Below are 56690 nucleotides of genomic sequence, written 5' to 3' on the forward strand. Positions count from 1 at the left end.
TTCGAGCAGATCGAGCACGGCGACCGCGGCAGGCGCCTCCTCGCCGGCCAGGGCCACGGCGAGGAACTCACGCTCGTCGGGCAGCAGCTGCCCCTCGGGTGCCGGGAGGAAGACGTGGTCGATCTCGAAGAAGCGGATCCCCGTCGCGCGATGCGACTGGTTGTAGGCGATGGCCTTCAACTGGCCGGGAAGCAGCGACGTCCGCAGGACCGATTCCTCCTGAACCAGCGGGTTCGTGAGGGTCACGCCGTCCTCGGGAAGCCCTGCGGCCCGGAGGTCACCGGGGGCGAGGAACGGCATCGGCTGGGTCTCGTCGCAGCCGGCCCCGAGCAGCACCTGGCGTACGAGCCGACGGGCCTGCTGGTAGTCGCTGAGCCCGCCGGCGTTCTCACCTTTCGGGACCGTGCGGGCCACGTTCTCGTAGCCGTACATGCGAGCGACCTCTTCGGCCACATCGGTCTCGGTGGCGGTGTCCCAGCGCCAGGTGGGGATCACGACGTCGAGATCGCCGTCGACGATGTCGACGCCGAATCCGATCGAGACCAGGTGAGCGGCCATGGCGTCGGCCGACAGATCGGTCCCGATGATCCCGTTGATCTTGCTCGTGCGCACCCGGACCGGCGAACGATCCGGCAACGTGCCCGCGACGTCGACATACCCTGCGACGGCGACCGCCCCCTGCTCGGTGGCGAGTTGGATGAACCGGTTCATGGCGCGATCGACGTTGTCGCCCCAGTCCGCCCCGCGCCGGAACCGGGTCGAGGCCTCGCTCGGGAGATTGAGCCGCTTCACGGTGCGCGAGATCGAGGGCGGGTCCCACCAGGCCATCTCGAGCAGGACATCGGTGGTCGACTCCGAGATCTCCGTGCTCGCGCCGCCCATGACACCGGCGAGCGACACGACGGTGTCGGTCTCGTCGGCGATGACACCGTCGATCGAGGTGAGGGTGCGTTCGACATCGTCGAGGGTCGTGAGCGTCTCGCCCTCGGCGGCGCGCCGCACCCGGAGCCGCCCGTTGGGGACGGTGGCGAGATCGAAGGTGTGGTTCGGCTGACCGAGCTCGAGCATCACGTAGTTGGAGATGTCGACGATCGAGTTGATCGGACGCATCCCGAGCTGGGTGAGACGGTTCTGCATCCATGCCGGCGAGGTGCCCACGGTGACGTTGCGCAGCACTGTGGCAACGAATCGGCCGCACAAGGAGGGGTCGACGATCTCGATGTCGAGCAGATCGGTTGCCGACTCGGCACCCCGCGGGGCGTCGTAGGTCGGGAACGAGAACGGCACGCCGAGCGCGGCGGCGAGGTCGCGGGCGACGCCGGCGACCGACATCGCGTCGGGGCGATTGGCGTTGACCTCGAGATCCCACAGGACATCGGCCTCGATGCCCAGGGCCTGGCCGAGCGGCATGCCGAGCTCGGCGCCGTCGACCACCCGGTCGTTGAGGATCAAGATGCCGTCGTGGTCATCTCCGAATCCGATCTCGGCACCGGAGCAACACATGCCGTTGGAGGTCTGACCGCGCAGTTCGCGCTGGGCGATCTCCATGCCGTTCGGCATGGTCGTCCCGATCGTGGCGAACGGGATGAGGTCGCCGACCGTCATGTTGAACGCACCGCAGCACACCTGCAGCGGCACGCCATCGCCGCAGTCGACATCGACGAGCTGGATCTTGTCGGCGTCGGGATGGGGCCTCAGGTCGAGCACCTTCGCGAGCACGACGCCGTCGACCACGTCGCCGATGATCTCCATGTCCTCGACGGCGAGGCCGAGGGCGGAGAGGGTCTCGCCGAGCTCGACCGGATCGCCGTCGATGCCGGGCGCGAACTCGCGCAGCCAGGAAAGGGTGACCTTCATCAGAACTGCCTCAGGAAGCGGACGTCGTTGTTGACCAGCTCACGGATGTCGTCGAGCTGGTAGCGCATCACGGCGAGACGGTCGATGCCGAAGCCGAAGGCGAACCCCTGCCATTCCTCGGGGTCGATACCGCAATTGCGCAGCACGTTCGGGTGGACCATCCCGCAGCCGCCGAGCTCGAGCCACGAGCCGTCGGGAAGGGAGATGTCGAACTCGGCGCTCGGCTCGGTGAACGGGAAGTACGACGGCCGCAACCGCGTCTTCACCTCGCCGCCGAAGAAGGCCCGAACGAACTCGTCGATGGTCCCGGAGAGATCACCGAGGGTGATGCCCCGGTCGACCACCAAGCCCTCGATCTGGTTGAACGCCGGCAGATGGGTGGCATCGGCAGTGTCGGTGCGGAAGGTGCGACCGGGCGCCACGATGTAGATCGGCGGCTCGGTGTTCTCCATCGTGCGGATCTGCACCGGTGAGGTGTGGGACCGCAGCATCACCTCTTCGGGCTCGCCCAGATCGACGAAGATGGTGTCGAAACTGCCGCGGGCCGGATGCCACTCGGGGATGTTGAGCGCCTCGAAGTTGTACCAGGCCGTCTCGACCTCGGGTCCTTCGGCAACGGTGAAGCCCATCCCGACGAAGACGTCTTCGAGCCGGTCGCGGGCCTGCGTCACCAGGTGGGTCGATCCGCGGCGGATGGTGTCGCGCAGCTCGGTGAGATCCAGCCGCTCGGCCTCGAGCTGCCGGGCGCGTGCCGCGGCGGTGAGCCGGGCGCGGGCATCGGCGATCTCCGCCTCGATCCGCGTGCGGATCTCGTTGACCGCCTGACCGGCCGCCCGGCGATCGTCGGGCGCGAGCGCCCCGAGCTGCTTCTTGGCCGCTGTCAGCGCCGACTTCTTGCCGAGAAACTCGGCGTCGATCGCGGCGAGCGCGTCGAGGTCGGCCACATCGGCGAGGCGGGCACTGGCCTCGGCCGCGGTCTGTTCGAGCTCCTGGATCATCAGGGCATCAGGTTAGGGCGTCCGCGCCAGGGTGCCGTTCACATATCCGGGGCCGGAGCCTGTCAGACTGCACAGGTGATCCAGCCGGACGAGGAGATCGACCACACGGTGCGCGACAATCCGGGCCGTGAGCGCTACGAACTGATCGTCGACGGCCGCATCGTGTCGATCGCCGACTACCACCTCGACGGCGCGACGATCGTCGTGCCCCACGTCGAGACCGACCCCGCCATGCGGGGTCGCGGGATGGCCGACCGGTTGATGCGCGGCATGCTCGACGACATCCGCCGCCGGGACCTGACCATCCGACCGATCTGTTCGTACGCGGCCGGCTTCATCCGCGACCACCCCGACGACGCCGACCTGTTGGCCTGACCCCCAACCCCCGGGTTCTCGAGGCGAGTTGACCACCGTGAGGGTGGTCAACTCGCCTCGAGAACGCACAGCAACCAACGGGTCGTCCGTTGACCTCAACCGCGGTACGCGTGCGCCCGATGGGTCATTGGGCCCATTGCGGGTCTCCCCGACGGCGTCCAGCCTGGGGACGGGAGGCGGAAGCCATGCGGAGGTCGCCGCCGGCGCCGTCCACTCCTGCGAGCTCCGGGCCGACCGATCCGTGTGGTGCATCGGCGACAACCAGTGGGGCCAACTGGGCACCGGCGACCTCGAGCCCGTCACCGGCGCGATCCAGGTCGGCGCCGCGACCGACTGGATCTCGATCACCGGTGGCGAAGTCCACACCTGTGGCCTCCGGCCGGGCGACGAGCTCTGGTGCTGGGGTGCCTATCCCCACCACGAGCAGGACCCCGGCGGCACCCTCGTCACTCCCACCGGCCCGGTCGAAGTGGATGGCGATCACGCATGGCGGTCCGTCGCACCGGGGACGACGCACACCTGCGGGATCCTCGTCGACCACACACTGCGGTGCTGGGGCCTCAACCTCTGGGGGGAGGTCGGCGACGGCACCACCTCGGTCGCCGGAGCGCCCCAGGCGGTCGCCGGCGGCCCGTGGCGCACCGTGGCGACCGGCCTCACCAGCACCTGCGCCATCGGCGCCGACGGCACGTTGTGGTGCTGGGGGGCCAACTCCCACCCCGACCCCGACCCTTCGCCGATCGTCCCGACCCGACTCGGCTCGGACGACACCTGGGTGTCGATCGCCGGACGCGGAACTCACTATTGCGCGACCCGCACCGACGGCACGTTGTGGTGCTGGGGCGCCAACCACGACGGCCAGCTCGGTCAGGGCACGGCAACGACGAGCTCGATCAGCCTCCCGACCCAGGTCGGCACCGACACCGACTGGCGGTCGGTCGGCACCGGTCCGGCCCACACCTGCGCCAACCGGCTCGACTGGTCGCTGTGGTGCTGGGGCCGCAACAACGAGGGCCAGGTGGGTGACGGCGGGTCCGTCGATGCCCTCTCCCCGGTGCTCGTCGACGACAGCCGACGCTGGATCGGTTTCGAGCTCGGCTACGAGTTCACCGTCGCCTTCTCGCTGGCGTAGCGCGTCAGCGTCGCCGGGCCTCGTAGGCGAGCAGGGTGCCGGCCATCGCGACATTCAACGATTCGGTGTTGCCGGGCATGTCGATGCGGACCCAGGCGTCGACGTCGGTCCCGGCCCGATCGAGCCCGTGCGGTTCGGAGCCGAGCACGATTGCGACCGGACCGTCGAGCACTCCCCCGTCGTGCGGTTCGCCGTCGCGCACGTCGGTGCCGATCAGTCGGGCGCCGGCGCCGCGAAGACGGGCCACTGCGTCGTCGAGCGTGTCGAGCTGCACCACCGGCACCCGCAGGACCGATCCGGCCGACGACCGCACCGTCTTCGGGCCCCACGGATCGGCGCCTCCGACGCAGACGACGGCCGCGGCACCGACCGCGTCGGCGACGCGGATCAGCGTGCCGACGTTGCCCGGGTCGCTCACCTCGGCGAGGACCAACACGAGGTCGTCGACCTCGAACACCGCCGGCAACTCGCCGGCCGGGCGGGGCACCAGGGCCAGCATCGGCTGCGGCGACACCGAGGGAGCCAGCCGTTCGAACGCCTTGTCCCGGGTGACGACGATCTCGACCGAGGCGGGGAGTTGGTCGAGCAGGGGATGCCCGTCACCGGTCTCTGGCACGATCACCGTGGTCGGCACATGGCCGGCCTCGAGGGCCTCGCGAACCGCCCTCGGCCCTTCGAGCACGATCTCGGCCGAACGCGAACTGCGCCGCCCGATCAGGCGACGCAATTCAGCGATTCTGGGATTCTGTGCCCCGAGCACATGTGACTCGGCGGCAGGAGCCATCAGGCGTCGGCGAGCGCCCCGTTGGCCGCCTCGACCAGCACGGTGAACGCCGCGGGGTCGTGGATGGCCATCTCGGACAGCATCTTGCGGTCGACCTCGATCTCGGCCGCCTTCAGACCGGCGATGAACCGGCTGTAGCTGGTGCCGTTCTCACGACACGCGGCGTTGATGCGCTGAATCCAGAGCTTGCGGAACTCACCCTTGCGAGCACGGCGATCACGGAAGGCGTAGTTGCCCGCGTGCATCACCGATTCGTTGGCGGACTTGAAGGTCCGTGAGCGGTTGCCGTAATGGCCCTTGGCCCGCTCGAGGACTACCCGGCGGCGCTTCTTGGAGTGAACAGACCGCTTGACGCGTGCCATGAGTCTCCCTTTCTCTCTCTATCTCGCCGCACGCTTTCGGCGTGCGGACTTGATCGTGTGCAGTGCGGACCGGCTCAGACGCCGAGGTCGCGCAGGTTCTTCTCGTCGGCCGGCGAGACGATGGCCGTCTTGCGGAGCTGACGCTTCCGCTTCGGGCTCTTCTTCTCGAGGATGTGGTTCTTGTTCTGGTGCCGGCGCTTGAGCTTGCCGGTGCCGGTGCGCTTGAACCGCGCGGCTGCACCCTTGTGGGTCTTCATCTTGGGCATGTTGTGTGCTTTCTCAGGATTCGGAGCTGGACTCCGGGGCCTCGGCGGCGGCTGCCGCCTCGGCTGCTTCCTTTTCCTTCTGCTTCTGGTGTCGGGCCTGCGCCTGCTTGTCGGGAGCGAGCACCATCACCATGTTGCGACCGTCCTGGCGGGGGTGGAACTCCACCTTGCCGACGTGGGCGACCGTGTCGGCGACCCGATCGAGGATCTTGCGACCCAGCTCGGGGTGTTGCATCTCTCGGCCACGGAACATGATCGTGACCTTGACCTTGTGGCCTTCGCCGAGGAAACCCTCGACCTTGCGTGTCTTGGTGTCGAAGTCGCCGGGACCGATCTTGGGCCGGTACTTCATCTCCTTGACCGACAGGTTCGAGGACTTCTTCTTGGACTCCTTGGCCCGTTGGTTGGCCTCGTACTTGAACTTGCTGTAGTCCATGACCTTGCACACCGGCGGGTTTGCCTCAGGGGCAACTTCCACCAGATCAAGGCCAGACGCCCGCGCGATGTTCTGCGCTTCTGGCAGCGTCTTGACTCCGATTTGTTCGCCGTCGTGTCCGATGAGTCGGACTTCTCGGGCGCGGATCCGGTCATTGATCCTTGGCTCGTCGTTTGGCGGTGCTATCGCCCTGTACTCCTCGTGAGCACGGAACCTCCGTTGGTTGGCGGGAGCCCGTTGTACTGTTCTCCGGAGAAAACGAAACAACGGACGTCGGCAAGCCGACGTCCGCGAACAAACCCGAGGGTTCAGCCGTGTGGTCGACCTGGGCGCATCTGCGATTTCCACACCGAAATGTGGTGAACCGGATGGCCAGGTGGGGGGAGCCCCGCTTGCCATTCAATTGTGACCGTTAGGGTACCAGCCATGAGTTCTCTCTGGACACCTGGCGGCGAACACCCTGTCGACCGCCCCGCGCCGGGCGCGCCTGCGTCGGATCTTCCGGCCCCGGATCCCGCACTCGACGACGAGATCGCGGCCGCCCTCCCCGAGGGGGTCACCCTCGACGAGTTGAGCCCCGAGGAACGGGCCCGCGCCGAGGAGATGGTCCGCGAGATGGCCGAAGCCCGCGGCCGGCTGCTCCAGACCTCGGCGGCGATGATCGTGGCCAATCACGGGATGGGCCTGTACGAACTGGCCGCCCTCCATCTGTCGCAGGAGTCACCGAACTTCACCGAGGCGACGGTCGCCATCGACGGGCTCGCCGCCATCGTCGAGAAGCTCGAGGGTCGCCTCGGCGACGCCGAGCCGACGCTGCGCGAAGCCCTCGACCAGCTCCGCATGGTCTACGTGCAACTGAAGTCGCGCAAGAGCGGCGAGTAGCCCTCGGGCCACCGTCCTCAGATCGCCACGAGCACCGCACCACCGACGACGGCGAGGGCTCCCAGCGCGAGTCGACGCGTGACCGTGCGTCGAACCAGGAGGAGCCCGAACAGGATCGATGTGCCCCGCAGCGTCGCCACGTTGGCCGCATCCGCCCGGTTGTAGGCCAACAGGATGAGTGCGTAGGCGGCCGTCGAGAAGATCCCGATCTGTAGCCCCGGCCGCCACGATGCCCGCAACCGGGCCAGCGGCGCCCGCTCGGACGCCAGCACGAGCACCGTGGCGACGATCGAGGCACCGGCGTAGTAGCCCAGCTCCCCCGTCTCCTCGACGCCGCGGGCATCGAGGAGCGTGTAGCTCGCGATGAACGCACCGGTGAGGATCGCCATGCCCATCGCACCGCGCTCCCCGATCCCCCACGCCACACCGCCGATCACGGCGAGTCCCACGGCGACGACCGTCGCGCCGATGACAGTGGCGAGCGACGGCGACTGATCCAGCAGCCACACCCCTGCGGCGGCGACGAGCAGGGGTGCGGTACCCCGGGCGAGCGGATAGGTCGTCGCCAACCCGCCCCGGCGGTACGCCTGGGCCAAGAACGCGATGTAGCCACCGTGGGCGATCCCGCTCAGCAGCATCAACCCGATCACTTCGGTGGGCGGATCGGTGACCAGCCAGGGCGACAGCGCGATCGCACCGGTGGCGTAGGCGATCGCCAACTCGACGGCACGATCCTGTCCCTCGTTCGCCCGCGCGTTCCATGTGGCGTGCAGGAACGCCGAGCCGAGAACCAGGACGATCGCGACGCCGGTCACGAATCAGGCAGGACGGATGTCCCGCGCCTCCATCCGTCCGAGGTGCCCAGGGGCGAGGACGAAATCGCCCTCGGCACCGGGTTCGACCGTCCGGGTGCCGTCGGCGATCTCGGTGCAGTGGAAGAACCACTGGCCGTCGACATCCGCGACGGTCCCGTAGCCGGCAGCGTCGTCGAACTCGGTCACCCGTCCGCGGCGCCGTCGCGACGAGCCACGGATCACGGAACGATCTTCGCGATGGGCAGCTCGACGATGTCGGTGGCACCCCCGTCGCTCAGCGCCGGGATCAAGATGTTGATCTCGTTCTTGGGCACCACGGTCTCGACCGCGTAGCCCGCACCGCGAAACAGCTCGTTCACCGTCGGTGCCTTCATCGACGGCAGGAGAGCGATGACGGTGTCGAGTGCGTCACTCGGCACGTTCATCTTCACCAGCACCTTGCCCCGCGCATCGAGAACACCCTGGAGGAGCGTGTGGATCTGGCGCATCGCGTGGGCCTTGTCGGGATCGGCGAACGACGTCGGGTTGGCGATGAGCTCGGTGTAGGAGGTGACGAGGGTGTCGATGATGCGCAGACCGGCCGCGTTGAGCGCCCGCCCGGTCTCGGTGATGTCGACGACGACGTCGACGATGTCGGGCACCTTGGCCTCGGTCGCCCCGTAGCTCAGGCGCACGTCGGCGTCGACGCCCGCATTCTCGAGGAAGCGCCGGGTGATCTCGGGGTACTCGGTCGACACACGCACACCCGATGGAAGATCAGAGACCGTCTGCCACGGCGAGTCGGCGGGCACGGCCATGACGATGCGCACCGGCTTCGCGGTCGCCTTCGAGTACTTCAGCTCCCCCAGCGACTCGACCGTGCTGCCGGTCTCCTCGATCCAGTCACGACCGGTGATTCCGATGTCGAAGAGGCCATCGGCGACATAGGTCGGGATCTCCTGGGGGCGGAGAATCCGCACGGAGTCGATGCGCGGATCGGCGATCGTCGCCTTGTAGGCGACCGACGATGAGCGCTCGACCGGAAGATCGGCGGCCTCGAAGAGCTCGAGCGTCGCCTTCTCGAGCGATCCCTTTGGGAGAACCAGCTTCAGCATGGGCGTGAAGGCTATCCCTGTGGATCGGCGGGCAGCATCGTGACGCGCAGGTCGGCGCCGAGCTGGACGACCTCGTCGAAGCGGCCGCGCCAGATGCCGTCGATCGACATGGCACCGGCGCCGGCGAAGAGTCCGGCCGCGTCGCTGCCGCCGAAGAGCGCGGGGGCGACATAGACCACGTACTCGTCGACCAGCCCGGCGCGGTGGAATGCGTGGGCGACCCGCGGCCCCCCTTCGACCATGAGCTGCACGACATCGTCGGCCCCGAGCTGATCGAGGAGATCGGGGATCTCCCCGTCGAACTCGAGGCAGGGGTGGATCTTCGCCCCCTCGGGCGCGGTTCCCAGGACGATCCGACGCGGATCGCGCACACCGTCGGGATCGATCCGCAGCTCGGGTGGCGGCCAGTCGCGCACGGTCAGGGAGGGATCGTCGGCCCGGACGGTTCCGGCCCCGACGAGGATCGCGTCGCTCTCGGCCCGGAGGCGATGGGTGTCGGCCCGAGCCTCGTCGCCGGTGATCCATCGTGACGAGCCGTCGGGAGCGGCGACACGACCGTCGATCGTCGCGGCGAGCTTCAGGACGACCCAGGGGCGGCCCGTCCGACGATGCTGTAGATACGGGCGGAGCTGACGCGTGACCTCCTCCGCGGCGATCCCCACATCGACGCGGATGCCGGCCTCGCGGAGTCGGGCGATGCCGGTCCCGGCAACCTGCGGGTCGGGGTCCTCGATCCCGACGACGACCCGAGCCACGCCGGCGTCGATGAGGGCCTCGGTGCAGGGTCCGGTGCGGCCATGGTGGTTGCAGGGCTCGAGGGTCGTGTAGACGGTCGCTCCGACGGTGTTCTCGGCCGATGTGAGCGCCTCGATCTCGGCGTGGTTCCCGCCCGGCGGTTGTGTCGCCCCCCATGCGACCGAGCCATCGGTCTGGACGAGCGTGACGCCGACCCACGGGTTCGGCGAGGTCCGATGCCGCGCCCGGCCTCCCACGTCGACCGCTCGCAGCATGCGATCGCGATCGACCACCGGCGAGACGTCGCCGGTCATGCGCGACCCGGCCCGTCGGTGCCAGGGTGTGGATCGGCAGGGTGTGGATCGGCAGGGTGTGGATCGGAATTGTCGACCAGCAGCCGCACCGCGTGGGGAAGCACGTCGATGACGGCATCGATGGTCTCGATGCAACCCTTCGACGAACCGGGCGTGTTGACGATGAGCGCTCGGTCGCGGGTTCCGGCGACCGCTCGACTCAGCCGACCGAGCGGGCTCACGAGCCGCATCGCCTCGGCGAGACCGGGCGCCTCCCGGTCGATCACGGATCGGGTGCCTTCGGGGGTGCGGTCTCGGGGTCCGAACCCGGTGCCACCGGTGGTCACGACGAGTCCGTGGAAGCCGTCGGCCAGCCGTCGCAGCGCGTCGGCCACCGGACCCTCGCCGTCTTCGGTGACGGCGCGTTCGATCACCGACCATCCGGCGGCGGTGAGATGCTCCTCGAGGATCGGGCCCGACGTGTCGTGGCGGGTGCCGTGCACCACGCCGTCGGAGACCGTGAGGATCTTCAGGAGGAGTGGCCGGTCGTCGTCGTGTGGGTGGTGATGCCCGTCTGCCATGGACCGACGATACCGAGTCCGCTCAGCTGCGCTCGAAGAGGGCTCGACACATCCCGTCGTGCTCGGCACCGGGTTCGAGCACCTCGACGCCCTCACCGAAGCGACGCCACCCGTCGCCCTCGCCACCGGTGCCGGCGAAACCGAGCTCGCCCAACAGGTCGGCGTTCGCGGCGACGACGTCGACCGACTCCCGCCGGGTCAGTGTGCAGACGCTGTAGACGAGGGTGCCGCCGTGGCGAACGAGTGGCGCCGCGGCAGCGAGGAGCTCGGTCTGGAGCACTCCCAACGCGTCGATGTCGTCGGCGGTGATCCGCCAGCGGGCATCGGGGCGCCTCCGCAGGGCGCCGAGGCCCGAGCACGGCGCGTCGACGAGCACTGCGTCGAACGACGCGGGAGCGAAGGGTGGGGCCGTGCCGTCGGCCTGGACCAGGGCGACACCGTCGAGGCCGAGACGGGCCACGTTGCCGGCGATCAGCCCGACGCGTCCGAGGCGCATGTCGGCCGCCACCACCATGGCGCCCCGTCCCGCGATCTCGGTCGCCTTTCCGCCCGGGGCCGCGCACATGTCGAGGACGAGGTCGCCGGGCGACGACGGCACCATGGCCGCGACCCGACGTGAGCTCTCGTCCTGGACGTAGCCGTCGTGACGACGTTGGACGGTGGCCGCCTCGTTCATCGTCCGCAGCGCGGCCTGCGCCGCATCGTCTCCGAGTTCGTCGGCCAATCGTGCGACCATCCAGTCGGGATAGCTGAGCTCGACGGCCAGCGACGGATAGTCGATGCCGTTGTTCGCGGCGGCCGCGACCTTGCGCAGTACCGCGTTGACCATCCCCCGGAACCGCTTCGGCGCGGCGGACACGGTGGCCGACACCGCCGCATGGGGCGGCGTTCCCATCTCGATCAGCTGATGGGCGCCGATGCGCAACGCGGCGCGGGCCGCCGACGGCAGATCCTGCAGCAGAAAGCGATCGACGACATGGTCGAGGGCCCGTTTGCGACGGGTCGACCCGTAGACGAGCTCGGTGACGAAGGCCTTGTCGCGGGGCTCGAGGTCGGTCTCGGCCAGGAGCTTCGGAAGGACGACGTTGGCGTAGGCGCCCCCATCCTCGATTCGGACGATCGCGTCGATCGCGACCCGACGGGCATCGGTCGTGGCCGGAGCTTCGGACATCAGAGGAGCCGATCGTCGGCGGTGGGTTGGGCGCCATTGCGCCACGCCGCCGCGCCCTGGCGGCCCTTGCCCTCCGTCTGGACCTCGATCAGATCGAGCGCGCCGTCTGCGGCGAAGACACGCGTGCCGACGATGGTCCCCGGCGCCCCCGTCGCGTCGACCACCGCCGCACGATGGACCTTCAACCGCTTGCCGCGGAAGGTGGTCCAGGCGCCACCGACCCGGATGCGACGGTGGATGGCGACCGCCGGCTCCGTCCAGTCGATCCGGCGCTCCTCGGGCGTGATCTTCGCGGCGAGGACGGCGTCGCCCCGCTGCGGTTCGGGCTCGCCGAGACCATGGCCGAGTGCATCGAGAAGCTGGGCGACACCGATCTCGACGAGGCGTCCGCGGAGTTCCTCGAGGGTCTCGTCGGGGTCGATGTCGACCTCGTCACGCCGATAGACGGCACCCGTGTCGAGCCCCTCCTCCACAGCCATCAGACACACGCCTGTGGTCTGGTCACCGGCGAGAATCGCCCGCTCGACCGGCGCCGCACCGCGCCACCGCGGGAGGAGGGAGAAGTGGATGTTGATCATGGCGAGTCGATCGAGCACATCGGCGGGAATGATGCGCCCGTAGGCCACCACGACGCCGAGATCGACATCGACGTCGGCGAGGTCGGCCAGGTCATCGGTCACGCGCAGACCGAGCGTCGACGCCGCCATCTTCACCGGCGAGGGCTGGTGAGCGCCGCCACGGCCGCGCCGGGTGTCGGCCCGGCTCACGACGAGGGGTACCTCGTAGCCGGCCTCGACGAGGGCGCGGAGCGGAGGAACCGCGAGCTCGGGCGTGCCCAGATAGGCAATGCGTCGGATCTCCGCCGGGGGCGGGATCGTCACGGGAGCGTCAGCCCGCCGCCCGAGGACCGAGCCTTCTCCGACGCGCCCAGTTGCAGGTCGCGAATCGTCTTGAGCGCCTGCTTGCGAGTGTCGTCATCGAGGCGTTCGATCAGCAGGGTTCCGTCGAGGTGGTCCATCTCGTGCTGGAAGAGTCGCGACTCGAGCTCGTCGGCCTCGAACGACAACTCGTTGCCGTCGAGGTCTCGACCGATGATGTGCACGACCTTCGGACGGACGATCTCCCACGAGAGACCCGGCACCGACAGGCACCCTTCCTCGAACACCCATTCGCCGTCGCTCTCGACGATCTCGGGATTGACGATCGCCTCGGGACCCGCACCGATGTCCCAGACGAACAAGCGCTTCTGCACACCCACTTGCGGGGCGGCCAGACCGATGCCGGGCGCCTCGTACATGGTCTCGAGCATGTCGTCGACCAGGCGAACGAGAGATCCGTCGATGTCGGTGATCTCGCGCGCCCGCTGACGCAGAACGGGATCACCGATGATGCGGATGTCGTAACCGGACATGCAGCAAGGTTACCGTCGACCGCATGAGCGTCGGGCACTACTTCGATGACGACCCCGACAGCGAGTCGTCGCCCCACCCGGTCGAGATCACCCTGCCCGACATCTCCCTCACCCTTACGGCCGATCGCGGCGTGTTCTCCGCCGACAAGCTCGACACCGGCACGAAGTTGCTCCTCCTCGAGACACCGCCGATGTCGGAGGCGGCGACGATTCTCGACATCGGCTGCGGCTGGGGGCCGATCACGTGCGTGGCGGCGATGCGAGCGCCCGAGGCGACGGTGTGGGCCGTCGACGTGAACCGCCGGGCCCGTGCCCTCACCGAAGCGAACGCAGCATCGATCGGCGCCGCCGACCGGGTCCGCGTCGCCGCGCCCGACGACGTTCCGACCGACGTGCGGTTCGACCGGATCCTCTCGAACCCGCCGATCCGCGTGGGCAAGGACATCCTCCACCAGATCTTGCGCCGGTGGTTGCCACGTCTCACGCCCGACGGCATCGCGCATCTCGTGGTTCAGAAGCATCTCGGCAGCGACTCCCTGGCGAAGTGGCTCGACGACGATGGCTTCCCCGCCACCCGCCTGTCGAGCCGTGCCGGCTATCGCGTTCTCGAGGTCCGCCGGGGCGATTCCGACCGCATCGGTGACGACTCCGGCGAGACTGTGTGATGGCGCAACTCGACGGCACCGGCATGAAGCGACTCCACCGCGAGTGGCGCAGGCGCACAGCGGGCCGTCTCGCCCTCATCCTCGACGGCGTACAGAACCCCTTCAATGTCGGGTCGGTGGTGCGCACCGCAGCGGCCGAGCGGGTCGACCACATGTGGATCGCGGGCGGGACGGCACCGAACCACGACAAGGTGCACAAGACCGCCCTCGGTACCCAGCGATATCTGACGTGGACCGAGGTCGCCGACGGCCCGGCCGCGGTGGCCGCCGCGAGAGCCGACGGCTATCGGGTCGTCGCGATCGAACTGACCACCGACGCCACTCCCCTGCCCGACGCCGATCTCGCCGGCGACGTCGCCCTCGTCATCGGTCACGAAGACCGCGGTGTCACCCCGGCCACCCTCGCCGTTTGCGACGAGACGGCGTTCATCCCACAGCTCGGCAAGGTCGGGTCACTCAACGTCGCCGCGGCGACTGCGATCGCGATCTACGAGGCCCGGCGTCGCAGCTGGGCCGGGTAACGGTTCAAGCTGCCAGCGCTTCGCGCCATTCCGCCGCCGAGGCTCCGCTACGGGCACTACCCGACGACAACCGTCGACTCACAGACCTCGATGATCGCGTCGGCCAGACGCTGGTCGGCATCCAGCCCGAGTCGGACCGAACAGGCGACATAGTCCTCGGCACCGTCGGTGAACGCGGCGACGAACACCAGGCGGGCTGCCGCCTCGGTCTGGGCTCGCATGATCCGCGCATCCGATCGGCTCTCGACCTCGACGTTGAACGTGTCCTCGCCTTCCGTCGCCGCGATACCGGTGAAGGTCGGGAGATCGGGGGCGAGCGCCATCCACTCGTCGAGCGAACGCTCACCACAACCGTCGGGCGGACACGCCCGAGCCACGGTCCACTGATCGAAGGCCTGCCCGTCCGTGCCGGGAACGAAGTCGAACGGGAACTGCTCCGAGACGACCCACCCCTCCGGGATCCGGGTCGCGAGTCCTTCGGCGGTGGTGATCTCTTCGAGCGCCACCACGTCGGCCTCGTCGGCGGTCCAGATCAGCACCGCTCCCACGAGGGCAAGTGCGATCAACGCAGGGACGATCCAGGGGCGACGCATGCCGTCATACTCGCAGCGGATCGACCTCGACCCGCAGCCGGGCCGCCGGCCGTGCGGTGGCGGCCAGCGCATCGAGGAGGGGTGCGTGCGTGTCGGCTCGCAGCAGCCAGCGATCATCGACCGGGCCCCGGACCCGGACACCGGCAGGCGTCCCGAACGACACGATGAACTCGCCGGCCCCGGCACCGGCGACGAGCGCCTGGGCGCCGTAGGGAGGTGTCCCGAGCGCTTGGCGGCGGTCTCGCTCCGCGACTGCCACGAGCGACGGGTCGGCCCGCACCACCGCCTGCACCACCTCGTGGTCCGGCTGACGGGTCTGCAGAACGAGTCGGCCACCAGCGGACCTCGGCCCGAGGAGCCGAGCGGCCCGGGCGAGGAGCGCCATCGCTTGCTCGGACGCCCGCTGGCGGGGAGCGAGCAGCTCCTGGTCGAGATCGAGGAAGACGACGACGTCGGCCCGGTCGACGCGATAGAGGACCGCCTCGGTGCCGATGACCACGCGGTTCGTGGGCGGATCGTCGTCGGCCCCCGTGATCTCGTCGACGGGCTCGCCGACCAGCGCCTCGAGCTCCTCACGGGCGCGAGTGACTCCGGCTCGCAGGTTTTTTAGCGTGGTCGAGCCGCAGTGGGCGCACACCACCGGACGAGACTCGGAGCGATCGACGGTCTCGAGGCGATCGTCCATGAGGATCATCGACTGCGTGCCGTCCTCGGAGCGCACCAGTTCGCCGCAGGTTGCGCACGCGAGCAGTCGGGAACGTCCCTTTCGGTTGAGCACGCAGACCACCCGGCCCGACGACAGGCGTTCGCTGAGTCGCTCCGCGAAGAGTCCGGCCCGCACCGGGTCGTCGTCGCGGCGGTCCAGGACATCGACGATCGGCCAACCCTCGCGCTCGGCGGTACGGCTCGGCCGCAGCAGCCGACCCGCCCGCAGGGCCTCGAGCGTCGGGGTCGGCGAGGCCAACACCGCCGGGACTTCGCGGCGGCGAGCCCGCTCGAGGACGACGTCACGGGCGTGCCAGGTCGGCGTCCGTTCCTCCTGGAGCGACTCGTCGTGCTCGTCGATGACGACGACCGCAGCCAGATGGGGCATCGGCATCCACGCCGCGGATCGGGTCCCGACGACGGTTGCGCCCGCGGCAGCGGTCGCCCATTCGTCGGGTCCGAGCGCAACGGTCACCCCGGCGCGGCGCAGGGCGATCGCGAGATGACGGGCGCGCACGATGTCGGCGACGAGCACGAGGGCGTCACCCCGGCGACAGGCGGCGAGGGCCAGCGAGACGCCGTCGTCGGCCGGTGGCGTGCGAACGACCGACACACCTTCCGTGAACGCGTCGTCGAACACGTCGGACGGGCCGGCCGGCACGGCCGATCGGGGCCGCGCCGTCGGCACACCCGCGACCATCCGCGGCGGCGAAGCCGCCCGCAGGAATGGCACCCGCCGCCCGGCCCAGCGCCATGCGGCCCACGAAGTGAGATCGAGGATCTCCTCGTCGGGTCCGACGCCGCTCAACTTCCGGAGTTCGGAGTAGCGCACGCCATCGATCGGCTCGACGTCGAGCGCCGTGATCCATCCTGCGACCCGGCGACCGGCCAGGTCGACCCGGACCATCGACCCGATGGCGACTCGGGCGGCTCGGCCGTCGGCCTCCCACACCGCCGGGACGACATAGTCGAACTCCCGATCGATGGCCGCCACATCGGGGAGCACGCGGACGACCCGCCCTGCAGGGCGGGTCGTCGCGGCGTTCGGTTGCGGCTCGGGCTCGGCGGGCTCGAACTCACCGAGTTCGAAGAGGCCGCGGGCCGCCGTTTCGGGGTCGGTCGGGGTCAGAGCCCCAGCGCCGACTTGAGGTCGTCGACCCGGTTGGTCTGCTCCCAGGGGAACAGCCCGCCGTCGGTCGAACGACCGAAGTGCCCGTAGGCCGCAGTCGGCTTGTAGATCGGTCGACGGAGGTCGAGGTCACGCATGATGGCGCCCGGACGGAGGTCGAACACCTCGTCGACGGCCTTCTCGATCGCAGCCCGGTCGACCTTCTCGGTCCCGAAGGTTTCGACGAGCACCGACATCGGACGGGCCATCCCGATCGCGTACGCGACCTGGATCTCACAGCGGCTCGCGGCGCCCGAAGCGACCACGTTCTTCGCAACCCAGCGGGTGGCGTACGCGGCCGAGCGGTCGACCTTCGACGGGTCCTTGCCGGAGAAGGCGCCGCCACCATGACGGGCCATACCGCCATAGGTGTCGACGATGATCTTGCGGCCGGTGAGCCCGGCGTCTCCCACCGGACCACCGATCACGAAGCGACCGGTCGGGTTGACGTGGACCTCGTAGTCGTCGTCGGCGAACTGCTCGGGGATCACCGGGCGGATCACGTGTTCGATCAGGTCGGGGCGGATCATCGTGTCGCGGTCGACACCGTCGTTGTGCTGCGTCGACACGAGCACCGTCTTCAGCCGCACCGGGACGTTGTCCTCGTACTCGAACGTGACCTGGGTCTTGGCATCGGGGCGGAGGTAGGGAATCGTCCCTGCCTTACGGACCTCGGCGTGGCGTTCGGCCATGCGGTGCGCGACATGGATCGGCAGCGGCATGAGCACGTCGGTCTCGTCGCTCGCGTAGCCGAACATCATCCCTTGGTCGCCCGCGCCCTGCTTGTCGAGCTCGTCCTGCTCGCCGGCGACGCCCGAACGGACCTCCTCCGACGCGGTGACACCCTGGCTGATGTCGGGGGACTGCTCGTCGATCGCGATCATCACGCCACAGGTGTTGCCGTCGTAGCCGAACGACTCACGGTCGTAGCCGATGTCGTTGATGGTCTGACGCACCGTGCCGGGGATGTCGACATAGGCCTCGGTGGTGATCTCGCCGGCAACGATGGCGAGACCGGTGGTGACCATGGTTTCGCACGCCACCCGCGACATCGGGTCCTGCGCCAGCATGGCGTCGAGAATCGCATCCGAGATCTGGTCGGCCATCTTGTCGGGATGGCCCTCGGAAACGCTCTCCGAAGTGAAGGTCCAGCGGGTCACACTTGCTCCTGATTGGTGGGATCTGATTCGAGACGGGCACGGGCCGCGTCGAGCACGGCGCGAGCAACGTCGCGCTTGTCGGACAGTGGTACATGATGCCGTGCGCCGTCCGCCATGAGCACAATGACCTCATTCGTCTCGTGCTCGAAGCCCACTCCGGGCTTGGAAACGTCGTTGGCGACGATCATGTCGAGGTTCTTGCGGCGCAGCTTGCTGTCGGCATTGTCGATCACATCGCTGGTCTCGGCGGCAAAACCCACGAGAACCTGGCCCGAGGGCTTGCGTGCACCCAGCCCGGCGAGGATGTCGACGGTCGGCACCAGCTCGACCTCGGGCGCGCCGTCGTGCTTCTTCAGCTTGCCGTCGGCCGGCGACGAGGGCCGGAAGTCGGCCACCGCCGCAGCCATGACGACGATCTCCGCGTCCGGCGCCTCGAGATCGCATGCCGCCGCCATCTCGGCGGCCGTTTCGACCGGAATGACCCGTACGCCGCTCGGAGCGCTCCCGGGCCTGGTGGTCACCAGCACGACCTCGGCGCCGCGAGCGGCGGCTTCGGCCGCGACGGCATGTCCCTGCTTGCCGGAGGACCGGTTGCCGACATAGCGAACCGCATCGATCGGCTCCCGGGTGCCGCCGGCCGTGACGAGCACCCGGCGAGCGACGAGATCGCCGGGAACGAGCGCACGCTCGGCCGCCGCGACGATCGTCTCGAGCGAGGCCAGACGACCGTGCCCGATGTCGCCACCGGCCAGCCGGCCGGACTCGGGCGGCACGATCAGCACACCCCGGGCTTCGAGCACCTGGAGATTCTCCTGCACCGATGCCTGCTCCCACATCTCGGTGTGCATCGCCGGACAGACCATCACCGGCGCCCGCGTGGCCAGGATCGTCGCCATCAACAGGTCGGCGCTGCGACCGGTCCGGATGTCGGAGATGATCCGTGCGGTTGCCGGGCAGACCAGGACGAGGTCGGCCCGCTGACCCAGCACCGTGTGCGGGATCGGCGTCTCGGGATCGTGGAATAGCGACGTCCGGGCCGGCTCACTCGCGAGTGCAGAGAACGTGGTGGCGCCCACCATCTCGAGCGCGCCGTCGGTGAGAATCGGCGAGACGTGGGCGCCGGCATCGACGAGTCGCCGACAGACCTCGACGGCCTTGTAGGCCGCGATGCCACCGGTGACGCCCAGTACGACGCGCCGACCGGAGAGGGAGCCCATGGCCAGAGGGTGGCTCAGGCGCTGTCGTCGTCGCCCACGGCGGCGGCGGCTTCGGCTTCGGCGATCGCGAGGGCGGCAGCAGCGGCTTCGGCTTCGGGATCGATCTTGATCGCTTCGATCTTGTCGGCCGCGATCTCCTCGAATGCGATCGACAGCGGCTTGCTCGCCGTCGAGGTCACCTGCGGCGGCACCAGCGAACCGATTCCCTGGCCGAGCTGGCCGACATAGTTCGTGATTTCGCGGCTGCGCATGGCCGACAACGTGACGAGGCTGAACTTGGAACCGGTCTCCTCGAGAAGCGACTCGATCGCCGGGTTCATCATCGTGTCGTAGCCGTGGGCCATGGGATTCTCCGAAGGTCTCACGCTCCACAGCACAGTGGAGCCGGCTGACAATGCTAGCAGTCGTCCACGCCGGCGCGGCGCGAGACGATGAGCGCCTCCACCTCGTCGACGGCCCGTTCGAGATCGTCGTTGACCACCATCGCGCTGCCGAGCCGTCGAGCCACCGCCACTTCCTCCTCCGCCTTCGCCAGGCGGGCCCGCACCTTGTCGTCGGGATCGCCCCGTCCCCGAAGTCGCTCCTCCTGGTGGGCCCGACTGGGCGCATCGATGAAGATGAGCAGGGCGTCCGGGACCCGCTGCTGGATCTGCTCGGCACCGTAGACGTCGATCTCGAACACGACGTCGTGTCCGGCCGGCGGGTCGGGTACCGGCGTGCCCTGGAGGTAGTCGAGGAACTCGACCCACTCGAGGAACCCGTCGTTCGCGACATGGTCGAGGAACATCTCGCGGTTCGTGAAGTGGTACGCCTCCATGTGCTCGCCCGGCCGTCTCGCCCGTGTCGTCCAGCTCCGGCTGAGCCACAGTCGCGGATCGCGATCGAGCAGGCGCGCGACGATCGTCCCCTTGCCGACCCCACCGGGGCCGGAGATGACGATGATCAGGCGGTCGTCGAGCTCGGACACTCAGCCGAGCGTTGCCAGCAGCTCGCTGCGCTGGTTGTCGCCCAGACCACGGAGGCGGCGGTTCTCGGCGATGCCGATCTCTTCCATCGTGCGCCGCGCCTTCACCTTGCCGAGGCCGGGCAAGGACTCGAGCACTGCGAGCACCTTGGTCTTGCCGATGACCTCGTCGGTCTCGGCTTGGTCGAGCAGTTCCCGCAGCGACAGCGACCCCATCTTCAGGCGTTGCTTCAGCTCAGCACGCACCCGACGCGCTTCGGCGGCCTTGACCAGCGCGGCGGCACGGGCCTCGTCGGACAGGACGGGTGGCTTCGACATGCCGCGACACTAGCTGACCTGGCGTGTCAGGCGCCGGAACCCGCAGCGATGAGCTCATGGACCCGGGTGGCGGCCGCGACCGGATCGTCGGCTCGCGTGACGGATCGACCGATCACCAAGAGATCGGCCCCGGCCGCGATCGCCTCGTCGGGCGACGCGGGACGGGCCTGGTCGTCGACACTGTCACCCGGTAGCCGGATACCGGGGACGACCCGTGTCATCCGGGGGGCATAGTGGTGGGCCTGCTCCAGGTCCGCCGCGGCGCAGACGATGCCACGACAACCCGCCTCGGCGGCCACCATGACCCGCTTGGGCATGATGTGTTCGGGGGCGTCGGCATCGCTGGTCAGCACCGTGATGGCGAGCGACGTGGGTTGGACGAGACCCGCGTTGCGGGCACCTTCCTCGAGCCCCTGGACACCGGCCTGCAACATCTCGACGCCGCCGTGGGCGTGCATGGTCAGGTACTCGACGCCGAGGGCGCCGAGTACCCGGGCCGACTTCCCGACGGTGGTCGGGATGTCGTGGAGCTTGAGGTCGAGGAACACCCGATAGCCCAGATCGGCGATCGCCCCGATCGCTTCGGGCCCGGCCGCGCTGTAGAGCTCGAGCCCGATCTTGGCCACACCGAAGTAGTCGTTGAGCTGGCGACCGATTCTGATCGCGACGACCAGGTCGTCGACGTCGAGCGCCAGGGCGAGCTTGCTGCGGATGTCGGCGTCGATTGCGTCAGCCATGAGCTGCTCCGATCAGTTCGGCGATGTCGACCACTCCGTGCTGGTCGCACCAGTTCGAGAATTCCTTGAGGATCCGCCGAGGGGCCCGTGGATCCGCGAACGTTGCAGTGCCCACTTCAACCGCCGAGGCCCCGGCGAGCAGGAACTCTACGACATCGGTCCCGTCGGCTGCGCCACCCACGCCGACGATGGGGAGATCGGGCGCGGCCTCGTGCACGTCGTAGACGGCGCGGATCGCGACGGGATGCATCGCCGATCCGCTCAGCCCGCCCTTCTTCGCGCCGAGGACGGGACGGCGGAGCTCGGTGTCGATGACCATCCCGAGCAAGGTGTTGGTGAGCACGACGGCCTCCGCGCCGGCTTCGTGTGCGGCGATCGCGATCTCCGGCAGGTCGGCGGCGTTCGGGCTGAGCTTCGCCCAGCGCGGACGACCGCACCCGGCGGTGGCGGCGATGGCCTCACGCGTCGACGCCGCCGAGTGGGCGAACATCTTGCTGCGATCCTCGAGGTTCGGACACGACACGTTGACCTCGACGGCCACCACCTCGGGCGGCGCCCCGGCGAGCGCAGCGGCGGCTTCTCGATAGTCGTCGATCGAGTTGCCCCAGATGCTGGCGACCACGGTCGCACCGGTCGCGACGAGATCGGGCAGCTCGTGCTCGAGCCAATGGGGAATGCCCTTGCCCTGCAACCCGACACTGTTGATCATCCCGGCCGCGGTCGGATGCACGCGTGGCGCCGGATTGCCGGCCCACTCCCCCGCCTTCATGGACTTCACGACGACCGCACCGAGCGTCGCCGGCTGCATGTAGCGGGCGAACTCGGCGCCGTGGCCGGCCGTCCCCGATGCGGTGAGCACCGGAGCCCGCAACCGGACCGAACCGATCGTGGTGGCCAGGTCGGTCACGAGCCTCCGAGCTCCGCCACCGACGCACCGGCGTGGTACTCCTGCAGGCTCCTCACCGCGAGCGGGTGGGTCTTCCAGTCGTGCATCCCGTTGGCGGCGGCGACGGCGGCGGCGCCGGTCGTCAGCAACGGCACGTTGGCAAGGCCCGCAGCTCGCCGGATGTGTTCGCCATCGGCACGGGGGCCACGGCCGCGTGGCGAGTTGACGACCATCTGGACCTTGCCCTCCTGGATGAGCGACACCGCGTCGACGCCCTCTGCCTCGGCGTCACCGAGCTTGGCGACGTCGATCGACACCTCGATGCCCTCGGCCCGCAGTGCCTCGGCCGTCCCGCTCGTGGCCGCAAGGGCGAACCCGAGCTCCCGGAATCCCTTCGCCGCGGCGATGCCGACGGTCTTGTCGCGGTCGGCGAGCGACATGAAGATCGTGCCGGACTCGGGCAGGCGCGTCCCCGCGCTGAGCTGGGACTTCACGAACGCCAGGCCGGGGGTCAGGTCGATGCCCATGACCTCGCCGGTCGACCGCATCTCCGGCCCGAGGACGGCGTCTGCCTCCGGGAACCGGTTGAACGGCAGGACCGCTTCCTTGACGGCGAAGTGGTCGCCCTCGACCGGGTCGCGCAGCAGGCCTTCCGCCCGCAGTTCCTCGAGCGTGGCCCCGACCATCACCCGGCTGGCCACCTTGGCCAGCGGCACGCCGGTCGCCTTGGCCACGAACGGGACGGTGCGACTGGCCCGCGGGTTCGCCTCGATGACGAAGACCTGGTTGGCCTTCACCGCGTACTGCACGTTGATCAGACCCCTCACGTCGAGCGCCGCCGCGATCTTGAACGTGTAGTCCTCGATCACGGCGATGGTCTCGTCGCTCAGCCGGTTGGGCGGGATCGAACAGGCGGAGTCGCCGGAGTGCACGCCGGCCTCCTCGACGTGTTCCATGACCGCACCGATGACGGCGGCGCCGGTGTGGTCCCGAATGGCATCGACATCGACCTCGGTCGCGTCCTCGAGGAAGCGGTCGACCAGCACGGGCCGTTCGGCGCTGAGGCCGCCCTCCTTGCCGAGCGAACCGAAGTTGGCGAGCTCGGCCATGGCCCGGGTCAGGTGATCGTCGTCGTAGACGATCTCCATCGCCCGCCCGCCGAGCACGTACGACGGGCGGACGAGTGCCGGATAGCCGATGCGGCCGGTGATGGCGAGCGCCTGTTCGATGTCGACCGCCGTACCACCGGCCGGCTGCGGGATCTCGAGTCGGGCGCACAGGGCGTTCCACTGCTCACGATCCTCGGCGAGGTCGATCGACGCCGGCGACGTGCCGAGAATCAATTCGGGCGGCAGCCGGTCGGCCAGCTTCAGCGGCGTCTGGCCGCCGAGCGACACGATGACACCGAGCGGCTTCTCGCTGTCGATGATGTCCATCACGTCCTCGTAGGTGAGCGGCTCGAAATAGAGCCGGTCGGAGGTGTCGTAGTCGGTCGAGACGGTTTCCGGGTTGCAGTTGACCATCACCGTCTCGTAGCCGGCATCACGCAGGGCGAAGCTCGCGTGGACGCAGCAGTAGTCGAACTCGATGCCCTGTCCGATCCGGTTCGGGCCGGATCCGAGGATGATCACACGCTCGCGCTCGCCCGGGCGGACCTCGTCGGTGTCCTCGTAGGTCGAGTAGTGGTACGGCGTCGTGGCCTCGAACTCCGCGGCACAGGTGTCGACGGTCTTGAACGTGGTCTTCACGCCGAGGGCGAGGCGAGCGGCGCGCACTGCCGCCTCCTCCACGTCCCAGAGATAGGCGAGCTGGGCGTCGCTGAACCCGAGCTGCTTGGCCCGCTTCCAGCTGCGCTTGGTCATCGCTGCCATACCGAGCTCGGCCAGATGGGCCCGTTCCTCGGTGATGATCAGCATCTGGTCGAGGAACCACGGATCGACCCAGGTCGAGGCGTAGATGTCGTCGACCGAGATACCGCGTCGCAGCAGTGCCTCGAGCTGGAACGGCCGGTCGGGGGTTCCGATGCTCGCGGCGGCCAGCAGTGCGGCGTCGTCGAGCTCGTCGAATGCCATCTCGCCGGGGTCGCAGTTGAGACCGAAACGACCCTGTTCGAGCGAGCGGAGCGCCTTCTGCAACGACTCGGGGAAGGTGCGGCCGATGGCCATGACCTCACCCACCGACTGCATCGACGTACCGAGCACACCACTGGTGCCGGGGAACTTCTCGAACGCCCATCGGGGGATCTTGGTGACGACATAGTCGATCGACGGCTCGAAACTGGCCGGCGTCTTCTCGGTGATGTCGTTGGGGATCTCGTCGAGCGTGTAGCCGACCGCGAGCTTCGCGGCGATCTTCGCGATCGGGAAACCCGTGGCCTTCGATGCGAGCGCCGACGAGCGGCTGACCCGCGGGTTCATCTCGATGATCACCTGGCGCCCGGTGCCCGGTTCGACCGCCCATTGGACATTGGACCCACCGGTCTCCACCCCGACGCGGCGGATGCAGGCGAACGACCCGTCGCGCATCTTCTGGTACTCGACGTCGGTGAGCGTCTGCGCGGGCGCCACCGTGATCGAGTCGCCCGTGTGTACGCCCATCGGGTCGAAGTTCTCGATCGAGCAGATGATCACGCAGTTGTCGGCGTTGTCGCGCATGACCTCGAGCTCGTACTCCTTCCACCCCGAGATCGACTCCTCGATGAGGATCTCGTTGATGGGGCTGCACTCGATGCCGTAGGCGGCGACCTTCTCGAACTCCTCCATCGTGTGCGCCATACCGGTGCCGCGACCACCGAGGATGTAGGCGGGTCGGATGATGATCGGCAGGCCGACCTCCTCCACGACCCGGCGGGCCTCCTCCATCGTGTGCGCGGTGCCCGAGCGGGCCACCTCGAGTCCGATCTCCTGCATGGCGACCTTGAAGCGCTCACGATCCTCGGCGGTGGCGATCGCCTCCGCGTCGGCGCCGATCAACTCGACCCCGTGTTTCGCGAGGACACCCGCCTCCTCCAGCTCCATCGCCAGGTTCAAGCCGGTCTGGCCTCCCAGCGTCGGCAGGACCGCGTCGGGCTTCTCCTTCTCGATGATCTTCTCGAGCACGGCCAGGTCCAGCGGTTCGACGTAGGTCGCGTCGGCGAAGTCGGGATCGGTCATGATCGTCGCCGGATTCGAGTTGGCGAGGATCACCCGATAGCCCTCCTCTCGAAGCACTCGGCAGGCTTGTGTGCCCGAGTAGTCGAACTCGCACGCCTGTCCGATGACGATCGGCCCGGAGCCGATGATGAGGATCGAGTGGATGTCGGTGCGTTTGGGCATCAGGCTTCTCCGTTGGCATCCATGAGGGCGGCGAACTCGTCGAAGAGGTACCGGCTGTCGTGCGGGCCGGGTCCCGCTTCGGGGTGGTACTGCACACTGAAGACCGGCAACTCGTTGTGGACGAGACCTTCGAGGGCGCCGTCGTTGAGGCACACGTGCGTCTCGGTGACGTTCGGGACCGATCCCATCTCGACCGCGAAATTGTGGTTCTGGCTCGTGATCTCGACCTTGCCGGTTCGGACGTCCTGCACCGGCACGTTGCCGCCGTGGTGGCCGAACTTCATCTTGAACGTCCTGCCGCCCAGCGCGAGGGAGAGCACCTGGTGGCCGAGACAGATCCCGAAGATCGGCACCCTCCCGATCAGGTGCGGCAGTTCTGTCACGATGCTGCCGGCCTCCTCGGGATCGCCCGGGCCGTTCGACAGGAACACCCCGTCGGGTTCCATCGCGAGCACGTCTGCCGCGCTGGTGTCGGCCGGCACCACCGTCACGGTCGCCAGCTCGCCGAGATGGCGCAGCATCGTCGCCTTCACGCCGAGGTCGTAGGCGACGACCCTGCGCGGTCCGTTGCCCACCGTGTAGGAGGCGGCGGTCGTGACCTGGCTCACGAGATCGATTCCCGCGGTGCCGGGATCAGCCTGGGCGGCGGCGCGCAGCGCGGCTGCATCGGCGGTCCCGAAGGCTCCCGGCATGGCGCCGCTGTCGCGGATGTGGCGGGTCAGCCGCCGGGTGTCGATCCCGGCGATGCCGGCGATGCCGTTGCGGCGCAGGAACGAGTCGAGGTCGCCCTCGGCTCGCCAGTTGCTGTGGCGGCGGGCCAGATCGCGGATGATCACCCCCCGGCAATGCGGGCGACCGGCCTCGTCATCGGTCGCGTTGACGCCGTAGTTGCCGATGTGGGGATAGGTGAAGGTGATGATCTGTCCGGCATAGGACGGATCGGTGATCACCTCCTGGTAGCCCGACAGCACCGTGTTGAAGACGACCTCACCCGACGCGATCCCGTCGACCGGGTCGGCACCGATGCCTTCGCCCTCGAAGACTTCACCGTCGGCGAGGACGAGTTGGTACTCACGAATCATCGCTGTGCTTCTCCATCGATCACGACTGCTTCACCCTTCAGAACCGTGTGCCGCACACGACCGCGAACGGCCATGCCCTCGTACGGCGTGTTCCTGCTCCGGCTCGCCATGGCATCGCCCGACACCGTCCACGTCGTGTTCGGATCGATGATCGCGAGGTTCGCGGGCGAGCCCTCGACGATCGGCCCACCGTGGTCGGCCTGGATTCCCGCGATCGCCGCCGGCCGCCAACTCATCGCTGCGAGCAGCGCCTCGATGGGCATGTCGAGGTGCGTGTTGGCGATGGCGAACGCGGTCTCGAGTCCGAGCATCCCCGGCGGTGCGTCGGCGAACGTGCGCTCCTTGTCCTGCTGCGTGTGGGGCGCATGGTCGGTCGCGATGGCGTCGATCGTGCCGTCGGCCAGCCCCTCCTTCACCGCGGCGACGTCGGCGTCGGTGCGCAGCGGCGGATGGACCTTGAAGAGCGGGTCGTAGTAGGCACAGCACGCATCCGTCAGGCAGAAGTGATGGGTCGCCGCTTCCGCCGTGACCGGCAGACCGGCCGCCTTGGCCGCGCGGATCATCGCGACCGAGCCGGCCGTCGACATGTGTTGGAAGTGCACGCGGGTGCCCGTGAGGCGGGCGAGGGCGATGTCGCGCATCACCATCAGCTCCTCGGCCTCGGCCGGCTGACCGGGGATGCCGAGCCGACTCGACCACTCCCCCTCGTGCATGTAGGTCCCCTCGCTGAGCGCGCTGACCTCGCAGTGCTGGGCCAGCACGATCGGCTGACCGCCCGACAGGTGGGCGAGCGATCCCGCGTACTCGAGCGCCGTGCGCATGAGGCGGTCGTCCTGCACGCCCGTGCCGTCGTCGGTGAAGATGCGCACGCCGAGCTTCACCAACTCGGCCATCGGCGTGAGCGACTCGCCGTCACGACCGACGGTGATCGCGGCAGACGGACGAACGTCGCAGATCGTGTCGGCGGCGAGGTCGATCACCTCGCGGATCACCGCCGCACAGTCCATGGCCGGCGTCGTGTTGGGCATGGCGATGACCGAGGTGAAGCCGCCGAGCGCAGCACCACGGGCGCCGGTCTCGATGGTCTCCGCCTCTTCCTTGCCAGGTTGGCGCAGATGCACGTGGAGATCGACGAATCCGGGGGCAACGACACAGTCGGTGGCATCGAGCGTCCGGTCACCGTCGAGGCCCTCGCCGACCGCGAGAACGGTGCCGTCGTCGGAGACGACGACGTCGGCGCGGCGGCTACCGCTCTGATCGACGACGGTGCCGCCCTTGATCACGGTGGCCGTCATCGCCCCTCCCTCCCCCGAGCGATCTCGGTCGGGAAGACCCTCGCGACACGTCGGGGAAGTCGACACAGATCGGGTGGTGGGGTGGGGTTGCCGCTCATGCGACGTGGGCCCTTTCGTCGACGAGGTCGAGTCCCGACCCCAGGAGCAGATACAGCACGGCCATCCGCACGGCGATGCCGTTCGTGACCTGTTCGGTGATGACCGCGTTGGGTCGATCGGCGACCTCGCCGTCGATCTCCACCCCCCGGTTCATGGGCCCGGGATGCATGATCAGCGCGTCGTCGCGCAGCCGGGATGCGCGGGCCGCCGTGAGCCCGTACTCCTCATGGAATTCTCGAAGGGTCGGGACGACGGGCTTGCCCTGTCGTTCGAGCTGCATGCGCAGCAGGTAACAGATGTCGAGGTCGTCGATGACCTCGTCGAGGTCGTGGGTGACCGTCACCGGCCAGCCCTCCAGGCTGGGCGGGAGCAGCGTCCGGGGCGCCACGAAGGTCACCTCGGCACCCATCGTCGCGAACCCGATGGCGTTGGAGCGGGCGACTCGGGAGTGCTTGATGTCGCCGATGATCGCGATGCGGCGCCCGTCGAGGTCACCGAGGTGACGGGTTGCGGTGTAGATGTCGAGCAGCGACTGCGTCGGATGCTGGTGCCAGCCATCGCCGGCATTGACGACGCGGGCATCGGTCCACTGGGTGATCCGGTGTGGGGCCCCCGCTCCCGCGTGGCGGATGACGATGCCGTCGACGCCCATGGCCGAGATCGTCTCGACCGTGTCGCGCAGCGACTCGCCCTTGTTCACCGAGGAGGAGCCGACGCTGAAGTTCATGGTGTCGGCCGAGAGCCGCTTGGCCGCGGTCTCGAACGAGAGCTTGGTGCGCGTCGAGTCCTCGTAGAACAACCAGGCGATCGTCTTGCCCCGCAGCGCGGGGACCTTCGGGATCTGGCGCTCGCTCACCTCCGCGAACGACTCGGTCAGGTTCAGGAGCTGCTCGATGTCGTCGCGATCGAGGTCGGCCATCGAGAGCAGGTGTCGCATGGCGCTCACGACACATCTCCGAGATCCACGCCATCGTCGTGCACGTCGACGAGCTCGTCGCGTCGGGTCGGCAGGTTCTTGCCGACATAGTCGGGGCGGATCGGCAGCTCCCGGTGACCGCGGTCGACCATCACCGCGAGCTGGATCGCCTGCGGCCGCCCGTAGCTGTGGATCGCGTCGAGCGCGGCTCGGACGGTGCGTCCGGTGTAGAGCACGTCGTCGACAAAGACGATCACCTTGCCGGTCGGGTCGACGGGGATCTCGGTCGGGGCCTCGAGCTTGACCGGCCGCAGCCCGAAGTCGTCGCGGTACATCGTGGCGTCGAGGCTGCCCACCGGCACGTCGCTGCCCTCGATCTCGCGGATGTCGTCGACGAGACGCCGGGCGAGACCTACCCCGCCCGTTTGCAACCCGATGATCATCAGGTCGGCGGCGCCGTGGTTCCGCTCGAGGATCTCGTGCGCCATCCGACGAACGGCTCGGGTGACATCGTCCGATGTCATCACCCGGGTCCGGGCCCGGAAATCGCCGCCGGATGGCGGCGCAGCCAGGCGACGTTCACGCTCTGCCACGTTGTCCTTCTCTCGTCCGTATGAGCCTCTCCGGACTCATTTCACGGTCGGAAAGGGAACGTAACAGACGCGTACGCCGCGACCCCGCGCGGTTTCCTGTGGATATCGCGCGTCCCACGGATATCGAGCGAACCCCGGTCCGCTCCCGCCGGCGCAATCAGGCCGACCGGCGCCACACGCCGGGGGCGAGGGTTTCGAAACCGGCGGCGCGGGCGACGGCCTCGGAGGCGTGATTGTCGGCGGCGATCTCCGCGAGGACGTCGGTGATCTCTCCGGTCGAGAAGGCCCACTCGAGCACCAACGAGACGGCCTCGCGAGCGAGACCACGACCACGCCGGTCCTCCTGGAGCCACCAACCGATCATCGCCGCCTGTCGGCCGGCGTCGAACGCGGAGAAGCCGATCTCACCCATCACGGCATCGTCGGTCGGGTCGGCGATCACGAGATCGAAGGCGAGACCGGCGAGTCGACGCGCCTCCCAGCCCGCGATCCACCGGACGGCTGCCTCGACCGAACGATCGGGCGGCGGTTCGGAACCGGCGGCGATCCGCACGTCGTGCCACGCCGCCGAGAGAGCGGCGGCGTCCCCGATCGCCCACGGGCGCAGTCGGAAGCGATCAGTGGCGAGGTCGGGGACCTCGAGGACGACCGGACCGGGAGTCACGCCTCGCGGGGACGGAGTTCGTCGGCCACCGAACGCAGCACACCGTTGAGGAACCGGGGTGAGTCCTCACCGCAGTACTGCGTCGCCAACTCGACCGCTTCGCTCAACACCGCGCCGGTCGGCACGTCGGGCCGTGACCGCAGTTCCCATGTCGCCATGCGCGCGATGACGCGGTCGACGACCGCCATGCGGTGGATGGTCCAATTGGTCAGGTTGCGACCGATGATCTCGTCGAGCTGGGCACGGTCGGCGTCGACCCCCTCGACCACGGCGACCGCGTAGTCCTCGAGCGGGATCTCGCGCGACGCGAGACCTTCCGGCACCGGATCACCGGTGAGCTCGGTTTCGTAGAGGAACGACAGCGCCTCTTCACGCGCTTCGCGACGGCCACCGAGGCCCGAGCCGGAAGGATTCACGCTCGGCTGAGGTATTCCCCGGATCGCGTGTCGATCTTGACCCGCTCCCCGGTCTCGATGAAGAGCGGAACCTGGATCACGAGGCCGGTCTCGAGCGTCGCCGGCTTGGTGCCGCCCGACGAACGATCGCCCTGGAGACCGGGTTCGGTCTGCGCGATGGTCAACTCGACGGACGCCGCCATGTCGGTGCCGACGATCTCGGTACCGAACATGAGCAGGGTCGCGGTCGAACCGTCGACGATGTAGTTGCCCGTGTCGCCGAGGGCTGCGGGCGAGACATGGATCTGCTCGTAGCTCTCGTTGTCCATGAAGACGTAGTCGTCGCCGTCCTTGTAGAGGAAGTTCATCTCGCGCTTGTCGATCGTGGCGCGTTCGACCTTCTCACCGGCACGGAAGGTGCGCTCGACGGTGCCACCGGCGCGGACGTTGCGGAGGCTGGTACGGACGAAAGCGTGTCCCTTGCCCGGCTTCACGTGCTGGAAGTCGACGATCTGGAACAGGCCGTCGTCGAGCTCGAGGGTCATCCCGTTCTTCAGATCGTTGGTGGTGATGGTCGGCACGGGAACTCCTGGCTGTCTTGACTTAACGCGAGGTCAGCGAGATCTTCGGGGAACGAGTCAGCGGTCGGCAGCCGTCGTCGGTGACGACCACCATGTCTTCGACCCGGACGCCGCCGATGCCGGGAAGATAGATCCCGGGCTCGACGGTGATGACCTGGCCGGGCTGGAGGATAGCGGTGTTGCCGGCCCGGACCGAGGGGAGCTCGTGGATGTCGAGTCCGACGCCATGACCGGTTCCGTGGCCGAACTCCGGGCCGTAGCCCTCCTCGGTGATCAGGCTGCGGCAGACCCGGTCGATCTCACCGACCTCGATGCCGGGCCGTACGGCGGCAACACCGGCGGCCTGGGCCCGGGTGACGAGATCGTGGATCGCGATCGCGGTCTCGTCGGGTGTGCCCACGACGAAGGTGCGGGTCATGTCGCTGCGGTAGCCGTCGACGACCGACCCGGCGTCGATCACGACGAGATCACCGTCGACGAACACCCGATCGCCGGGTCGGGCGTGGGGAAGCGCGGCATTCGGTCCGCCGGCGACGATCGTCTCGTAGGCCGGACCCGAGGCTCCGCGGGCTCGCATGCCGTCGTCGAGCGCGTCGGCGAGTCGACGTTCGGTCGTGCCCGGGACCAGGAGGGGGGCCACTTCGGCCAGGACCTCGTCGACGATCTCGGCCGCGCGCTGCATGCGGGCGAGCTCGGCCGCGTCCTTGACGCTGCGCAACTCGGTGATCATCGACTGCGTGGCCACGAGGTCACCCTCGAGCACCGCCTCCCACCGTTGCTGCGCGGCCCAGCTGATGTCGTCGGCCTCGAGGGCGACCCGGCCCAGCCCGCGAAGGCGCACCGCGCCATCCCCCACCACATCGGCGCTCACCTGGACCTCGACCGGCGCACCGCTGTCGGCGATCTGGGCTGGTGCCTGGGTGGCGTAGCGGCTGTCGGTGATCAGTGTCGCCGCGCCTGGTGTCACCACCAGGACGCCGAACGATCCGGTGAACCCGGTGCACCAGCGAACGTTGGTGAGGTCGGTGATCACGAGGGCATCGGCCCCGGCGTCGGCGGTCGCGGCACGGACCCGGTCGAGCCGGCCGTCGACGCGGATCGGCGGCAGACCGGTCGTCACGCGAGGAGCTCGGCCATCGCCTCGGCGGCGAGTCGATAGCCGTCGCCTCCGAACCCCGAGATCGACCCGGTCGAGACCGGGCTGACGACCGACGTGCGCCGCCACGGCTCCCGGGCATCCGGGTTGGACAGGTGGAGCTCGATCACCGGGCCGTCGAAGGCGGCCAGCGCATCGTGGATCGCCCACGACGAGTGCGTGAACGCACCGGGGTTGACGATGATCCCGGCATGAGCGACGCGGGCGGCGTGGATCGCGTCGATGAGCTCACCCTCGTGATTCGACTGGAGCGCCACGATGTCGAAGCCCCGGGCATCGGCCGCGGCGGTGGCCGTGCGCACATGGTCGTCGAGGGTCGCCGTTCCGTAGATCTCCGGCTCCCTCGAGCCGAGCAGGTTGAGGTTCGGTCCGTGCAACAGCAAGACGGTGGGTCGACTCATCGGATGGCCTCCATGGCATCGGCGAGCACGGCACGATCGACCCCGACGACGGTCTCGACGCCGTCGTCGCCGTCGAGCACCAGGGTGATGCCGTCGATCGCCTTCTTGTCGCGGCTGAACAGGTCGAGCAGTTGCTCGGGGTCGAGATCGGGAGGCAGCGAATGCGGCAGGTCGTAGGCCGACAGCACCCGGCGGTGCTCGGCCATCCGGGCCTCGTCGATCCGACCCAACCGCAGCGCGACCTCGCCGGCGTAGGCGATGCCGACCGCGACGGCCTCCCCGTGGCGCAGGTCGTAGGCGCCGGCCGTCTCGATCGCGTGCGCGAGCGTGTGGCCGTAGTTCAGGATCGCCCGGCGACCGCCCTCGCGCTCGTCGGCGGCGACCACCGCGGCCTTGATCCGCACGCACGCCGCGACCCGCTCCTCGATGTCGAGTTCGTCGAGGCGACCGCCCCCGAGGAAGTGGTACTTGGCCACCTCGCCCACACCGCTCCGGTACTCACGGGGCGGAAGGGTCTTCAGCGTGTCGGTGTCGCAGAGCACCGCCGACGGCTGCCAGAACGCTCCGACGAGGTTCTTGCCCTCCGGAAGGTTGACGCCGGTCTTGCCACCGATCGCGGCGTCGACCTGTCCGAGCAGGGTCGTCGACACACTGACGAAGCGGATCCCGCGGTGGTAGACGGCGGCCACGAAGCCGGCCAGGTCGGTGACGACGCCACCACCGACGCCGACGATCGCGTCGGCTCGCGTGAAGCCGGCCTCGGCCATCCGGCGGCACACCTGCTCGACGACGGTGAGGGACTTCGCCGCTTCCCCATCGGGGACGGCGATGACCTCGTGATCGACCCCCGGATCCACATCCCACGGGATGCCCGCCTGAGTGATCACGGCGACCCGCCTGGCCCCCTGGGGAACGACCTCGGGCAGGAGTTCACGAACGCCGGCACCGACGTGGACGGGGTAGCTCCGCTGCTCGAGATCGACCGAGATGGTGATGGTCATGCCGGGGCTCCTTCCATCGCCGCCACGATCGCGTCGACGCAGTCGACGTGGCGCATCGAGGTGGTGTCGACCCGAAGATCGGCGACCTCGAGATAGCCGGGATTTCGCTCGTCGATCTTGTCGCGGAGCGCGGCCCGGACGTCGCCCTGCAGCAGCGGCCGACCTCGTCCGGATCCGACACGGGCGGTGAGCGCGTCGATCGAACCATCGAGCCAGACGACGAATGCGTCGACATTGCGCAGGAGCTCACGGTTCGCGGCGGTGACGACGATGCCGCCGCCGGTCGATACGACCGCCGGCGACGCGAGAGCTTCGCCGAGCGCTTCGGTCTCGAGTTCTCGGAATCGCTCCTCGCCGTCGTGCTCGAAGATCTCGTCGATCGGCGCGCCGGCCGCCTCGACCACGAGTTCGTCGGTGTCGACATGGCTCATCTCGAGCCGCCGCGCCAGGGCGCGCCCGACCGTCGACTTGCCCGACCCCATGGGGCCGACCAGCACGATGGCGCGAGACGACATGCCGTGAAGGGTACCGGTCGGCCACCGGCCCGTCGGGATGGGTTTCGCCCGATCCCCGCGTCAGAGGATCGCGTCGGCGAAGAAGACGACCACGACGGTGCCTGCGGCGAGGGCCGGTCCGAACGGCATCGACTGCGAGAGCAGACGAGCGGGCTGACCGTCGTCGCCGGCCTCCGGATCGGGAAGGACGTCACGCGAGAGCCGACGACGCAGAACGGCGATGAGCAGACCGCCGATTCCCCCGACGAGGCAGGACAGGAGGAGGGCGTAGAAGACGAGGCGGAACACCGGCGTCCACCCCACCCACACCGAACCCGCGGCCCAGCCGAGGTGCAGCCCGAGCAGGAGGGCGAGTTTCACGTCGCCGAACCCCATGCCACGGGGTGAGATCAGGTGCATGACGAGCAGGAACCCTCCGTAGAGGGCCATGCCACCGAGCGCCTTGGTGATCGCCGACGGCCGGTCGATGCCGATGCCGGCCACCACCATGGTGAGCAGCGACAAACCCAGCGACGGGAACACGAGTCGATCCGGCAGCCGGTAGACGTACATGTCGATCACCGAGAGACCGAGCGTCGACGTGACGAGCACGAGCGGTGGCAGCAGCGTCCACTCCCAACCGTGGTCGACGGCGACCGCCACCCACAGAAGCATCGTCAGGACCTCGACGACGGGGTATGCAGGCGTGATCCGGTGACCACAGTGAGGACAACTGCCCTTCAGCCGTACCCAGGACAGAACCGGGATCGTGTCGGCATGGCCGAGTGTCTGATCGCAGAACGGACAGCGTGAACGCAGCGTGAGCGGCGTCTTGTCGGGGATCCGATCGACGAGCATCGTGACGAATCCGCCGACCACCAGACCGATCGGGACGGCGAGGAGGATGACCAGGAGGTCCATGGGAAACGGACCCTAGGGCCCCGAGCTCAGCTGTCGACGGAACCCAGGAACTTCAGGAGAAGTCCGCGGTTGACGCTGTCGTCCTCGGCCTCGACGGCTGCGAGGGCGGCGTCGCGTTCGGCATCGGTGGTCGCCCGGGCGGCGGCCGCGACGGCCTTGGCCGCCTTCGGGCTCAGGTTGGCGAGCTGACGGGCCATCTCGGCCGGGTCGAGCTCGTCGTCACCGTCGATACCGGCGCGTGCACCGGCGAAGATGTTCTCGCCGGCATCCGTGTCGTCGAATCCGCCCTCGTCGGCCTCGATGGCCTCGAACCCGGTCTCGTCGGCGACGAGGTCGTCGCCGTCGAACGAGGACAGGTCGTCGAGCGGATCCTCCGACGACGACAACGCGGCCAGGCTGGGCTCGACCTCGTGACGGGGGGCCTCGGGGTCGAAGTCGTCGTCCTCATCGGTGGCGAATGTCGGCGCGTCGTCGAGGGCGTCCAGCTCGTGGAGCAGCGCCTCGGGCTCGCCCGGTGTCGCGTCCTCGAAGACATGTGCATCGGCGGTGGCGACGGCCGACTCGTAGGAATCGTCCTCGATGGGCGCAGGCTCGAAGCTGGAGGGAGCAGGCATGTCGGCGGGCTCGTCGATGAACTCGACCAGGCCGAGCTCAAGCAATTCCTTGACCAGACGACAGGAGTCGATCTCGTTGAGCTTCAACGCCTCGGAGACCGCGCCCACCTGGCAGCCGGAACCGATCGCCGCGATGCCGCTCCAGCGGTGCTGGTCGACCATGACGTCCGGGCCGCTGAGGGCGGGGCACAGACCGACCCACACGTCGAGCGACGGGATGACCTGTTCGATCGCCCGCCATTCGACGAGCATGTTCTCGGCTGCACCGAGGACGGGCTCCATGGCGAGCGGCTCGCCGGCGTTGGGTGACTGGGCATCGGCCTCGAAGGTGAACGAACCGGCCGAGAACCGCAGCAGGCCGAACACGACCTCTTCGTTCGTCGGTTCGTAGCTGACGGCCGAGGCGAGCTCTGTCGCCACGACGTCACCCTCGGCGACCCACACGCTGCCCGAACCACGGTCGCCCGTGATGCGGAGTCGGCCGGTCTTCGCGGTGGACGCGAGCAGCCGTAGTACGTCGGGTAGGGCAAAGGTGTCGAGTGTGCCCGAAAGCGCCACGGTGACCTCCGAAGTCGTGCGAACACCTGACCATCGGCACGGGGAACCGGGGAAGTGAGGACTACGCGAATTTGTTCTCGACGACGGCCCGCATGGCCGCGATCGGCGCGTCGACCCCGGTCCACAACGTGAATGCGGCGGCCGCCTGACCCACGAGCATCGACAAACCGTTGTGGGCGGTCATCCCGCGATCGCGGAGCGCGGCGAGCCACGGGGTCTCGATCGGCTCGTAGACGAGATCGACGGCCACCTGGTCGGGGCCGAGCAGCGACGGGTCGCACGGCATCGACAGATCGGCGCCCATCCCCATCGATGTGGCGTTGACCACCAGGTCGGCGGTCGGCACTTCGGCTTCCGAGCCGGTGCGCCCCACCGAGCCGGCGAGGGCGGCGGCCACCGCCCCGCGCTCGGCAGTCCGATTCACGACGGTCACGGTCCTCGCGCCGGCACCCGCGCACGCGTGGACCACGGCCCGCGCCGCCCCGCCCGCGCCGATCACGACGACCGTGCGGTCACGCACGTCGAATCCCGCATCGACGCGGAGGCCGGACAGGAAGCCGGCGCCGTCGGTGTTCTCGGCCCGGATCCGACCGTCATCGAGGCGGACCAGACAGTTGGCCGCGCCGAGCGCCTCGACCGCGTCGGAACGGTCGTCGGCCGCCGCGGCGACCGCGTCCTTGTGGGGCATGGTGACCGACATGCCGCCCAGCCCGAGCACGCGCATCGCGTCGACGGCCGCGGCGCCGTCTCCGGCGATCACGGGCAGCGCGACATAGACCCAGTCGAGCCCGGCTGCGGCAAATGCGGCGTTGTGGATCGCCGGCGACAACGAATGACCGACCGGATCACCGATGACGGCAGCAACGGTTGTCTGGCCGCCGATCATCCGCAGCCGAGGTTCTTCTCGACACAGATGGCGACATTGGCGTTGTGTTCCTCGATGGTGACGGCGAAGGAATGGCTGCCGTCCTCGTCGGTGAGCACGTAGAAGAACCAGTCGCCTTCCTCGGGATTGAGGGCGGCATCGAGGCTCGATTCGCCGGGCGCTGCGATGGGCGTGGGTGGTAGGCCGGCCAGACGACGGGTGTTCCAGCGGTTGTCGGTGTTGTCGAGATCCGCCTGGGTGATGTCCTGGCACGAAATGCCGGCACCGAAGCAGACGGCTGCGTCGACACCCAGCGGCTCGCCTGCGGCGAGCCGGTTCCAGATGACACGGCTGATCTTGGGTCGGTCCTCCGGGACCTTCGCCTCCTCCTCGATCAGCGAGGCGATGATGACGATGTCGTATTCGTCGTAGCCGAGCTCGATCGCCTCGGGGGGCAGTCCGCCCGACTCCTCGAGCAGCCGGTCGATTCGGGCATCCATCTCGGAGGTCATCCGGCTCACCATCAGGCGCTCGTCGGCGATGTCCTGCTCGGGGACGTCGTAGAAGGCAGGGAACAGCAGCCCCTCGTGGGGGAAGAAGGCGGCGTTCTCCTCGCGGAGGTACTTCGAGAACAGCTCCGGGTCCTGGAACGCGACCCGCAACTCCTCCTCGTCGAAGACGTCGTTCTCGTCGAGGAGCCGCTCGAAGGTCTGGGCGAACGTCAGACCTTCGGGGATCTTCACCGTGAAGATCTCGGGCACATACGGACCCTCGGCGAGGACGTCGACGACCTCCTGGTAGGTCATGTTCTCGAACATGGTGTAGTCGCCGGCCTGGAACTGGACCTCGGTGTCGCATCCGAGGAATCCGGTGATGGTGATCTCGCCGCCGTTGGGCACGTCGCAGCGCAACCAATAGCGAAACACGGTCGCGTTGTTGATGATCCCCGCATCGGCCAGCTTCGTCGCAACGTCGTTGACCGCGGCGCCCGATTCGATGGTGAACGCGATCTCCTCGCCGTGATCGCCACCGGCGTCGATCTGGTCATCGATCCACGCATAGACGCGATTGCGGGCGGTCACGACCACCACGAGGACGAGCACGACCAGACCGATCACCCGGAGGAAGCCACCCCAACTGGTGCGGTAGCGCACCCAGTTGCGATCGTCGGCGTCGTAGCGCGGATCGACCAGCGGTTCCGCCCCCGGGTCGTCTTCGAAGACGTACTCGACGCCATTGGCGTCGTAGCCGGCCGACACCACCACACCAGGAGGCGCGGCGTAGTCGGGCAGGGCGACGATGGGCACTTCCTCGCCGTCGGGCCCGACCGCCATCGGGGGCGGTGTCCGCGGGACCGCCTGCGCGGGCCGGACCACACGGGTGGCCGGACGGCGGGGCTCGTCGGTCGGGATCAGCGGGAGGTCGGTCGCGCTGGGCGCGACCGGTGGAGCTTTCGCCGCCTCCGGGATCTCCTCCTCGGCCTGGCCGGTCAGGAACGCGGCGAGGCTGCGTTTCGGCTTGCGCGGCTCAGCCACGGGGCATGCCTCCGTCGAGCCAGGCCTGGAGCATCACTGCCGCGGCGACCTTGTCGACGACCCGGCGGCGGGCGTCTGCCTTCATCTGCTGTTCCATGAGGGATCGCTCCGCGGTGACGGTCGTCAGCCGTTCATCGTAGGGAACAACGGGCACGTCAAGGGTGTCGCCCAGCACCTTTGTTTCGGCGAGGTACTTCTGGGCCTGGGGTCCGATCGATCCGTCCATGTTGTAGGGCAGCCCGACCACGACGATCTCGGCCTCCCATTCCTCGACCAGCGCGGCGATCTCGCCGTGCTCGCGACGACGATCACCCGAGCGCTTCAGCACCTCGATCGGCATGGCCAGCGTGCCGTCGGAATCACTCACCGCGACCCCGATCCGCTTGCTGCCCAGGTCGAGCCCCAGGGCTCGCACGTCAGGCGATGCCGGCCGCGGCGCGGGCTTGGTCGAGTGCCTCGTCGAGCGCAGCGGCATCCTTGCCTCCGGCCACGGCGAGATCGTCGGCCGGCTTGCCGCCGCCGCCGACGGTCTTCTTGGCCTCTTCGATGAGGGCTCCGGCCTTGTGGGCGCTCTCCGGGGTGACCGCGGCGGCGAGCGCCACGCCCCCACCGCCGAGCTCGGCCCCGAGCACCACGGCATTCACGCCGCTCTGATCGCGGACCGAGACGGCGAGATCGCGCAGACCGTTGCGGTCGACCCCGTCGACGCGGGCGACGACGACGCCGTCGATCGCCTGCGCGGCGAGCGCCGGAGCTTGCCCGACCGCCATCTGCTGCTTGAGCTTGGCGACTTCGGTACGCAGCGCCTTCGCCTCGGCCTGGAGCCGTTCGATCCCCTCGGCGAGCTCGTCGGGCTGCACGCTCAGGCTCCGAGCGGCCGCCGTCGCCGTGGCGTCGATGCTGCGCATCAGTTCGATCGTCGCCATGCCGGTGACGGCTTCGATGCGACGGATGTTGCTGCCGATCGACCCTTCGGAGACGACACGGAGCGCGCCGATGTCGCCCAGCGCCCGCACGTGGGTGCCGCCGCACAGCTCGATCGAGTTCGGTCCGGCCTCGAGCACGCGAACCACATCGCCGTACTTGTCGCCGAAGAACGCGATCGCGCCGAGCAGTTGTGCCTCGTCCATGGTCGTCTCGAAGTGACGGCACGAGGGATTGCTGATCACCTCGGCGTTGACGAGGTCCTCGACCTCGGCGATCTGCTCGGGGGTCACCGCCTCGTAGTGGCTGAAGTCGAATCGGAGGCGATCGGGACCGACCCAGGATCCCTGCTGCTTCACGTGGTCGCCCACGACCTTGCGCAGCGCCCAGTGGAGCAGATGGGTCGCCGTGTGGTTGCGTCGGATTGCGGCGCGACGGTCGTTGTCGATGGTCGCAGTAGCCGACTGACCGGTCGAGATCTCGCCCTGCAGGTCGCCGATGTGGTGAACGACGAGGCCGGGGACGCCGTAGCGGGTGTCGGCGATCGTCGCCTCGCCCGTCTCCGTGCGAATGGTGCCGGTGTCACCGATCTGCCCACCAGACTCGGCGTAGAACGGGGTGCGGTCGAGCACGATCACCCGGTCGTCGGCATGCAGGACGGTCGCCTCGGTCGCGACCTCGTCGCGGCCGGTGAAAACGGTCTCGCCGTTGGCCGCGACAAGGGCCGACAGATCGCCCGTGTCGCCGGCGGAGGCCACCTTGCGGGCATCCTTGGCCCGCTTCTGCTGGTCGGCCATCGCCGCACGGAAGCCCTCGACGTCGACCTCGACGCCCCGCTCGGCGGTGATCTCCTGGGTCACCTCGAGCGGGAACCCGTAGGTGTCGTGAAGGAGGAACGCGGTGTCGCCCGGGAGCGGTTCGCCGGCGCCCAGCGCGTCGATCTTGTCGTCGAGGATGGTCTGGCCGGTGCGCAGGGTCTCGCGGAACCTGACCTCTTCTCGATCGATCACGTCGCGCACGAAACGATGGTTCTCGACGAGGGCCGGGTAGTCGCTCCCCATGACCTCGACGACGGCATCGACCATGCCGCCCATCACCGGGGTCTCGACGCCGAGGAGGTACGCGTGGCGCACCGCCCGGCGCAGGATGCGGCGCAGCACGTAGCCGCGGGCCTCGTTGGACGGGAACACCCCGTCGCTCACCAGCATCGATGTGCTGCGGGCGTGATCGGCGAGGATGCGCAACGACACGAGTTGTTCACCGTCGACGGTCGCCGGGTCGAGGCCCGTCAGGTCGGCCGCGGCCTGCTGGAGGGCGCGCAACTCGTCGGTGTCCCACACCGAGTCGACGCCCTGGAGGACCGAGACGGTCCGCTCGAGCCCCATGCCGGTGTCGATCGATGGCTTCGGCAAGGGGGTTTTCGACCCGTCCTCGGCCTGATCGAACTGCATGAAGACGAGATTCCAGATCTCGATGTAGCGGTCTTCGCCGCCGTGTTCGGGCCCGCCGTCGGCCCCGAACTCGGGGCCCTTGTCCCAGAAGATCTCCGAGCAGGGACCGCACGGCCCGGTGTCGCCCATCTTCCAGTAGTTGTCCTCGTCGAGTCGCTGGATGCGCCCGGCCGGGACACCGACCTCGTGCTCCCAGATCGCCGCGGCCTCGTCGTCGGTGATGTGCACGGTGACCCAGATGCGTTCGGGGTCGAGGCCGAGGGTCTCGGTGACGAATTCCCAGGCCCACTTGCAGGCATCGGACTTGAAGTAGTCGCCGAAGCTGAAGTTGCCCATCATCTCGAAGAAGGTGAGGTGGCGCTTCGTTCGTCCGATCTCGTCGAGATCGTTGTGTTTGCCGCCCGCCCGGACGCACTTCTGGATACTGACGGCCCGCTCGTAGGGCGCAGGCTCCTCGCCGGTGAAGTAGGTCTTGAACGGAACCATGCCCGCGACGGTGAACAGCAGCGATGGGTCGTGGGGAATCAGGCTCGCGGACGGCTGGTAGGTGTGGCCGCGCTCGACGAAGAAGTCGGTGAACGCTCGGCGAACTTCGTTGGCCTTCATGAGCGAACAATCCTAACGATCGCGGACGGAGACAGGCGATCCGGTTTCGCCCGTCGATCCGGACTCAGGCCTTGCGGGGCCGGGTGGGTCGTCGATGGGGGCGCGCCACCGTGCCCGCCTCGCCGGGTACGCCGGGGGCGTACTCCCTGCGCAACTCGGCCTCCCGTTCCCGCATCGCCTCGGCTCCCTCGGCTGCCGCCTCGCGGAGATCGATCACAACGTCGCGCGCCCTGTCGGCAGCCTGGCGCCCGAGGACGGCCACGTCACGTCGGACCTGCTCGGGGGTGTAGTACTCGACAGCGCGGCGCACCCTGCGCTGGACGTAGACCGACGTGCCGAGACCGGCGGCGTAGCCCACGGTGGACCAGAAGACCCGTTTCATCTGAGGCGACTCCCCACGTCGATGGCGCGGCGGCGAGACCGAGTCCCCCGCATCCGCCAGGTCGCCCGCCCGGCGCCGGCCACGATCGACGCGGTCTTGATCAGCGGGGGCGCCACGGCCCGGTACGCCAGCCGGGACGCGACATCGGCCGTGGTCGTGATCCGCTCCGCCTTGTCGAGCACGGCATCGACCCGCTCGAGCTCATCACCCGCCTTCGTGACGGTGTGCTGGAGATCGTGGACCATCGGCAGTGTCGCACCACGCAGGTCGTCGACCGTCGCCCGGAGTTCGCGCAGCGTGCGCACCAGCGCCTGCACGGCGAGCACCATCACGACGACCACGGCGAGGCAGACGACCGAGACGATCACGGCAGCGAGGTCGGCAGCGGACATCGCACCAGTGAACCCGTCGCTCCCCGCCCGTGGGGGGATGGTCAGGTCGTTCGGCCGGGCCAGTGCTCGTCGAGTTCAGCCTCGTGGCCGTGCGACGTCGGCTCGTAGAACACCGAACCGACGAGTTCGTCCGGGAGGTACTGCTGGGCAACCCAACCCTCGGGCGCCTTGTGGGGGAGGCGGTACCCGTTGCCGTGGCCGAGGCTCGCCGCTCCCTTGTAGTGCGCATCGCGCAGATGTGGAGGAACCTCGCCGGTCCCGGCCGAACGTGCCGCTTCACGCGCCGCGAATATCCCCTCGGTGACCCGGTTCGACTTGGGTGCGGTGGCGAGATGGATCACCGCCTGGGCCAGGTTCAGCTGTGCCTCGGGGAGGCCGACGAACTCGACGGCCTGCGCCGCCGCGTTCGCGATCAGCAGCGACTGCGGGTCGGCCATGCCGATGTCCTCCGAGGCGAGGATCACCAGCCGCCGAGCGATGAAACGTGCGTCCTCGCCGGCCTCGAGCATGCGGGCGAGCCAGTAGAGCCCGGCATCGGCGTCGCTGCCCCGGATGCTCTTGATGAACGCCGAGATGACGTCGTAGTGGCCGTCGCGGCCGTAGCGAACCGCTTTCGCGTCGACCGCGCCTTCCGCGTCGGGGAGGGTCACGTGCAAGGGTCGGCCCCGCTCCGAGGCCAGAGCGACCGCGACCTCGGTCCCGGTGAGCGCGTGTCGCCCGTCGCCGCCGCTGCGCGCCGCCAGGTGGGCCACGGCGTCGTCATCTGCCGTCGCGCCCTCGATCTCGAGCCCCCGTCGGATGAGCTCGGCGATGTCGTCCTCGCCGAGCGCCTGCAGCCGGAACAGCGTCGAACGCGACATCAGCGGAGGGTTCACCTCGAAGTGGGGGTTCTCCGTCGTCGCCCCGATGAGGACGATCAGACCCTCCTCGACCGCGGGAAGCAGCGTGTCCTGCTGGGCCTTGTTGAACCGGTGGACCTCGTCGAGGAAGAGGATGGTCCCCTGGCCCCGCTCGCCGAGGCGCTGACGGGCCTTGGCGATGACCTCGCGGACGTCCTTCACCGACGCCGTCACGGCCGACAGTTCCTCGAAGACCTTCTCGGTCGTCGTCGCGACCAGACGAGCCAGGCTCGTCTTGCCCGTGCCCGGCGGACCCCAGAAGATGACCGACGACAACCGATCGTTGTCGATGAGGGCCCGCAGTGGTTTTCCCGGCGCGAGCAGATGGCGTTGCCCGACGACTTCGTCGAGGTTGCGGGGCCGAAGCCGGGCCGCGAGCGGCGACCGCCCCTCGAGGCGGGACTGTGCCGCCGCGCTGAAGAGATCGTCGCTCACCGCGACGACCCTAGAGCAGTGCTCAGGCATCCCCCGCAGTTGCCGATAGGGAAATGGTGAGAGACATCATTCCTTTCATTTTCTGGCCGTGGTTCGCCGTGTCGTGCTTCATCCTCCTGCGTCGCCGTGTGTCACACGGCAGCTGGCGGGCGATGGGGCCGAAGGAGACCTTCGAACCGATCGAGTTCCCGCCGCCGCCAGGTGACACGCTGCCGGAACCGTCGACACTCGTGCCACGACCGGAAGGAGTCGGCCCCGAGACCGACCAGGCGAATGGCCCGGCCGTCGCCGTCATGGCGCAGATCGATCCCGACCGGCCACGGGCCCGCTCGCTGGCCGACGCCGTCGACGGGATCGCCATGCCGTGCGACCTGGCCCCGCTCATGGGCTCCGGCCCGCTCAACCCCCGCGAGGTCGCGTTCTTCACGACGGGGTTCACGCCGACCACGGTCGGCGCCGCGCTGGCCGACGAGTTCGAGCGCCTGGGGTACGAGATCACCCCGCTCGACGATCGCTCGATCCGAGCCGCTCGTGGACCGGACTCCATCGAGGCCCGCCTCCTCAGCCACGAGCTCACCGCACCCGAAGTGATGCGCGAGCTGCACCCCAGCGCGCCGCTCGATGCCCTCGTCGTGGAGATGAAGCTGATCTGAGTCAGGTCGCGGGTGGCAGCACCCGCAGACCGAGCTCCTCCAGATGGGTGGCATCGATCGGCGACGGCGCATTGGTCAACGGGTCCGCCCCCGACTGGGTCTTCGGAAAGGCAATCACCTCGCGGATGTTGGTCTCACCGACGAGCAGCATCGTCAGACGATCCGTGCCGAACGCGAACCCACCGTGCGGTGGGGCGCCGAAGCGGAAGGCATCGAGCAGGAACCCGAACTTCGCCTGCGCTTCCTCTTCGCCGATGCCGAGCAGCTCGAAGATCCGGCGCTGCACGTCGGGACGATGGATCCGGATGCTCCCCGACCCGAGCTCGACGCCGTTGAGTACGAGGTCGTAGGCCTGAGAGCGCACGTCGAGCAGCGCCTCACCACCCTCGTCGAGGAGATGCACGTCGTCGGCGTGGGGCATCGTGAAGGGGTGGTGTGCGGGGATCGGCTTGCCCCCGTCGCCCAGCGCCTCGAACAGCGGGAAGTCGACGACCCACAGGAACTGGAGTCCGCCCTCGTTGACGGGGGGACGGCCCAACTCGAGCCGGAGCAGGCCGAGCACATGACGCACGAGGCGCCGTTCGTCGGCGACGAGGAACACCATGTCGCCGGGTGTGGCTTCGAGCGCGGCGATGACCTGCGTGGACTCCTCGGGTGACAGGAACTTGGCGACACCGGCGTCGAGCGCCGGCCCGCCGTCACCTTCGACGACCTTCATCCACGCGAGGCCCTTGGCGCCCCAGCGCTGGCAGGTCTCCACGAGCCCGTCGATCTGGTTGCGGCTGAGCGCATCGACCCCGCCCTCCATCCGGATGCCCTTCACGCAGGGTGCCTGGAAGACCCGGGCCTCGGTGCCTTCGAAGATCGGCGTGAGCTCGACGAGCTCCATGCCGAACCGCACATCGGGCTTGTCGGAGCCGTAGCGCTCCTGGGCATCGAGCCAGGTGATGCGGGGGAAGTCGGTGGGACGCTCACCGGTGACCGCCTCGGCGGCCTCGGCCACGGCGTGGGAGATGACCGAGAACACGTCCTCCTGGTCCACGAAGCTCATCTCGGCGTCGAGTTGCATGAACTCGAACTGCCGATCGGCGCGCAGGTCCTCGTCTCGCAGACAGCGGGCGATCTGGTAGTAGCGGTCGATCCCACCCACCATGCACAGCTGCTTGAACAGCTGCGGGCTCTGGGGCAGGGCGTAGAAGCTTCCCGGCTCCTTTCGCGAGGGCACGACGAAGTCGCGGGCGCCTTCCGGCGTCGACGCGATCAGCATCGGGGTCTCCACCTCGACGAACCCCTGCTCCTCCATGCCGCGGCGCAGCGCGCTGTTGACCGCCGCTCGGGTGCGCAGGTTGCGCTGCATGCGGTCCTTTCGCAGATCGACGTAGCGATGGCGCAGCCGGATGGTCTCGTCGACCTCGGTGCGCTCGTCGAGCGGGAACGGCGGCGCCTCGGCCTCGGCCAGGATGATGATCTCGGTCACCTCGATCTCGATCTCACCGGTGGCGAGATCGGCGTTGGCGGTGTCGTCGGGGCGCAAGCGCACCTCACCGGTCATCGATGCGACGTACTCACTGCGGAGGTCGTGGGACCGGTTGACCACGCACTGCACCACGCCGGTGCGGTCGCGGAGATCGATGAAGGCGAGGTGTTCACCGTGCTCGCGCCGCTTGTCGACCCAGCCGCAGACGGTCACGGTGCGCCCGACGTCGGCTGCGGTGAGCGTGCCGCACATGTCGGTTCGTTGGGAGGTGGACAGATCCATCGTGTTCTCAGTCTCTCTGGTTCAGTTCTCGGTGAGTGCGCGGATGTCGCGCACGAGATCGTCGAGGCCGACGCGGCGTTGGCCGCTGTCGCCGCGCAGGTCGCGGAGTGTGACTTCGCCGGCCGCGACCTCGTCTTCGCCGATGATCGCCGCGTACGGGGCACCCGAGCGATCGGCCACCTTCATCTGGGCCTTCATCGAGCGCCCGCCGTAGGCACGATCGGCCCCCACTCCCCCGGCCCGCAGACGCTCGCAGACGTCGAGGGCGTGGTCGCCGCCGGTGACATCGACGACGAACACCGACACCGCCGACGGCGGGGCGGGGAAGACCCCCTCGGCATCGCAGGCGAGCAGAATCCGATCGACGCCGAGCGCGAACCCGATACCCGGGGTCGGCGGGCCGCCGAGGTCTTCGACCAGGCCGTCGTAGCGGCCGCCGCCGCCGACGGCGTTCTGCGCGCTCTCGAGCGAGGTCGCCGCGAACTCGAAGGTGGTCCGGGTGTAGTAGTCGAGCCCGCGGACGAGCCGGGCGGAGATGGTGTAGTCGACGCCGAGCGCATCGAGCCCCGACCGGACTGCGGCGAAGTGTTGTGCGGTCTCGTCGGCGAGGAAGTCGACCATGACGGGCGCGTCGTCGATGATCGCCTGATCCTCGGGCCGCTTGGAATCGAGGACCCGCAGGGCGTTTCGTTCGAGGGTGACCTGCGACTGGGTCGAGAGTTCGTCGCGGTGATGGCCGAGATAGGCCGTCAGGGCGTCGAGGTAGGCGGGCCGACAGGACGCGTCGCCGAGGCTGTTGAGCGAGAGTTGCACGTTGCGGAGTCCGAGCGACTCGAAGAAGCGCGCCGCCAGTGCGATCACGTCGATGTCGGCCTGTGGGTCGTCGGCGCCGAGCACCTCGACACCGACCTGGGTGAACTGGCGATAGCGGCCCGCCTGCGGCTGCTCGTAGCGGAACTGTGGCCCCTCGTACCAGACCTTCCACGGCGGCACGGGGCGGTGTTCGGCGTAGGCCCGGCAGATCGAAGCGGTCAGCTCGGGCCGCAGGGCGAGGTGTTGCGGCGGATCGCCCTTGTCGAGGAAGTCGAACATCTCCTTGGTGACGACGTCGGTCGACTCACCGATGCGTTTGAAGACGCCGAGATCCTCGAAGATCGGCGAGACCACTTCACCGAAGCCGCCGAGGCCGGCGGCCAGTGCGAAACGCTCGACGAGCGCGCGACGTCGGCCTGATTCGGGCGGAAGGATGTCGCGGGTGCCTTTCGGGGCACGGAAGGTCGGCTCGGCCACAGCCGCTCAGGCTACCGGTGGCGTCCGCCGACCTCGTGGAGGTTTCCCCGAGAGTTGGCGCGTCAGTCGTCGGTACTCGAGGTGCCCCCGCCCGGCATGAGCCGATAAGCGTCGTAGACGGCTTCGACGGCGAGCAGACGCGAGAGCACCGTGTCGAGCTGGCTCAGATCGGCCAGTTCGAACTCGAACTGCATCTTGGCGATCGCGTCGTCGCCCGTCTCGGTGGCGACACCGATGACGTTGAGTCCGTGCTCGGCCAGCACCTTGGCCACGTCGACCAGGAGCGAGGTGCGGTCGAGGGCCTGCAACTCGATGGTGGTCGCGAACCGGCCGTCGTGATCGGCATCCCACTCGACCTCGATCAGTCGATCGGGCTGGCCCTCCTGGAGCGTCGTCGCGTTGAGGCAGTCGGCCCGATGGACCGAGACCCCCCGGCCCCTGGTGACGAAGCCGACGATCTCGTCGGGTGGCACCGGAGAACAGCACCGGGAGATGCGGATCATGATGTCGTCGAGTCCCTCGACGTGGACACCGGCCGAACCCGTCGCCCGTCGCTTGGCGCCGATCCGTCGACTGACGTTGGCCGGCAACCTCGGCTGGTCCTGGTCGCTCGACGGCTCGTCACCGCGCAATTCCTTGGCGATGCGATCTGCGACCGTCGAACCGGCCACATGACCCTCACCGATGGCCGCGTACAGCGAATCCTCGTCGGCGTAGTTGAGCTGCTCGACGACACCGACGAAGACCGCTTCCTTGACGATCCGCTGCGCCGGGAGACCTTCGCGCCGCAGGGCCGACAGGAGCTCGTCGCGCCCCTGCTCGATGGCATCCTCGCGCCGTTCACGGGTGTACCACTGCTTGATCTTGTTGGCGGCCCGGCGACTGGCGACGAACTTCAGCCAGTCGCGGCTCGGGCCTGCACCTTCGACCTTCGAGGTGAAGATCTCGACGCTGTCGCCCGACTCGAGGCGGGTGTCGAGCGGGACGAGCCGACCGTTGACCTTCGACCCGATGCACGCGTGGCCGACATCGGTGTGGACGCTGTAGGCGAAGTCGACCGGGGTGGCCCCGACGGGCAGTTCGAAGACCTTGCCCTTCGGGGTGAAGACGTAGACCTCGTCCTGGTCGAGATCGACCTTCAGGTTGTTCATGAACTCCGACGGGTCGGAGGTCTCCTGTTGCCACTCGACGATCCGGTTCAGCCAGGCCATCTCGCTGCCGGCTTCGCCGTCCTTGTAATCGGAGTGGGCGGCGACGCCGAACTCGGCCCGCTGGTGCATCTCACGGGTGCGGATCTGCACCTCGATCGACTTGCCCTGCGGGCCGACCACCGTCGTGTGCAACGACTGGTAGAGGTTGAACTTGGGCATCGCGATGTAGTCCTTGAACCGACCCTGCACCGGCCGCCAGGTCGCGTGGATCGAGCCCAGGGCGCCGTAGCACTCGCGAACGGAGTCGACGATCACCCGGATGCCCACGAGGTCGAAGATCTCGTCGAACTCCCGCCCCTTCACGACCATCTTCTCGTAGATCGACCAGAGGTGTTTCGGACGGCCGTCGATCTGGGCGACGATGCCGAGCTCGGCGAGGCGGGCCTGAACGTCGCCGAGCACCTGGGCGAGATAGATGTCGCGTTCGGGGGCCCGCTGATGGACCATCTGGTCGATCTCGGCGTAGCGCCGCGGATGCAACGCCGCGAACGACAGGTCCTCGAGCTGCATCTTCATCTCTTGCATGCCGAGGCGATGGGCCAGCGGGGCGTAGACGTCGAGTGTCTCGCGGGCAGTGCGCTCCTGCTTGAACGCGGGAAGCCCGGCAACCGTTGACAGATTGTGGAGGCGGTCGGCGAGCTTGATGATCAGCACCCGCATGTCGGACGCGATCGCCACGATCATCTTGCGCATGGTGGCTGCCTGCTGTTGCTCCTTCGTGTCGTACTTGACCCGTTCGAGCTTGGTCACACCGTCGACGATGCGCGCCAGGTCGGCCCCGAACTCCTTTTCGAGCAACGCGAGATCGACCGAGGTGTCCTCGACGGCGTCGTGGAGGAGCGCCCCGGCGATCGTGATGTCGTCGATCCCCTGCCGGGCGACGATGGTGGCAACGGCCACCGGATGACGGACGTAGGGCTCCCCGGACTTGCGGTACTGGCCTTCGTGGGCGCTGGCGGCGAGCGCGAACGCCCGCTCGATCAGGGTCGTGTCGCCCTTCGGATGGTGCTGCTCATAGGCCGCGAGCAGTCCCGCGATCTCCTGCGACGTGGAACGGTTCGGGCCCCGCCGCCACGGAAGGACACGGGTGACGGTCGACATCAGTCGCCTCCGACCGAGACCACGCGCTCGATGCGCGCACCGTCGAGGCGATGGCGGCCTCCGAGGAAGTCGAGTTCGATCAGGAACCCGAACCCGACGAGGACACCGCCGTGTCGACGCACGAGCTCCGCCGTCGCCGCTGCCGTGCCGCCCGTGGCGAGCACGTCGTCGATCACGAGCGCCCGCTGTCCCTCGCCGATGGCGTCGGTGTGGATTTCGAGGGTGTCGGTTCCGTACTCGAGGCCGTAGTCGACCGACGAAGTCGAGAACGGCAGCTTGCCGGGCTTGCGGACGGGCACGAAGCCGAGCCCGAGCTGACGGGCGACCGTCGCACCGAACAGGAACCCGCGTGCCTCGATACCGATCACGACGTCGACGGCGGAACCGGACCACGGCTCGGCCATCGCGCCGATCGCGGCCTCGAAGCCGATGGGATCGGCGAGCAGCGGCGTGATGTCCTTGTAGACGATCCCGGGCTCGGGAAAGTCGGGGATGTCCCGGATGAGTCCTTGCACGATTCCGGCTGCGGCCATACCGCACACCGTACCGCCACTAGCGCTTCTTCTTTTTCTTCCTCGGGCGGGGCGGTGCGGTACCGCCCGGCCGGGGGCGGTCGGTCGTCGGCCGGGCCGGCGTGGCCCCGACCGAGACCTCGTCGATGGTGACCGAACGGGTGGACTCGCCGGCGAGTCCCTTCGCCTCGATCTTGCGGGCAACCGCACGATGACCGTCTTCGCGTTCCTTCAGGAACGCCACGACCGCGGAGGCGACCGAGATCGACGAGTAGGCGCCGACGACGATTCCGATGAGCAGCGCGATCGCGAATTCCTGGAGCGTGAGCGCGCCCAGGAACAACGAGCCGACCACGAGCATCGAGAGCACCGGGATCACCGAGGTGAACGAGGTGTTGATGGAGCGCATCAGCACCTGGTTCAGGGCCGAGTTCATCATCTCGGTGTAGGTGTAGCGCCCACTCGCCGAGAGTCGACCATCGAGTTCCCTGACCCGGTCGTAGACGACGATCGTGTCGTAGAGCGAGTAACCCATGATCGTGAGGAAGGCGATGACCGTCGCCGGGGTCACCTCGAACTGGAAGATCGAGTAGATCCCGACCGACAAGATGATGTCGTGGGCGACGGCGACGAGCGCACCGACGGCCATCTTCCACTCGAGCCGGACCGCGATGTAGCCGGCGATGATGATGAAGAACCAGATGAGCGCATTGCGAGCCTGGTGCGTGATCTCCGTGCCCCACGACGGGCCGACCGTCGTCACGCTGACGTCGGTGGTGTCGGCGCCGGCCAACTCCGCGAGTACGGCGGTCACCGCGTCGATCTGCTCGGGTGTGTCGAGATCGGCGCGCACCCGCACGCTGTCGCCACCGAGGATCTGGATCTTCCCGGCCGCAGCGTCGGTGTCGGCGAGCGCGTCCCTCGTGTCGGCGACCGACGCGTCGGGGGCGAAGACCTCCCACGAGGTGCCACCCTCGAACTCGATGCCGAGGTTGAGGCCCTGGGTCAGCAGCGAGCCGATGCTGAGCGCGACGACCACCCCGGACACGGCGAGCATCCATCGCCACATCCGCGGGAAGTCGAACTCCTGCTCACCGCGGTACATGAGTCGAAGGGTCTTCACGATGCGACCTCCGCCGGGACGATGCCGTAGCGGCGCGGGTGTTCGGTCATCGATGCTCTCTCGGCCATCAGACGTACCAGCGGCCCCATGAAGAAGTAGGTCGCCACGAGGTCGAGCACGGTCGCGAGTCCGAGGAAGAGCGCGAAGCCCTTCACCTGCCCCACCGTCAGGACATAGAGCACCACCGCGGCGATGAGGCTGGCGACGTCGGCCTTGACGATCGTCGAGAAGGCGATGGGGAACGAGCGTGCCACGCCGGAGCGAACGGTTCGCCCCCGTCGGACGTCTTCCTTGAGGTGCTCGAAGAAGACCACGTTGGAATCGACGGAGACACCGACCGAGACGATCAGGCCGGTGACGCCGGCCAGTGTCAATGCGAGGCCCTGTGAGTCGCCGAGCCACGCGATGATCGTCCAGAGCATGGCGCTCGAGATCACGAGGCTCGCGATCGCGACGAGACCGAGGATCCGGTAGTAGGCGATCAGGTAGAGCGACACGAGCAGGAGCCCGAGGATGCCGGCGGCGATGCCGGCGTTGAGCGCGTCCTCGCCGAGGCTCGACGAGACGGTGCGGCTCTCCTGAGGGGTGAGCTCGACCGGCAACGAGCCGAACCGCAGGATCAGGGCGAGATCCTTCGCCTCACCCTCGGTGAAGCTGCCGGTGATGCTCACGTCGCGACCGAAGTCCGTGCCCTGGACGGCCGGCGCGCTCTCGACTCGACCGTCGATCTCGATGGCGATCCGCCCGGTCGGACAGTCGGCGGACCGGGTGAAGCAGATGGTGGCGAGCGCATTGAAGTCGTCGGCACCCGGGCTGCCGGCCCGGAGCTCGACGCCCACCGACCATGTCGGGGGCGTGCCACGCAGGAGGGCGGTTGCGCCGCTGACGACCTCACCGGTCGTGCGGCCGTCGGGGTGGGCCACCTGGTCGATGAGGAGCGGGGCCGGGCCGAGCAGCAGTCGGGTCTCGAGCGCCGATTCATCGGCGAGCGGGAGCACCGAGAACTCGTCGGCGCCGGCATCGGGGGTCAGCGTCCAACGGTCGACGAACGCCTGGGCCTCGGCGATCGTCGCGTCGTCGACCTCGTTGTCGGGGGAATCGGCATTCTCGAGAATCGTCATCGACGACTCCAGGACCAGCTGACCCTGGAGGTCGAGGGCGTCGACCACCGGGCGGAACCGCAGCTCGGCGGTCTGCCCGACCAGATCGAGCGCCCGCTGCTGATCGTCGACGCCCGGGATCTGGACGAGCACGGTCTGGCCCTGGCGGCTGATCTCCGGCTCGCGCACACCGAGACCGTCGACCCGGTTGCGGATGACGTCGATCGCCTGGTCGAGGATCTCGTCGGACACCGGCGACCCGTCGGGATTGGGTTCAGGCTCCAGCACCACGGACGCGCCGCCCTGGAGATCGAGCCCGAGGAGCGGCTCGTTACCGACCGCAAATGTGTAGACGAGCCCCGCGACGGCGAGCGCGACCATGCCGATCGCGTAGGTGACCTGACGCCGCATCGTCAGACGTCGCCGTCGTCTGCGTCGACGTCGACGAGTTCGTCGTCGTCATCGGCGTCATCCTCGTCGTCGGTGTCGGAGATCCGCTCCGCGATGGCGGACTTCGAGATCTTGAGCTCGACGTCGGGAGCGACCTCGAGCCACACGACGGTGTCCTCGACCTCGGCGATGGCACCGAAGATCCCCGAGTTGGTCACGACGAGGTCGCCCTCGGCGAGCGAGTTGACGAGCTGCTGGTGGGCCTTCATGCGCTTCTGCTGCGGAAGGATCATGAAGGCGTAGAGCGCGCCCATGAGGACGACGAGAACGACAATGTTCATAGGAAGCCGAGGCTAGCTGCCCCAGACCCCATGGATGCCACGCCGGAAGGACTCGAATGTGCCCGACCGGATCGCGTCGCCCATCTCGTCCATGAATCGCAGCAGCCAGGCCACGTTGTGCAGCGTGATGATCCGCGCCGCGGTCGGCTCCTTCGTCTGCAACAGATGCCGCAGATACCCCTTGCTCCAACGGGCGGCAGGGCTTGCGGGCCACGACGGGTCGAGTGGCTCGTCGCTGCGGGCCCATTCGGCCCGTGTGAGGTTGTAGCGACCGGCATCGGTCAGCACCGTCCCGTGGCGGGCCAACCGGGTCGGCAACACACAGTCGAACATGTCGACACCACGAGCGACGGATTCGACGATCCCGATCGGGTCGCCGAGCCCCATGAAGTAGCGGGGCTGATCGGAGGGCAGGATGCCCATGCACGAGTCGAGCCCGTCGAGCATCTCGCGACGATCCTCGCCGACCGAGAGACCACCCACCGCGTAGCCGTCGAAATCGAGCGAGACGATGCGCTCGGCGGACTCGCGTCGCAGCGCATCGTCGGTGCCGCCCTGCACGATCCCGAACTGACTCTGCCGGCTCGGTGCATCTGCGTGGTCGAGGAAGGCCCGGCGGCCCCGCCCGGCCCACAACGACGTGCGGTCGACTGCGTCCTTCACCACGGACAGGTCTGCGACGGAGCTGGGACAGACATCGAGGACCATCTGGATGTCGGCCCCGATCAGCGCCTGCACGTCGACCGCGCGCTCCGGGGTGAGGAGGTGCGTCGATCCGTCGTAGGTCGACGTGAAGGTCGCGCCCTCGTCGGTGAGCTCCGGCCCGAGCGAGAAGATCTGGTAGCCGCCCGAGTCGGTCAGGAAGTGGCCGTCCCAATCGGCGAAGCCGTGGATGCCGCCCAGCTCGGCGACGACATCGGCGCCGGGTCGCAGCATCAGGTGGTAGGTGTTGGCGAGGATGACCTGGGCCCCCAGCGCCTCGACGTCGTCGGAGGCCAGATGCCGGATCGCGCCCCGGGTGCCGACCGGCATGAACCGGGGCGTGGTGAACTCGCCGCGCGCGGTGGTCACCACGCCGGTGCGTGCCCCGCCGTCGCGGCCGGTCTCGGTGAACACTGCCCTCACACGGCCAGGCTACGGGGTGAGGAGGGCGGGTCAGTCGGCGAGCGCCCGCCCGATCGCCCGGGCTGCGGCATGGGCTCCGCGGAAGTAGCGACGCGGATACCGCACGCGTCGTCGGGTCCGCAGTTCGACCGTCACGATCGACTGCTCACGCCACCACGGCTCCACCCGGATGGCGACGGGGAGCCTCGGCCACGAACCCCGCAGTCCCAACGACGCCTCGGCGCGGTGTCCACCACCCGGCAGAGGTGCGAACCCGGACGAGAAGTCGACCGTCACCCCCGGCTGGGTGACGACCCCGTCACCAACGGCCGCGAGCCGCTCGACGACCGTGTCGAATCCCACGAACACGTGCTGGCGCACCGCCGAGGCCCGACGGGGGTTGCCATCGGCACGGGTCTGCAGCGAACGTTCGTGGGCCACCCGAGCGGTCCGTCGGATCGCGGCTCCGGCACGGTCGACACGCCGTGCGAGCGGAGCGGTGAGTCGGCGCACGCCGGCGCCGGCGTCGGCGAGCGACCTGCCCCATTCCTCGATGCCCGGCGACGGCGACGCCACCGCCGCGTGGCCCATCCATCCCGCATCGAGCGGGTGATGGACGGGATCGACGATCTCGATCCGCAGCGGCGCGCGGGGGGTCGACATCGTGATCAGCGTAGATCGTCAGCCGGCCAGCGAGTAGCGGATGCCGGCCCGCGTCCGTCCGACCTCGCGGAAGAGTCCGAGCGGGCGCAGGCAGTAGGCCATCCGCTGGGCGACGTCGCGACCGATCCCCGCATGCGCGGCGAGGTCCGCCGTCGTGAACTCGATCGGGAGGTCGTCGGGCACCAGCGTGAGCAGGTCGACGGTCCGATCGAAGCGATGACGCTCGATCACTTCGCGCAGGACCCGGTCCGTCGTGCGGAAACCGCCACGTCCACGACGCATCGTCGGGTCGGGCTCCTGGACCTTCGTGACCGAGACGAGCGCGACCTCGAGCGAGAGGTTGGGATGGTCGAGCAGCGTCGGAATGCTGACCAACTCCTCGAACAATCCGTAGATCGACCCCCGCTTCGGCGACCTCCGCGGCTTGGCCCCCGGCTTCTGGAGATGCGTCTCGACCGCCACCGGGTGAACGAGGAGTATTCGGTGTTCGGCCAGGAGGTGGTCGAGCTTGTTGCCCATCGCGGCGAACGACCCTGTCTGGATCTCGATGAGCAGGCCGTCGCGGCGGATGTCGATCACGAATCCGTCGAGCGGGACCTCGAACTCGTCGCCGGGCCGGGCGTACTCCGCCTTCAACGCCGCGTGGAGCGAGCCCTCGTTGAGCGTGCCGATGTGGGGTTCCGGACCGATCGGGTGATCGTAGGCGCGGTGCTACTCGACGGGACGCAGGACCACGCCGGTCTGGGCCGGCACCGTACCGATCCACGGCCCAGGGTCGAGTCCGTCGCTGCGGACCTCCACCACCCAGTCGCCGGGAACGGGCAGCTCGTCGACATCGGTGTCGCCCATGTTGACCGCCACGACGCGACGGTCGTCGTCGAGGGCCCGGGCGAAGGCGAGCACGGTCGACGGCCCGTCGAGCAGTTCCAGCGAACCGGCCCGCAGTGCCGGTGACCCCGCCCGGGCCGCGATGACCGACCGGTACAGGTTGGCGATCGACCCGGCGTCGGCCTGCTGTGTCTCGGCGTTGCGCACCTCGGCCTCGGGCGGGAAGGGCAGCCAGTTGTCATCGCGCATCCAGCCGTGGGTCGGCGTGGCATCCCACGGGATCGGCGCCCGACACCCGTCGCGTCGACCGGCCGGGTCCTGCTGTTGGGCCGCAGGCACGTCGGCGTCGAGAAGGCCGAACTCCTCCCCCGCGTAGACATACGGCGCGCCGCGCAGGGTGAGCAGGAGAACGGCGGCCGCCCGGGCGATGCGTTCGTCGCCGCCGTATCGGGTCCGGTGCCGGGGCACGTCGTGGTTGGACAGCACCCAGGTGGTCCATGCACCGACCGGATCGAACGCCTCGGCCGCCTCGATGACCTGCCGGCGCCATGCCTCGGGATCCCAGTCCGACCACAGGGGGAGGAAGTTGAACGAGAGGTGGAGTTCATCGCCGTCGCCGTAGAAGCGGGCGACCTTGTGCGGGTCGAGGATGTAGACCTCGCCGATCGACATCCGGTCCCCGTCGTACTCGTCGAGCACCGAACGGATGCCGCGCAGGTGATCGTGGACGACGTCTGTGTCGAACTCGACACCGTCGAACTCGAGCAGCACGCTGCCCGGCCCCCGACGACGATCCGGCAGGCCGTCGGGCTTGCCGATGGCGTGCACCACGTCCATCCGGAAGCCGTCGACACCGCGGTCGAGCCAGAATCGGAGGGTGTCGTGCATGGCCGCACGGACCTCGGGGTTGGCCCAG

Annotated in this window: 61 protein-coding genes (2 of these 61 running past the window's edge); 6 read left to right on the forward strand and 55 right to left on the reverse strand. The window is 68.7% G+C overall.

Translation table 11 applies throughout. The features are described from left to right. Positions 1–1857, reverse strand: the 5' portion of a protein-coding gene (gene pheT, locus R2707_06325) for a phenylalanine--tRNA ligase subunit beta (GenBank protein MEZ5244690.1). 516 nt of this gene lie to the left of the window's left edge; only the first 1857 of its 2373 coding nucleotides appear in the window; it begins with the start codon at positions 1855–1857; the stop codon falls past the left edge of the window. Beyond that, entirely contained in the window at positions 1857–2855 is a 999-nt protein-coding gene (pheS, locus tag R2707_06330; GenBank protein ID MEZ5244691.1) for a phenylalanine--tRNA ligase subunit alpha, read from the reverse strand. The genes pheT and pheS overlap by 1 nt, the downstream gene beginning before the upstream one ends. A gap of 75 nt (positions 2856–2930) precedes the next feature. On the opposite strand from pheS, the gene R2707_06335 reads away from it, so the two are divergent. After that, positions 2931–3230, forward strand: coding sequence for a GNAT family N-acetyltransferase (locus R2707_06335; protein ID MEZ5244692.1), 300 nt, complete (start codon positions 2931–2933; stop codon positions 3228–3230). A gap of 136 nt (positions 3231–3366) precedes the next feature. Then, a complete protein-coding gene (locus R2707_06340; protein ID MEZ5244693.1) occupies positions 3367–4362 on the forward strand; it encodes a hypothetical protein in 996 nt (331 codons plus the stop codon). A 4-nt stretch (positions 4363–4366) separates the two neighbouring features. Here R2707_06340 and R2707_06345 read toward each other — a convergent pair whose 3' ends face one another. From R2707_06345 to infC, 4 genes are all read right to left on the reverse strand, one after another. After that, complete coding sequence (locus tag R2707_06345; protein MEZ5244694.1) at positions 4367–5089, reverse strand: RNA methyltransferase; 723 nt, start codon at positions 5087–5089, stop codon at positions 4367–4369. A 56-nt stretch (positions 5090–5145) separates the two neighbouring features. Further along, positions 5146–5508, reverse strand: coding sequence for a 50S ribosomal protein L20 (gene rplT, locus R2707_06350; protein ID MEZ5244695.1), 363 nt, complete (start codon positions 5506–5508; stop codon positions 5146–5148). Between the two features lie 74 nt (positions 5509–5582). After that, positions 5583–5774, reverse strand: coding sequence for a 50S ribosomal protein L35 (rpmI, locus tag R2707_06355; protein ID MEZ5244696.1), 192 nt, complete (start codon positions 5772–5774; stop codon positions 5583–5585). Between the two features lie 13 nt (positions 5775–5787). Next, positions 5788–6609: a translation initiation factor IF-3 gene (infC, locus tag R2707_06360; GenBank protein ID MEZ5244697.1), complete on the reverse strand. Its 822-nt coding sequence runs from the start codon at positions 6607–6609 to the stop codon at positions 5788–5790. 27 nt (positions 6610–6636) lie between these two features. Here infC and R2707_06365 point away from each other — a divergent pair, with 27 nt between their 5' ends. Next, positions 6637–7092, forward strand: coding sequence for a hypothetical protein (locus tag R2707_06365; GenBank protein ID MEZ5244698.1), 456 nt, complete (start codon positions 6637–6639; stop codon positions 7090–7092). A 17-nt stretch (positions 7093–7109) separates the two neighbouring features. Here the strand turns inward: R2707_06365 and R2707_06370 are convergent, their stop codons facing one another. Genes R2707_06370 through def form a run of 8 tightly spaced genes read right to left on the reverse strand, consistent with a single transcriptional unit; the run spans position 7110 to position 13192 of the window. Continuing rightward, on the reverse strand, positions 7110–7907 hold the full coding sequence (locus tag R2707_06370) for a hypothetical protein (GenBank protein ID MEZ5244699.1): 798 nt from the start codon (positions 7905–7907) through the stop codon (positions 7110–7112). A gap of 3 nt (positions 7908–7910) precedes the next feature. Beyond that, positions 7911–8129, reverse strand: coding sequence for a hypothetical protein (locus tag R2707_06375; protein MEZ5244700.1), 219 nt, complete (start codon positions 8127–8129; stop codon positions 7911–7913). Then, on the reverse strand, positions 8126–9001 hold the full coding sequence (gene hisG / locus R2707_06380) for an ATP phosphoribosyltransferase (GenBank protein MEZ5244701.1): 876 nt from the start codon (positions 8999–9001) through the stop codon (positions 8126–8128). The genes R2707_06375 and hisG overlap by 4 nt, the downstream gene beginning before the upstream one ends. Before the next feature lie 11 nt (positions 9002–9012). After that, a complete protein-coding gene (gene ribD / locus R2707_06385) occupies positions 9013–10050 on the reverse strand; it encodes a bifunctional diaminohydroxyphosphoribosylaminopyrimidine deaminase/5-amino-6-(5-phosphoribosylamino)uracil reductase RibD (GenBank protein MEZ5244702.1) in 1038 nt (345 codons plus the stop codon). After that, a complete protein-coding gene (locus tag R2707_06390; GenBank protein ID MEZ5244703.1) occupies positions 10047–10610 on the reverse strand; it encodes a MogA/MoaB family molybdenum cofactor biosynthesis protein in 564 nt (187 codons plus the stop codon). Before R2707_06390 ends, ribD begins: the two co-directional genes overlap by 4 nt. 22 nt (positions 10611–10632) lie before the next feature. After that, complete coding sequence (locus tag R2707_06395) at positions 10633–11781, reverse strand: transcription antitermination factor NusB (protein ID MEZ5244704.1); 1149 nt, start codon at positions 11779–11781, stop codon at positions 10633–10635. Continuing rightward, the gene (locus tag R2707_06400; protein MEZ5244705.1) at positions 11781–12662 is read right to left on the reverse strand and encodes a methionyl-tRNA formyltransferase; all 882 of its coding nucleotides are present in this window, start codon (positions 12660–12662) and stop codon (positions 11781–11783) included. The genes R2707_06395 and R2707_06400 overlap by 1 nt, the downstream gene beginning before the upstream one ends. After that, positions 12659–13192: a peptide deformylase gene (gene def / locus R2707_06405; protein MEZ5244706.1), complete on the reverse strand. Its 534-nt coding sequence runs from the start codon at positions 13190–13192 to the stop codon at positions 12659–12661. Before def ends, R2707_06400 begins: the two co-directional genes overlap by 4 nt. 23 nt (positions 13193–13215) lie before the next feature. Between def and R2707_06410 the strand changes: the two genes are divergently transcribed. Together R2707_06410 and R2707_06415 are read left to right on the forward strand one after the other, a co-directional pair. Next, positions 13216–13857, forward strand: coding sequence for a methyltransferase (locus R2707_06410; GenBank protein MEZ5244707.1), 642 nt, complete (start codon positions 13216–13218; stop codon positions 13855–13857). Then, positions 13857–14378: a TrmH family RNA methyltransferase gene (locus R2707_06415; GenBank protein MEZ5244708.1), complete on the forward strand. Its 522-nt coding sequence runs from the start codon at positions 13857–13859 to the stop codon at positions 14376–14378. The genes R2707_06410 and R2707_06415 overlap by 1 nt, the downstream gene beginning before the upstream one ends. 56 nt (positions 14379–14434) lie before the next feature. On the opposite strand, the gene R2707_06420 is transcribed toward R2707_06415, so the two are convergent. The 30 genes from R2707_06420 to R2707_06565 form a co-directional block, all read right to left on the reverse strand. Further along, complete coding sequence (locus R2707_06420; GenBank protein ID MEZ5244709.1) at positions 14435–14971, reverse strand: hypothetical protein; 537 nt, start codon at positions 14969–14971, stop codon at positions 14435–14437. A gap of 4 nt (positions 14972–14975) precedes the next feature. Further along, positions 14976–16682, reverse strand: a complete 1707-nt coding sequence (locus tag R2707_06425; GenBank protein ID MEZ5244710.1) for a hypothetical protein — start codon at positions 16680–16682, stop codon at positions 14976–14978. A 119-nt stretch (positions 16683–16801) separates the two neighbouring features. Continuing rightward, on the reverse strand, positions 16802–18004 hold the full coding sequence (metK, locus tag R2707_06430; protein ID MEZ5244711.1) for a methionine adenosyltransferase: 1203 nt from the start codon (positions 18002–18004) through the stop codon (positions 16802–16804). Continuing rightward, entirely contained in the window at positions 18001–19221 is a 1221-nt protein-coding gene (coaBC, locus tag R2707_06435) for a bifunctional phosphopantothenoylcysteine decarboxylase/phosphopantothenate--cysteine ligase CoaBC (protein ID MEZ5244712.1), read from the reverse strand. Before coaBC ends, metK begins: the two co-directional genes overlap by 4 nt. Positions 19222–19235: 14 nt before the next feature. Further along, positions 19236–19565 carry a DNA-directed RNA polymerase subunit omega gene (gene rpoZ, locus R2707_06440; GenBank protein MEZ5244713.1) on the reverse strand — a complete coding sequence of 110 codons (330 nt, stop codon included), beginning with the start codon at positions 19563–19565 and terminating at the stop codon, positions 19236–19238. A 53-nt stretch (positions 19566–19618) separates the two neighbouring features. Continuing rightward, positions 19619–20188 (reverse strand): guanylate kinase, encoded by a 570-nt coding sequence (locus R2707_06445; protein ID MEZ5244714.1) that lies wholly within the window; start codon positions 20186–20188, stop codon positions 19619–19621. Further along, a complete protein-coding gene (mihF, locus tag R2707_06450) occupies positions 20189–20503 on the reverse strand; it encodes an integration host factor, actinobacterial type (protein ID MEZ5244715.1) in 315 nt (104 codons plus the stop codon). It lies immediately after the preceding gene. A 26-nt stretch (positions 20504–20529) separates the two neighbouring features. Then, positions 20530–21240 (reverse strand): orotidine-5'-phosphate decarboxylase, encoded by a 711-nt coding sequence (gene pyrF, locus R2707_06455; GenBank protein ID MEZ5244716.1) that lies wholly within the window; start codon positions 21238–21240, stop codon positions 20530–20532. After that, the gene (locus tag R2707_06460; GenBank protein ID MEZ5244717.1) at positions 21233–22147 is read right to left on the reverse strand and encodes a dihydroorotate dehydrogenase; all 915 of its coding nucleotides are present in this window, start codon (positions 22145–22147) and stop codon (positions 21233–21235) included. Before R2707_06460 ends, pyrF begins: the two co-directional genes overlap by 8 nt. Further along, entirely contained in the window at positions 22144–25440 is a 3297-nt protein-coding gene (carB, locus tag R2707_06465; protein MEZ5244718.1) for a carbamoyl-phosphate synthase large subunit, read from the reverse strand. Before carB ends, R2707_06460 begins: the two co-directional genes overlap by 4 nt. Next, complete coding sequence (carA, locus tag R2707_06470) at positions 25440–26522, reverse strand: glutamine-hydrolyzing carbamoyl-phosphate synthase small subunit (GenBank protein ID MEZ5244719.1); 1083 nt, start codon at positions 26520–26522, stop codon at positions 25440–25442. The genes carB and carA overlap by 1 nt, the downstream gene beginning before the upstream one ends. Then, complete coding sequence (locus R2707_06475; protein ID MEZ5244720.1) at positions 26519–27817, reverse strand: dihydroorotase; 1299 nt, start codon at positions 27815–27817, stop codon at positions 26519–26521. Before R2707_06475 ends, carA begins: the two co-directional genes overlap by 4 nt. Positions 27818–27911: 94 nt before the next feature. Then, entirely contained in the window at positions 27912–28853 is a 942-nt protein-coding gene (locus R2707_06480) for an aspartate carbamoyltransferase catalytic subunit (GenBank protein ID MEZ5244721.1), read from the reverse strand. A gap of 5 nt (positions 28854–28858) precedes the next feature. Next, entirely contained in the window at positions 28859–29425 is a 567-nt protein-coding gene (pyrR, locus tag R2707_06485; protein ID MEZ5244722.1) for a bifunctional pyr operon transcriptional regulator/uracil phosphoribosyltransferase PyrR, read from the reverse strand. A 157-nt stretch (positions 29426–29582) separates the two neighbouring features. Beyond that, entirely contained in the window at positions 29583–30089 is a 507-nt protein-coding gene (locus R2707_06490; protein MEZ5244723.1) for a GNAT family N-acetyltransferase, read from the reverse strand. Continuing rightward, complete coding sequence (nusB, locus tag R2707_06495) at positions 30086–30505, reverse strand: transcription antitermination factor NusB (protein MEZ5244724.1); 420 nt, start codon at positions 30503–30505, stop codon at positions 30086–30088. The genes R2707_06490 and nusB overlap by 4 nt, the downstream gene beginning before the upstream one ends. Further along, positions 30502–31065 carry an elongation factor P gene (gene efp / locus R2707_06500; GenBank protein MEZ5244725.1) on the reverse strand — a complete coding sequence of 188 codons (564 nt, stop codon included), beginning with the start codon at positions 31063–31065 and terminating at the stop codon, positions 30502–30504. The genes nusB and efp overlap by 4 nt, the downstream gene beginning before the upstream one ends. A gap of 22 nt (positions 31066–31087) precedes the next feature. Further along, on the reverse strand, positions 31088–32185 hold the full coding sequence (locus R2707_06505) for a Xaa-Pro peptidase family protein (protein ID MEZ5244726.1): 1098 nt from the start codon (positions 32183–32185) through the stop codon (positions 31088–31090). Then, complete coding sequence (locus tag R2707_06510) at positions 32182–32622, reverse strand: type II 3-dehydroquinate dehydratase (protein ID MEZ5244727.1); 441 nt, start codon at positions 32620–32622, stop codon at positions 32182–32184. Before R2707_06510 ends, R2707_06505 begins: the two co-directional genes overlap by 4 nt. After that, a complete protein-coding gene (locus R2707_06515; protein ID MEZ5244728.1) occupies positions 32619–33623 on the reverse strand; it encodes a 3-dehydroquinate synthase family protein in 1005 nt (334 codons plus the stop codon). Before R2707_06515 ends, R2707_06510 begins: the two co-directional genes overlap by 4 nt. Beyond that, positions 33620–34138: a shikimate kinase gene (locus R2707_06520; protein MEZ5244729.1), complete on the reverse strand. Its 519-nt coding sequence runs from the start codon at positions 34136–34138 to the stop codon at positions 33620–33622. The genes R2707_06515 and R2707_06520 overlap by 4 nt, the downstream gene beginning before the upstream one ends. A gap of 60 nt (positions 34139–34198) precedes the next feature. After that, on the reverse strand, positions 34199–35038 hold the full coding sequence (locus tag R2707_06525; protein MEZ5244730.1) for a prepilin peptidase: 840 nt from the start codon (positions 35036–35038) through the stop codon (positions 34199–34201). Positions 35039–35064: 26 nt separating this feature from the next. Further along, entirely contained in the window at positions 35065–36210 is a 1146-nt protein-coding gene (locus R2707_06530) for a DUF4388 domain-containing protein (GenBank protein ID MEZ5244731.1), read from the reverse strand. 61 nt (positions 36211–36271) lie between these two features. Continuing rightward, positions 36272–37096 carry a shikimate dehydrogenase gene (gene aroE, locus R2707_06535; GenBank protein MEZ5244732.1) on the reverse strand — a complete coding sequence of 275 codons (825 nt, stop codon included), beginning with the start codon at positions 37094–37096 and terminating at the stop codon, positions 36272–36274. Continuing rightward, a complete protein-coding gene (gene mltG, locus R2707_06540; protein MEZ5244733.1) occupies positions 37093–38610 on the reverse strand; it encodes an endolytic transglycosylase MltG in 1518 nt (505 codons plus the stop codon). The genes aroE and mltG overlap by 4 nt, the downstream gene beginning before the upstream one ends. After that, the gene (gene ruvX / locus R2707_06545; protein ID MEZ5244734.1) at positions 38603–39085 is read right to left on the reverse strand and encodes a Holliday junction resolvase RuvX; all 483 of its coding nucleotides are present in this window, start codon (positions 39083–39085) and stop codon (positions 38603–38605) included. The genes mltG and ruvX overlap by 8 nt, the downstream gene beginning before the upstream one ends. Further along, the gene (gene alaS, locus R2707_06550) at positions 39027–41591 is read right to left on the reverse strand and encodes an alanine--tRNA ligase (protein MEZ5244735.1); all 2565 of its coding nucleotides are present in this window, start codon (positions 41589–41591) and stop codon (positions 39027–39029) included. Before alaS ends, ruvX begins: the two co-directional genes overlap by 59 nt. A 64-nt stretch (positions 41592–41655) precedes the next feature. Further along, complete coding sequence (locus R2707_06555; GenBank protein MEZ5244736.1) at positions 41656–41973, reverse strand: hypothetical protein; 318 nt, start codon at positions 41971–41973, stop codon at positions 41656–41658. Then, complete coding sequence (locus R2707_06560; GenBank protein ID MEZ5244737.1) at positions 41970–42365, reverse strand: hypothetical protein; 396 nt, start codon at positions 42363–42365, stop codon at positions 41970–41972. Before R2707_06560 ends, R2707_06555 begins: the two co-directional genes overlap by 4 nt. Positions 42366–42406: 41 nt before the next feature. Continuing rightward, a complete protein-coding gene (locus R2707_06565; GenBank protein ID MEZ5244738.1) occupies positions 42407–43699 on the reverse strand; it encodes a replication-associated recombination protein A in 1293 nt (430 codons plus the stop codon). 53 nt (positions 43700–43752) lie between these two features. On the opposite strand from R2707_06565, the gene R2707_06570 reads away from it, so the two are divergent. Continuing rightward, positions 43753–44352 carry a hypothetical protein gene (locus tag R2707_06570; protein ID MEZ5244739.1) on the forward strand — a complete coding sequence of 200 codons (600 nt, stop codon included), beginning with the start codon at positions 43753–43755 and terminating at the stop codon, positions 44350–44352. A 1-nt stretch (position 44353) separates the two neighbouring features. Here R2707_06570 and aspS read toward each other — a convergent pair whose 3' ends face one another. The 11 genes from aspS to R2707_06625 all read right to left on the reverse strand — a co-directional run. Next, the gene (aspS, locus tag R2707_06575) at positions 44354–46111 is read right to left on the reverse strand and encodes an aspartate--tRNA ligase (GenBank protein ID MEZ5244740.1); all 1758 of its coding nucleotides are present in this window, start codon (positions 46109–46111) and stop codon (positions 44354–44356) included. Between the two features lie 21 nt (positions 46112–46132). After that, positions 46133–47401, reverse strand: a complete 1269-nt coding sequence (hisS, locus tag R2707_06580) for a histidine--tRNA ligase (GenBank protein MEZ5244741.1) — start codon at positions 47399–47401, stop codon at positions 46133–46135. Positions 47402–47463: 62 nt separating this feature from the next. After that, the gene (locus tag R2707_06585) at positions 47464–49713 is read right to left on the reverse strand and encodes a bifunctional (p)ppGpp synthetase/guanosine-3',5'-bis(diphosphate) 3'-pyrophosphohydrolase (protein MEZ5244742.1); all 2250 of its coding nucleotides are present in this window, start codon (positions 49711–49713) and stop codon (positions 47464–47466) included. Continuing rightward, positions 49713–50246: an adenine phosphoribosyltransferase gene (locus R2707_06590; GenBank protein ID MEZ5244743.1), complete on the reverse strand. Its 534-nt coding sequence runs from the start codon at positions 50244–50246 to the stop codon at positions 49713–49715. Before R2707_06590 ends, R2707_06585 begins: the two co-directional genes overlap by 1 nt. Before the next feature lie 19 nt (positions 50247–50265). Continuing rightward, positions 50266–51348, reverse strand: coding sequence for a protein translocase subunit SecF (gene secF, locus R2707_06595; GenBank protein MEZ5244744.1), 1083 nt, complete (start codon positions 51346–51348; stop codon positions 50266–50268). Further along, complete coding sequence (gene secD, locus R2707_06600) at positions 51345–52859, reverse strand: protein translocase subunit SecD (protein MEZ5244745.1); 1515 nt, start codon at positions 52857–52859, stop codon at positions 51345–51347. Before secD ends, secF begins: the two co-directional genes overlap by 4 nt. Before the next feature lie 2 nt (positions 52860–52861). Continuing rightward, positions 52862–53179 (reverse strand): preprotein translocase subunit YajC, encoded by a 318-nt coding sequence (gene yajC, locus R2707_06605; protein MEZ5244746.1) that lies wholly within the window; start codon positions 53177–53179, stop codon positions 52862–52864. 12 nt (positions 53180–53191) lie between these two features. Then, on the reverse strand, positions 53192–54304 hold the full coding sequence (gene tgt, locus R2707_06610) for a tRNA guanosine(34) transglycosylase Tgt (protein MEZ5244747.1): 1113 nt from the start codon (positions 54302–54304) through the stop codon (positions 53192–53194). A 30-nt stretch (positions 54305–54334) separates the two neighbouring features. After that, entirely contained in the window at positions 54335–54946 is a 612-nt protein-coding gene (locus R2707_06615; protein ID MEZ5244748.1) for a hypothetical protein, read from the reverse strand. A gap of 18 nt (positions 54947–54964) precedes the next feature. Next, complete coding sequence (locus R2707_06620; GenBank protein MEZ5244749.1) at positions 54965–55582, reverse strand: hypothetical protein; 618 nt, start codon at positions 55580–55582, stop codon at positions 54965–54967. A gap of 75 nt (positions 55583–55657) precedes the next feature. After that, positions 55658–56690: the 3' portion of an alpha-amylase family glycosyl hydrolase gene (locus R2707_06625; GenBank protein ID MEZ5244750.1), read on the reverse strand. 515 nt of this gene lie beyond the right edge of the window; 1033 of the gene's 1548 nt are visible here — the last part of the coding sequence; the start codon falls outside the window, past its right edge — the gene reads right to left on this strand; its stop codon occupies positions 55658–55660.

It is taken from the genome of Acidimicrobiales bacterium, from assembly GCA_041394245.1.
GTDB lineage: Bacteria > Actinomycetota > Acidimicrobiia > Acidimicrobiales > Aldehydirespiratoraceae > JAJRXC01.

Coding starts and splice junctions, on each gene's coding strand:
- alaS (MEZ5244735.1), bottom strand. CDS start 41,591: ATGAAGGCCAACGAAGTTCGCCGAGCGTTCACCGACTTCTTCGTCGAG.
- R2707_06515 (MEZ5244728.1), bottom strand. CDS start 33,623: ATGACCATCACCATCTCGGTCGATCTCGAGCAGCGGAGCTACCCCGTC.
- secD (MEZ5244745.1), bottom strand. CDS start 52,859: ATGCGGCGTCAGGTCACCTACGCGATCGGCATGGTCGCGCTCGCCGTC.
- R2707_06475 (MEZ5244720.1), bottom strand. CDS start 27,817: ATGACGGCCACCGTGATCAAGGGCGGCACCGTCGTCGATCAGAGCGGT.
- R2707_06420 (MEZ5244709.1), bottom strand. CDS start 14,971: ATGCGTCGCCCCTGGATCGTCCCTGCGTTGATCGCACTTGCCCTCGTG.
- R2707_06560 (MEZ5244737.1), bottom strand. CDS start 42,365: ATGTCCGCTGCCGACCTCGCTGCCGTGATCGTCTCGGTCGTCTGCCTC.
- rpoZ (MEZ5244713.1), bottom strand. CDS start 19,565: ATGGCCCACGGCTACGACACGATGATGAACCCGGCGATCGAGTCGCTT.
- carB (MEZ5244718.1), bottom strand. CDS start 25,440: ATGCCCAAACGCACCGACATCCACTCGATCCTCATCATCGGCTCCGGG.
- R2707_06410 (MEZ5244707.1), top strand. CDS start 13,216: ATGAGCGTCGGGCACTACTTCGATGACGACCCCGACAGCGAGTCGTCG.
- R2707_06590 (MEZ5244743.1), bottom strand. CDS start 50,246: ATGGCCGCAGCCGGAATCGTGCAAGGACTCATCCGGGACATCCCCGAC.
- aspS (MEZ5244740.1), bottom strand. CDS start 46,111: ATGGATCTGTCCACCTCCCAACGAACCGACATGTGCGGCACGCTCACC.
- R2707_06585 (MEZ5244742.1), bottom strand. CDS start 49,713: ATGTCGACCGTCACCCGTGTCCTTCCGTGGCGGCGGGGCCCGAACCGT.
- mihF (MEZ5244715.1), bottom strand. CDS start 20,503: ATGTCGAAGCCACCCGTCCTGTCCGACGAGGCCCGTGCCGCCGCGCTG.
- infC (MEZ5244697.1), bottom strand. CDS start 6,609: ATGGCAAGCGGGGCTCCCCCCACCTGGCCATCCGGTTCACCACATTTC.
- R2707_06415 (MEZ5244708.1), top strand. CDS start 13,857: ATGGCGCAACTCGACGGCACCGGCATGAAGCGACTCCACCGCGAGTGG.
- yajC (MEZ5244746.1), bottom strand. CDS start 53,179: ATGAACATTGTCGTTCTCGTCGTCCTCATGGGCGCGCTCTACGCCTTC.
- pyrF (MEZ5244716.1), bottom strand. CDS start 21,240: ATGGCTGACGCAATCGACGCCGACATCCGCAGCAAGCTCGCCCTGGCG.
- rpmI (MEZ5244696.1), bottom strand. CDS start 5,774: ATGCCCAAGATGAAGACCCACAAGGGTGCAGCCGCGCGGTTCAAGCGC.
- R2707_06570 (MEZ5244739.1), top strand. CDS start 43,753: ATGGTGAGAGACATCATTCCTTTCATTTTCTGGCCGTGGTTCGCCGTG.
- coaBC (MEZ5244712.1), bottom strand. CDS start 19,221: ATGGGCTCCCTCTCCGGTCGGCGCGTCGTACTGGGCGTCACCGGTGGC.
- R2707_06555 (MEZ5244736.1), bottom strand. CDS start 41,973: ATGAAACGGGTCTTCTGGTCCACCGTGGGCTACGCCGCCGGTCTCGGC.
- rplT (MEZ5244695.1), bottom strand. CDS start 5,508: ATGGCACGCGTCAAGCGGTCTGTTCACTCCAAGAAGCGCCGCCGGGTA.
- R2707_06395 (MEZ5244704.1), bottom strand. CDS start 11,781: ATGTCCGAAGCTCCGGCCACGACCGATGCCCGTCGGGTCGCGATCGAC.
- hisG (MEZ5244701.1), bottom strand. CDS start 9,001: ATGCTGAAGCTGGTTCTCCCAAAGGGATCGCTCGAGAAGGCGACGCTC.
- R2707_06525 (MEZ5244730.1), bottom strand. CDS start 35,038: ATGGACCTCCTGGTCATCCTCCTCGCCGTCCCGATCGGTCTGGTGGTC.
- carA (MEZ5244719.1), bottom strand. CDS start 26,522: ATGATTCGTGAGTACCAACTCGTCCTCGCCGACGGTGAAGTCTTCGAG.
- R2707_06520 (MEZ5244729.1), bottom strand. CDS start 34,138: ATGTCGTCTCGCGCCATCGTGCTGGTCGGCCCCATGGGGTCGGGCAAG.
- ribD (MEZ5244702.1), bottom strand. CDS start 10,050: ATGACCGGCGACGTCTCGCCGGTGGTCGATCGCGATCGCATGCTGCGA.
- def (MEZ5244706.1), bottom strand. CDS start 13,192: ATGTCCGGTTACGACATCCGCATCATCGGTGATCCCGTTCTGCGTCAG.
- R2707_06510 (MEZ5244727.1), bottom strand. CDS start 32,622: ATGAGTCGACCCACCGTCTTGCTGTTGCACGGACCGAACCTCAACCTG.
- pheS (MEZ5244691.1), bottom strand. CDS start 2,855: ATGATCCAGGAGCTCGAACAGACCGCGGCCGAGGCCAGTGCCCGCCTC.
- R2707_06615 (MEZ5244748.1), bottom strand. CDS start 54,946: ATGTCGACCCCCCGCGCGCCGCTGCGGATCGAGATCGTCGATCCCGTC.
- R2707_06480 (MEZ5244721.1), bottom strand. CDS start 28,853: ATGCGACACCTGCTCTCGATGGCCGACCTCGATCGCGACGACATCGAG.
- R2707_06365 (MEZ5244698.1), top strand. CDS start 6,637: ATGAGTTCTCTCTGGACACCTGGCGGCGAACACCCTGTCGACCGCCCC.
- aroE (MEZ5244732.1), bottom strand. CDS start 37,096: ATGATCGGCGGCCAGACAACCGTTGCTGCCGTCATCGGTGATCCGGTC.
- R2707_06390 (MEZ5244703.1), bottom strand. CDS start 10,610: ATGGCAGACGGGCATCACCACCCACACGACGACGACCGGCCACTCCTC.
- ruvX (MEZ5244734.1), bottom strand. CDS start 39,085: ATGCCGCTGCGCTCGACGAGGCACTCGACCAAGCCCGCGCCGCGGCCG.